This window comes from uncultured Cellulomonas sp. (assembly GCF_963527515.1).
In the GTDB taxonomy this organism is placed as follows: domain Bacteria; phylum Actinomycetota; class Actinomycetes; order Actinomycetales; family Cellulomonadaceae; genus Cellulomonas.
On the sequence record NZ_CAURTV010000008.1, the window covers coordinates 1 to 55355 of the forward strand.

The following is a 55355-nucleotide window of genomic DNA, read 5'->3' on the forward strand; positions in this document are numbered from 1 at the left end:
GGCGTGCAGGGCGTCGCCGCCGTTGTTGCCCGGACCCGCCAGCACCACCACCCGCGCACCGGCCACCGCCCCCCGCTGCTCCCGCAGCACCGCGGCGACCCGCACGTGCAGCGCGAACGCGGCGCGGTCCATCAGCGGGACGCCGGCCGCCAGCAACGGCTCCTCGGCGGCGCGCACCTGCGCGGAGGTCCAGGTCTGCAGCACGCACCCCATCCTGGCGGGTCGGGAGCCAAGCCGTCGGATCGCATCGATTCGAGCGCGCAGGTAACGTGCCCCGCATGCGCTTCGGACTCTTCATCCCCCAGGGCTGGCGGCAGGACCTCACCGGCATCGACCCCCGCGACCACTGGCAGACCATGAGCGGGCTGGCCACGCATGCGGACCAGGGCGAGACCTTCGAGTCGATCTGGGTCTACGACCACTTCCACTCCGTGCCCGAGCCCAACGGCGAGGCCACCCACGAGGCCTGGAGCCTCATCAACGCGTTCGCCGCCACCACCAGCCGCGTCCGGCTCGGCCAGATGTGCACGTGCATGGCCTACCGCAACCCCGCGTACCTGGCCAAGGTGGCCACCACGGCGGACATCATCTCGGGCGGCCGCGTGGAGATGGGCATCGGCGCCGGCTGGTACGAGCACGAGTGGCTCGCGTACGGGTACGGCTTCCCGTCCGCCGGCACCCGGATCGCGATGCTCGACGAGGGCGTCCAGATCTTCAAGCAGATGTGGACCAACGGCACCGCGACGCTGGCCGGCGAGCACTACCAGGTCGACGGCGCCCAGCTGGCCCCGCTCCCCCTGCAGGTCGACGGTCCGCCGCTGTGGATCGCGGGCGGCGGGGAGAAGAAGACCCTGCGCATCGCGGCCGAGCACGCGGCCTACACCAACTTCGCGGGCGCCCCGGACGCGTTCGCGCACAAGTCGGAGATCCTGCGGGGCCACTGCGAGGCGATCGGCCGGCCGTTCGAGGAGATCACGCGGTCCGCCAACTACAACGTGGTCATCGGCGCCACCGAGGCGGAGGTCGACGACCGCATCGCCTGGGTCGAGGAGCACCTGAGCAACACGGTGCCCGCCAAGGCCGCCGAGGTCGCCGAGGACTTCCGCAACGGCCCCCTGGTGGGCACTCCGGAGCAGATCGTCGAGAAGCTGCGAGAGCTCGAGAAGCTCGGCATGACCTACGCGATCACGTACTTCGCCGAGGCGGCCTACGACCGCTCGGGCATCGAGCTGTTCGAGAACGAGGTCGTGCCGGCGCTGCGCTGAGGCGTCAGTCGCGCTCGGCGACGACCACGGCCGACGCGATGCCGGCGTCGTGGGAGATGGACAGGTGGAACCGGTCCACGCCGAGCGCGGCTGCCGCGGCGGCCACCGTGCCGACCACCTCGACCACCGGCTGTGCCCCCGAGATGCGCCGCACGGTCGCGTCCTGCCAGCTCATCCCGCCGGGCGCACCGAGCGCCTTGGCGATCGCCTCCTTCGCCGCGAACCGCGCGGCCAGGGAGGTCTCCGGCATCTGCCGCTCCTCGGGCGTGAAGAGCCGGTCGCGCAGGGCGGGCACCCGGTGCAGGGTGTCGACGAAGCGCGCGACGTCGACGACGTCGATCCCGACGCCGATGATCACGCGGCGCTCATGCCGACATCACTCGACCGTGACGGACTTCGCCAGGTTGCGCGGCTGGTCGACGTCGAGCCCCTTGGCCGTGGCCAGCTCGCACGCGAAGATCTGCAGCGGCACCACGGAGAGCAGCGGAGCGAGCAGGGTGGGCGACTGCGGCACGTAGAACACCTCGTCCGCGTACGGCAGCACGTCCGTGTCCCCGTCCTCGGCGATCACCAGCGTGCGGGCACCACGGGCCCGGATCTCCTGGATGTTGGAGACCACCTTCGAGTGCAGCGAGTCCCGCCCGCGCGGCGAGGGCACGATGACGAACACCGGCTGCCCCTCCTCGATCAGCGCGATCGGGCCGTGCTTGAGCTCCCCGGCGGCGAACCCCTCGGCGTGGATGTACGCGAGCTCCTTGAGCTTGAGCGCGCCCTCCATGGCCACGGGGAACCCGACGTGCCGGCCCAGGAACAGGACCGAGGAGGTGTCCACCATCGAGCGGGCCGTCTGGCGGACGCGGTCCGCCCGGTCGAGCACCTGCTGGATCTTGTCCGGCATGGCTCGCAGCTCGGTGAGGATCTCCCCGACCTCGTCGGCGTACTTGTTCCCCCGCAGCTGCGCCAGGTACAGGCCCAGCAGGTACGCGGCGGTGATCTGGGCGAGGAACGCCTTGGTGGACGCCACCGCGATCTCCGGGCCGGCGTGGGTGTACAGGACGGCGTCGGCCTCGCGCGGGATGGTCGAGCCGTGCGTGTTCACCAGGGCCAGCACCTTGGCGCCCTGCTCGCGCGCGTGCCGCACGGCCATCAGCGTGTCCATGGTCTCGCCGGACTGCGAGACGGCCACCACGAGCGTCCGCTCGTTGACCACCGGGTCGCGGTACCGGAACTCGTGCGCCAGCTCCACCTCGACGGGGATCCGGCACCAGTGCTCGATCGCGTACTTGGCCACGTGCCCGGCGTAGGCGGCGGTGCCGCAGGCGACGACGACGATCTTGTCGACCGCGCGGAGCACCGCCTCGTCGATCCGCACCTCGTCGAGCACCAGGCGGCCGCGGGCGTCGGTCCGGCCCAGGAGCGTGTCCGCGACGGCGTGCGGCTGGTCGTGGATCTCCTTGTCCATGAAGGAGGCGAAGCCGCCCTTCTCGGCGGCGGCGGCATCCCAGTCCACGGTGTACCGGCGCGCCTGCGCGGGCAGCCCGTCGAACCCCGTGACCGAGACGGAGTCGGGGGTGATGGTCACCACCTGGTCCTGGCCCAGCTCGAGGGCCTCGCGGGTGTGCGAGATGAACGCTGCCACGTCGGAGCCCAGGAAGTTCTCGCCCTCGCCGATCCCGACGACCAGCGGGGAGTCGTGCCGGGCGCCGACCACGACGTCGGGCGCGTCCTCGTGCACCGCCAGCAGCGTGAACGTGCCGTGCAGCGAGCGGGCGACCTCGGTCATCGCCGCGGTGAGGTCCCCGGTCGCCTCGTAGGCGCGCGCGATGAGCTGCGCGGCGACCTCGGTGTCGGTCTCCGAGAGGAACACGACGCCGTCGGCCACCAGCCCGGCCTTGAGGGAGGCGAAGTTCTCCACGATGCCGTTGTGGATGACCGCCAGCTTGCCGGCCACGTGGGGGTGCGCGTTCACGTCGGTCGGGCCGCCGTGCGTCGCCCACCGGGTGTGCCCGATCGCGGCGGTCGACACCGGGAGCGGGCGCAGGTCCAGCTCCTCGACGAGGTTGGCCAGCTTGCCGGCCTTCTTCGCCGTCGCCAGCGTCCCCTCCGGACTGACCAGCGCGACCCCCGCCGAGTCGTACCCCCGGTACTCGAGCCTTCGGAGGCCCTCGAGCACGACGTCCAACGGGTGATCGCTGGCTACCTGGCTACCGACGTAACCGACGATTCCACACATGGCCGCGAGTCTACCGGGGCCCACGGGGGTCCCCGGGTGCGCCCGTCCGCGCGGGCTCGTGCACAATCGTCCCGTGCCACCGTCGCTGACCCCGGCCACGCCCTACGTCGACCTGGATCGCGACGCCTGGACGCGGCTCTCCGCATCCACGCCGCTCCCGCTGACGGACGCGGACGTGGAACGCCTCGCCGGCCTCGGCGACCCCATCGACCTGGCGGAGGTCGACGCCATCTACCGGCCGATCTCCCGGCTGCTGGACCTGCACATCGAGGCGACCCGCGGCCTGCATGCGGCGTCCAGCACGTTCCTGCGCGAGGACGTCGGGGGCACCCCGTTCGTCATCGGCGTCGCCGGCTCGGTGGCGGTCGGCAAGTCCACCACGGCCCGCCTGCTGCGCGAGCTGCTCGCCCGGTGGCCCGCGACCCCGCGCGTGCAGCTGATCACCACGGACGGCTTCCTCTACCCCAACGCCGAGCTGGAGCGCCGCGGGCTGATGGACCGCAAGGGCTTCCCCGAGTCCTACGACCGCCGGGCGCTGCTGCGCTTCGTGTCCAAGGTCAAGGCCGGCCGCCCCGAGGTCCGCGCGCCCGTGTACGACCACCTGACCTACGACATCATCCCGGGGCGCGAGACCGTGGTGAACCGGCCCGACGTGCTGATCGTCGAGGGCCTCAACGTCCTGCAGCCCGCGCGGCCGACCGCCGAGGGCACCTCGAACCTGGCCGTGAGCGACTTCTTCGACTTCTCGATCTACGTCGACGCCCGCACGAGCGACGTCCGCCGGTGGTACGTGGACCGGTTCCTGGCGCTGCGCGAGACGGCGTTCGCCCGGCCCGAGTCGTACTTCCACCGGTACGCCGCGCTGAGCGACGACGAGGCCGTCGAGCTGGCCGAGGGGATCTGGTACTCGATCAACGAGCCCAACCTGGAGCAGAACATCCTGCCCACCCGCAGCCGCGCCACCCTGGTGCTCACCAAGGGCAGCGACCACTCGGTCGAGCGGGTCCGCCTGCGCAAGCTGTAGGGCTCAGGGCTGCGTCGCGGTCGGCGGCGCCGGCTCCAGGAGCCGCACCGGGTACTGCTCGCTGCCGACCTCCTCGAGGGCGTCGAGCGCGTCGGTCACCGTCTCCTGGGGCGACCCGCAGCGGTCCGTCGGCCACACCGGCCGGACGGCGCGGCCCAGGGCGTCGACCAGCCACAGGGCGGGCGGGACGACCGCAGCGCTGGCGCAGGTGCCACCCCGCGGTTCCGACGGTCGCCGCAGCGCGGCCACGAGCTCGTCGAGATCGCCCTCGCGCCGGCTCGCCGTCAGGGCCGTCCACGTCCCGGACGAGTCGTGCAGCGTCCCGCCGGGTGCGCAGACGACGACCTCCACCGCCAGGAAGTCGTCGGGGACGCGTCCCGGCCCGGGGGCGTCCGCATGCGGGGTCCCCACCTCGGCGGTCTGGCCGGCCGAGACGAGCCCGAGATCGGCCAGGACGCCGGGTGCCATGCAGTCCGCCGTCGGCGCGACGACAGCGGTCGGGGCGTCGGCGGCGGGCTCGGGAGCGTTCGACCCGCAGGCGGTGAGCCCCAGGACCAGGGCGGCGGGCAGCACGAGGCCTGCGGCCCACCGCGCGCGCACGCCCATCTCGCCCCCCTGCTGTGTCGACCCGCGCCTCAGCACACCCCCGGGGGCGTGGATGGGCGCGGGAGCGCCGACTCCGACGTCGACACAGTCAGAGAGTAAGCACAGTCATGGGGGAAATGACCGGGTGAGACCGGATCGTTAGGCAGCGGGGTCGGATCGTGAGCGTCCTGTGACCGGAGGGGCCACCGGCATCCGGGCGAGGGGGCTCTGGTCGACCCCGTCGACCCCGCCGGCCCCGTCGGCGGTGCGCACGGCCGGCGGGAGCACCCCGCGCCGGATCAGCTTGCGGAGCACCCAGTCGACGACCAGACCGATCGCCAGCCCGCCGATCACGCCGACGACGACCGCGAGGACGGTGTTGTCGTGCAGCCAGGCCCCGGCGCCGATCCCGATGAGCGTCGAGTAGCAGCCCCACGTCAGGGCAGCGATGGCGGTGAGCCCCATGAACCGGCGTCGGCTGTACCCGACCGCACCCGCCGTCATGTTGACGGCCACGCGGCCGACCGGGATGTACCGCGCCGCGATGATGAACGCCGCCCCCCGGTTCTCCAGGGCGCTCTCCGCCCAGTCGACCGCCGCCTGGCCGCGCCGTGACCTCAGGAGCCGGAGCTGCCGAACCTTGACCCGGGTGCCGATCAGGTAGGCGATCTGGTCCCCGGACCACGCCCCGGCGGCCGCGACGAGCATGAGCAGCCAGAGGTTGGGAGTCCCCTCGGCCATCGAGACCGCCGCGAGGGCGATGACGACGGACTCGCTGGGGATCGGGGGGAAGAAGCCGTCGATCGTGGCGAACAGGTAGAGCACGACGAAGATCCACGGGGAACCTACGAGGGCCAGGGCCCACCCCTCCAGCACGTGACATCAGCTCCTGCGTCGTGCACCGAAGGTCGCTCCGCCGGTGTCGTGCCTCCACGGTAAGTCGCCCCGGGGTGCGGATGACATAGGGGTGACCCCCGGTTCATCCCTGGTGCAGCCCCCATTCATCCCGGGGTCGGACCGGGGGTCCACCCACGGGGCCTTGTCCAGTCTGGTGCTCGGTCGACCGTTCAGTCGAGCACAAACCCGAGCGCGCGGGCGGCGGAGGCGGGCGTCGGCTCGGTGGCCCAGCGCGCGCCGAGCTCGTCGGTGGCGGCCAGCGAGCGCAGCTCGGCGCGATCGAGGTAGAGCGTCCCGGCCAGGTGGTCGGTCTCGTGCTGCACGATCCGCGCGGACCAGCCCTCGACCACCTCGTCGACCGGCGTGCCGTGCTCGTCCGCGCCCGTGAGGTGCACGCGACGCGCGCGAGCCACCACCGCCTGGTAGCCGATGACGCTCAGGCAGCCCTCGTAGAACTGCGCGCGCTCGTCGTCGACCACTGCGTACGCGGGGTTGACCAGCACGCGGTACGGCAACGGCTCCCGCTCCCGGGCCTCCGCGTGCTCCGGCGAGACCGAGCCGGGGTCCTCGAGCACCGCGAGGGCCAGCGGCAGGCCCAGCTGGGGCGCGGCCAGCCCGACGCCGGGCGCGGCCCGCATGGTCCGGTGCATCACGTCCAGGAGCACGGTGAGCTCGTCGTCCGAGAGCTGTCCGTCGTAGCGCGTCGCCACCGCCCGCAGCGCCGGGTGCCCGGCCTGGACGATCGGGGCCAGACCCTCGGGCGAGCGCGTGCCGGCGTCGATGATCCAGAGCGCCACGTCGCGCAGCGCCTGGTCCCACTGCGCACCGGAGGGCACTACAGCGCCAGCCGGTGCAGGACGACGTCAGCGAGCTCGTGGGCCACGCGGTCGGCCTCGACCTGGGTGCCGGCCTCGACCATGACCCGGACCAGGTCCTCGGTGCCCGACGACCGCAGGAGCACGCGCCCGGTGTCCCCCAGCGTCGCCTCGGCGGACCGGACCGCGTCGAGCAGGTGCTCGTCGGAGCCGGCCCGACGCTTGTCGACGCCCGGGACGTTGACGAGCGTCTGCGGGAGGCGGCTGACCACGCCGGCGAGGTCCGCGATGGTCGACCCGGTGGCCGCGACGCGGGCGGCCAGCTGGAGGGCCGTGAGGACGCCGTCGCCGGTGGTGGCGTGCGCGGCCATGATGATGTGCCCCGACTGCTCGCCGCCGAGGGAGTACCCGCCGGCGCGCATCGCCTCGAGCACGTACCGGTCGCCGACGGCCGTGTCGATCGTGGCGATGCCCGCCTCGCGCATCGCGATCTTCAGGCCGAGGTTGCTCATCACCGTCGTGACCAGGGTGTCCGCGACCAGGTCGCCGTGGTCGCGCATGGCGATCGCGAGGATCCCCATGATCTGGTCGCCGTCCACCAGGGTGCCGGTGGCGTCGACGGCGAGGCACCGGTCGGCGTCGCCGTCGAACGCGACACCCAGGTCCGCGCCCGAGGCGACGACGGCGGCCTGCAGCTGCTCGGGGTGCGTGGAGCCGCACTTCTCGTTGATGTTGCGGCCGTCGGGCGAGGCGTTGATGACCACGACGTCGGCGCCGGCCGCCCGCAGCGTCGCCGGCCCGACCTCGCTCGCGGCGCCGTTGGCGCAGTCGACGGCGATCCGCAGGGTGTTCAGGGGCACGTCGATGGTGCCGACGAGGTGCTCGATGTACTGCTCGCCCGCCCGACCGGTGTCCACCCGGATGCGACCGACGGCCCCGCCGAGCGGACGCTCCCAGTCCTCGCCCATGCGCGCCTCGATGGCGGCCTCGAGCTCGTCGTCGAGCTTGTGCCCGCCGCGCGCCAGGAACTTGATGCCGTTGTCCGGCATGGGGTTGTGCGACGCGGAGAGCACCACGCCGATGTCGACCCCGAGCGCAGCGGTCAGGTAGGCGACCGCCGGCGTCGGCAGCACGCCGACGTTGTTGACGTCCACGCCCGCCGACGCGAGCCCGGCGGACACGGCGGCGGCCAGGAACTCGCCCGACGCGCGCGAGTCACGACCGACGATCGCGCGGGGCCGGTGCCCCTCGAACTGCCCGAGCGAGCCCAGCACGTGCGCAGCCGCGACGGACAGGTCGAGCGCGAGCTCGGCGGTGACGTCCCGGTTGGCGAGCCCACGCACGCCGTCGGTGCCGAACAGTCGGCCCATGGTCAGACTCCTTCGTCATGACGACGGGGCGCGCCGTGCGCACGCCCGCCCTCGCAGATGGTTGCAGACGTGCCGATGGCCCCGCAGGTCGGGAGACCGGCGGGGCCATCGGGTCGAGGCGACAGGATCAGCGCTTCGAGTACTGCGGTGCCTTGCGGGCCTTCTTGAGACCGGCCTTCTTGCGCTCCACGACGCGGGCGTCGCGGGTCAGGAAGCCGGCCTTCTTCAGGGCCGGGCGGTTGTGCTCCTCGTCGATCGCGTTCAGCGCACGGGCGATGCCCAGGCGCAGCGCGCCGGCCTGGCCGCTCACGCCGCCACCGGTGATGCGCGCGACGACGTCGAAACGACCCTCGACGTCGACGAGCTTGAACGGGGAGTTCACGAGCTGCTGGTGCACCTTGTTCGGGAAGTAGTCCTCGAGCGTGCGCCCGTTGACCTTCCACTGACCGGTGCCGGGGACCAGGCGCACACGCGCGATGGCCTCCTTGCGACGGCCGAGCGCGTTCGCCGGTGCCGTGATGCTCTGACCACGGCCGGTGGGGGCTGCCGTCTCGGAGGTGTAGCTGGTGGGGGTGTCATCGCCCTCGAGGTCGATGTCGACCGTGGTCTCTGCCACTGGTGTCCTCGCGTCCTTGTTCTCTGCGCTCAGCCGGCTCACGCCTGCTGAGAGACCTGGGTGATCTCGAAGGGCTTCGGCTGCTGCGCCGCGTGCGGGTGCTCGGCACCGGCGTAGACCTTGAGCTTGGTGAGCTGCTGACGCGCGAGCGAGCTCTTGGGGAGCATGCCGCGGACAGCCTTCTCGATCGCGCGCTCGGGGTGCTTCTCCAGGAGGTCGGAGTAGGCCACGGCCCGCAGACCACCCGGGTATCCGGAGTGGCGGTACGCGAGCTTGTTCTCGCGCTTGTTGCCGGTCAGTGCCACCTTGGCCGCGTTGATGACGATGACGAAGTCACCGCCGTCGACGTGGGGGGCAAAGGTTGCCTTGTGCTTGCCGCGCAGCAACGTGGCCACATGTGTGGCCAGGCGACCCAGGACGACATCGTTCGCGTCGATGATGTGCCAGGTCCGCTCGACGTCGCCGGGCTTCGGTGTGTACGTGCGCACGGTCGTCAGCCTTCGTTTCGTTGCGAATCTTGTCGTGGCGGGCCTCCGCAGGATGCGGGTCCGCCGATGCATGCTTCGTCGGCTTCCGGGCGGCGAGCGGGAACGCACCAGCCCTGCCGTTCTGGCTCGGTGCTGAGAAGGCACCGGCGCTGGAACGGGGACGCACAACGACTCACCAGATTACCTGCCGCTGGCCGAGAGGGTCAAAACGCGGAGCCTGCCGCACCCGGTCAACCCGCCGTGGACGGGGGGCCGTGGCGTCGGACCGGCCGCAGCGCGGCCGCAGCCGCTCGCACGACGCGCTCGGTCAGGTCGTCCAGGGTGGGCGTCCGCAGCGCCCAGTGCTGCCAGTACAGCGGGACGTCGAGGTGGTTGCCGGACCGCACCTCGATCAGCGCGCCCGCGGCGATCCGCTCGGTCGCGGCCGCCTCGGGCACCATCCCCCAGCCGAGGCCGGACTCGATCAGCCCGACGAACGCCGACTGCGAGGGCACGTAGTGCACGAGCGGCGTCACGGTGCGCCGGCCCACCACGGACGCCACGAAGCGTTCCTGCAGGCCATCCTCCCTGTTGAACGCCAGCAGCGGCGCCGCGGCGAAGGCCTCCGCCCCCAGCCCGTCGCCGAACCAGCGGTCCCGCCGCTCCGGTGCCGCGACGGCGAGGTACCGCATCGCGCCCAGTCGGCGGACCCGGCAGCCCTGCACCGCACGCGGGTCGGCGGTGACGGCGGCCATCACCGTGCCGTCCCGCAGCAGGTCAGCGGACAGGTCCTGGTCCTCGCGCCGCAGGTCCAGCAGGACGTCGGGGGGTAGCTCGGCGACAGCGGCGGGGAACCACGTGGACATCGAGTCGTCGTTCACGGCCACCGGCAGCCGACGCGTCGCCGGCCGGGCGCGCGAGCCTCCGGGCGCGGGCACCAGCAGCCCCATGGCGTCCCGGCCCAGCAGCTCCACCTGCCCGGCCAGCCGCACCAGCACCTCGCCGTCCTCGGTGGGCCGGCAGGGCCGCGTGCGCAGCACCAGCACGCGTCCCACCTGCTGCTCCAGCGCCTTGATGCGCTGGCTGACGGCAGACGGCGTCACGTGCAGACGGCGCGCGGCCGCGTCGAAGCTGCCCTCGTGGACGACCGCCGCGAGGGCGCTCAGCTGGTCGGTGTCGAACGCCACATGAATGATCCTAATGGATCGACAGCAAGATGAACTGGTCTTCACAACGACGCGGACCTACGGTCGACCCGTGCCCTCCACCGCCCTCGCCGGCTTCCTCACGGCCCTGTCGCTCATCATCGCGATCGGCGCACAGAACGCCTTCGTGCTCCGCCAGGGCATCCGCCGGGAGCACGTGCTGCCGGTCGTGGCCGTCTGCGCGGGTGCCGACGCGCTCCTCATCGCCGCCGGGATCGCCGGGCTCGGGGCGCTCGTCACCGAGCATCCCGTCGTGCTCGCCGTGACCCGGTACGCCGGCGCCGCCTTCCTGCTCGTCCTGGCGGCCGCCGCCGCGCTGCGGGCCCGGCGCCCCGAACGTCTCGACCCCGCGGCGGACGGCCCGGCCGCGCTGGGCGCCGTCCTGTCGACCTGCCTGGCGCTCACGTTCCTCAACCCGCACGTCTACCTCGACACCGTGGTGCTCCTGGGCTCGCTCGCCCACCAGCACGACCCCGCCGCCTGGGTGTTCGGCGCCGGAGCGGTGACGGCGAGCGTGGTGTGGTTCACCGCGCTCGGCTTCGGGGCGACGTACCTGCGGCCCGTGTTCGCACGCCCGCGCGCGTGGCAGGTGCTCGACATCGTGATCGCCGTGATGATGGCGACCCTGGCCGTCCTGCTGCTGGTCTGAGCCTCAGCGCACCCGGTCCACCCGGCCGGCGTCCCACACCGGCTCGGGCGTCTCGACCACGTCCCCGTCGGCGCCGAACACGAGGAACCGGTCGAACGTCCGCGTGAACCAGCGGTCGTGCGTGACCGCGAGCACCGTGCCCTCGAACGCGGCCAGCCCGGTCTCCAGGGCCTCCGCGGAGTGCAGGTCCAGGTTGTCGGTCGGCTCGTCGAGCAGCAGCAGGGTCGCTCCCCCGAGCTCGAGCAGCAGGATCTGCAGACGCGCCTGCTGACCGCCGGAGAGCGTCTCGTACCGCTGCTCGGCCGCGGAGACCAGCTCGTACCGGTCGAGCGCCTTGCTGGCCTGCTCCCGGCCCAGTCCCGCCCGGTGACCCTCGCCGCGGTGCAGGATCTCCAGCAGCGTCCGACCGACGAGCTCGGGGTGCCCGTGGTTCTGCGCGAACCACCCCGGTCGCACCCGCGGACCGAGCACGACCCTGCCGGTGTGCCGCACCGGCTCGACCGGCAGGTCGTCCGCCGGTTCGTGCTCCGGCGACGGGTCGCTGCCGCCGGCGGCCAGCAGGCGCAGGAAGTGGGACTTGCCCGACCCGTTGGAGCCGAGCACGGCGACGCGCTCGCCGAACCAGACCTCGAGGTCGAACGGGTGCATGAGCCCCGTGAGCTCCAGGCCGGTCGCGACGACGGCGCGCTTGGCGGTGCGGCCGCCGCGCAGGCGGACCTTGACGTTCTGCTCCCGTGCGAGCAGCGTCGGCGGACCGGCGTCCTCGAACTTGCGCAGCCGGGTCTGCGCGGCGGAGTACCGCGAGGCGAGACCGTCGTTGAAGGCGGCCTTCGTGCGCAGGGTGAGCACCAGGTCCTTGAGCTTCGCGTGCTCCTCCTCCCACCGGCGCAGCAGCTCCTCGAGCCGCGAGCGTCGGTCCTCACGGGCCTCGTGGTACGTGGCGAAGCCGCCGCCGTGCACCCAGACGGCTGCCCCGTTGATCCCGGGCTCGAGGGTCGCCACCTGCGTGGCCACCCGTGCGAGCATCTCCCGGTCGTGGCTGACGAAGAGCACCGTCTTGCCGGACGCCCGCAGCCGGTCCTCCAACCAGCGCTTGGTCGGCACGTCGAGGGCGTTGTCGGGCTCGTCGAGCAGCAGCACCTCGTCGGGACCGCGCAGGAGCGCCTCGAGCACCAGCCGCTTCTGCTCGCCGCCGGACAGGGTGCGCACCTCGCGGTGCTGCGCGGCGTCGAAGGGGATCGACAGGACGGCGTCGGTGACCCGGTCCCACCCCGCCTCGGCCTCGTAGCCGCCGACGTCCGCCCAGTCGACCAGCGCCTGCGCGTAGCGCATCTGCGACGGCTCGTCGTCGGTCTCCATGATGGCCAGCTCGGCGGCGGCCAGCTCCACCGCGGCGTCCCGGACGGCCGGCGAGGCGAGCGACGCGAGCAGGTCCCGGATCGACCGGTCGTCGTCGATGCGGCCGATGTCCTGGCGCATGATCCCGAGCCCGCCGCTGCGCCCGACCGACCCCGCGTGCGCCGCCTCGTCGCCGGCCACGATCCGCAGCAGCGTCGTCTTGCCGGCACCGTTCGGGCCGACCAGCGCGACCCGCGCACCGTCGGCGACCCGGAACGTCACGTCGTCGAGGAGGGGGCGGCCGTCGGGCAGGAAGTACCCGATGCCGCCGATGTCGAGGTGGCCCATGCGTCCAGTGTCCCCGGCGCCGACGGTCCCCGGACACCGCATTGATTCCCGTGTCGCCCACGCGTCCCCTGGCGTCCGGGCGCGCTCGGTGCGAAGGTCGGACGCATGAGCGAGACTCCCGGCACCAGCACCGACCCCGAGCTCGGCAGCGAGGGCGACACCGACCAGCTCCCCAGCGAGGACACCCTGCTGGACCGCGGCGTCGACGACCTGCTCGACGAGGGCTACACCGTCCCCGACCGCCCGCGACCCAACCACTACGGCGAGACGCCGTGGGAGGAGGCGCACCGCGAGACGATCGACCAGCGGATCGGCCAGGAGGAGCCCGAGGTCTGGGAGGCCCGGCCCCGGCCCGAGCGTGAAGAGTTCCGGGCCGGACGCCTCATCGAGGACGACGACGCGGTCGAGGCGGGGGGCACGGACGGGTTCGCCATCGACGCCGGCATCTCCGGGGGCGCCGCGAGCGCGGAGGAGGCCGCGGTCCACCTCATCGAGGAGGAGTACGTCGACGACCGGCGGTACCGGGACGACGAGGACTGAGGTACTCAGCCGCAGCAGCCCGCGGACGCCTGCAGGTCGTCGGCGGCGCGTCGGGCGCGCGTCTGCACCGCACGGGCCGCCAGCTGGTCCTCGGTCGGGTAGCTGACCTCCTCGAGCGTGAGCCCGTGCCCAGCCACCACGTGCACGCCCTCGCCGCGCCGGCGGGCGGCCAGCAGCTCGGCGGGCCAGCCCGGTCCGCGGCGTCCCTCGCCCACGGCGAGGCTGGCACCGACCAGCGAGCGCACCATGGAGTGGCAGAACGCGTCGGCCTGCACCGTCGCGATCACGAGCCCGGCGTCGGGACCGTCGACGGGTCGCGACCAGGTGAACGCCTCGAGCGTGCGGATGGTCGTCGCCCCGGGGCGCGGCTTGCAGTAGGACGCGAAGTCGTGCCGGCCGACCAGCGGCTTGGTGGCCGCCGCCATCGCGTCCACGTCGAGCCCCCGGCGGTGCCAGAGCACGTGGGTGCGCGACAGGGGGTCGCGCCGGGCGGCGTCGTCGCAGACCCGGTAGGCGTAGCGGCGGCTCAGGGCGGAGAACCGGGCGTCGAAGCCGTCCGGCGCCCGGGTCAGCGAGTGCACCACGAGGTCCGGCGGCAGGAGCCCCCCGAGGCGGGTGAGCAGGACCTCGTCGACGGGACGCGCGGAGCGGCCCGCGGACGCCTCGATGAGCCCCGCCGGGATGTCCACGTGGCCGACCTGGCCGCGCGCGTGCACGCCCGAGTCGGTGCGACCGGCCACCGTGACCCGCGGCGGCCCGTCGGTGCGCAGGACCGTGCCGAGGGCGCTCTCCAGCACCCCCTGGACCGTGCGCAGCCTCGGCTGGATCGCCCAGCCGGCGAAGCCCGTGCCGTCGTACGCCAGGTCCAGCCGCAGCCGCACAGCCGGCTCGTGCAGGGCTCCCGTGCTCTCGCTCACGGGTCCACACCGTAATCCACGCGGTCACCCCCGCCGACTCGCCGCTAGCGTGGCCCCGTGCCCAGCACCGGCTCCGACCCCTTCACCCTCGCCGTGGACTGCGGCGGCGGCGGCATCAAGGCGTCCGTCCTGGACGCGGCGGGCACGCTCCACGCCCCCGCCGTGCGGGTGCCGACGCCGTACCCGCTCCCCCCGGAGCGCCTCGTCGCCACGATCGCGCAGATCGCCGCGGACCTGCCCGCCGCGGACCGTGTCACTGTGGGGATGCCGGGGATGATCCGGCACGGTGTCGTCGTCGCGACCCCGCACTACGTCACCCGCGCCGGGCCGCGCACCGCGATCGACCCCGAGCTGGTCACCGCCTGGGCCGGCTTCGACATCCGCGCGGCCGTCGAGGAGCGGCTCGGCCTGCCCGCCCTGGTCCTCAACGACGCCGAGGTGCACGGCGCCGGTGTCATCTCCGGGACGGGGATCGAGCTCGTGCTCACGCTCGGCACCGGTCTGGGCTCGGCCCTGTTCGACGGCGGGGTGCTGGCCCCGCACCTGGAGCTCTCGCACGCACCCGTGCGCTGGGGCACCACCTACGACGCGTACATCGGGCAGGTGGAGCGTGCCCGGCTCGGCGACGGGCTGTGGTCACGGCGCGTGCGACGGGTCGTCGAGGGGTTCCGCCCCGTGTTCGTCTGGGACCGCCTCTACCTCGGCGGAGGCAACTCGCGACAGGTCACGCCGGCCACCCTGGCGAAGCTCGGCGACGACGTCGTCGTGGTGCCCAACCAGGCCGGGATCGTGGGCGGCGTCCGGGCGTGGTCGCTGGGCGTCTGACGGGTCACCCGACCAGGGCGCGCGCCTCGACCTCGTCCAGCGCCTCGAGCAGCACGCGGCTGAAGCGTGCCGGCTGCACCAGGCTCACCAAATGCGTCGCGCGCGGCACCACGACCAGCCGCCCGTCCCGGCAGGCCGCGAGGAACCGGCGCTCCTCGCCCCGGAAGTGGTCGAACGCGCCGTTGACCAACCAGACCGGCGCCTCGATCCGGGCCAGGTCCGCGAGCGGCGTCGCGACCGTCATCTCCTGCAGCACCTCCCGGGTGGCGTCCAGCGCGAACCCGCCCGCCGCCACGTCCGCGGCGCCCTCGAGGGGCAGGACCCGGTCCACGAGGAACTGGTTCAGCCGCGCGCCGCGGTCCGGCAGCCGCGCGATGCCCTGCGCACCGACGGCCCAGCCCGCGAGCAGCACGCGGTGCGGCCTCGTCGAGCAGGACGCCGCGAGCACGCCGGCCACCTGCTCGGGGTGCCGAGCCGCATGCCGGATCGCCACGTACCCGCCGAGCGAGAGCCCGACGACGAACGCCGACCCGCCGACCCCGTCGACCGCTCCCGCGACCGTGTCCACCGCCGAGTCCAGGGTGAACGGCTCCCCGGTCCGGGTGCCGTGGCCGGGCAGGTCCACGGCCACCGCCCGTCGGCCGACCCGCTCCAGCGCCTCCAGCTGCGCGCGCCACATCGTGCGCGACGTCCGCAGCCCGTGCACCAGGACGACCGGCAGGCTCATGCGACCGACTCTAGGCGGACACCCTCGGCACGCAAGAAGGCCCGGGACCACCGGGTCCCGGGCCTGCTCGGTGAGCTGTCAGATCACGCCTTGTCGGCGTCGTCCTTGGTCTCGGCGGCAGCGTCCTCGACGGGCGCGTCCTCCACGGGAGCGTCCTCGACCGGCGCGTCCTCGACCGGCTTGTCCTCGACGTTGTCGGCCTTCTTCGCCTTCGGCGCAGCCTTCGAGGCGGCCTTGGTGGCCTCCTTGACGACGGCCTGCTTCGGGGAGAGCGGCTCGAGCACGAGCTCGATGACGGCCATCGGGGCGTTGTCGCCCTTGCGGGGGCCGATCTTGGTGATGCGCGTGTAGCCACCCTGACGCTCGGCCACGGCCGGGGCGATCTCGGTGAACAGCACGTGGACGACGGACTTGTCCTTGACGACGGTCATCACGCGGCGGCGGGCGTGCAGGTCACCACGCTTGGCGAACGTGATGAGGCGCTCGGCGAGCGGACGCAGGCGCTTGGCCTTCGTCTCGGTCGTCGTGATGCGCTTGTGCTCGAACAGCGACGTCGCGAGGTTCGCGAGGATCAGCCGCTCGTGCGCCGGTCCGCCACCGAGCCGGGGACCCTTGGTGGGCGTAGGCATGGTCATTACTCCTTGAGTTCCAAGTGATGGGCTGCAGGCAGGACCGGCGTGGAGCCGGCCTGCCTAGCTCCCCGGCGTCAGTACTGCTCGTCCTCGACGAAGTCGCCCTCGTCGTCGCCGTAGTAGGCGGTGGCGGACGGGTCGAAGTCGAGCGGGCTGTCCTTGAGCGTCAGACCGAGCTCGGCCAGCTTCTCCTTGACCTCCGTGATGGACTTCGCACCGAAGTTGCGGATGTCCAGCAGGTCGGCCTCGGACCGCGCCACGAGCTCACCCACGGAGTGGATGCCCTCACGCTTGAGGCAGTTGTACGAGCGGATCGTCAGCTGCAGGTCCTCGATCGGCAGAGCGAGGTCCGCGGCGAGCGCAGCGTCGGTCGGCGACGGGCCGATCTCGATGCCCTCGGCCTCGATGTTGAGCTCACGGGCCAGCCCGAACAGCTCGACGAGCGTCTTGCCGGCCGAGGCGAGCGCGTCGCGCGGGCCGATCGCCGACTTGGTCTCGACGTCGACGACCAGCTTGTCGAAGTCCGTGCGCTGCTCGACACGCGTCGCCTCGACCTTGTAGGTCACCTTGAGGACGGGCGAGTAGATCGAGTCGACCGGGATGCGGCCGATCTCGGCGTCGAACGACTTGTTCTGGTTCGCCGACACGTAGCCACGGCCGCGCTCGACCGTCAGCTCGATCTCCAGCTTGCCCTTGTCGTTCAGCGTGGCCAGGTGCAGGTCGGGGTTGTGCACCTCGACGCCCGCCGGCGGCACGATGTCCGCGGCGGTGACCTCACCGGCACCCTGCTTGCGCAGGTACATCACGACAGGCTCGTCGTTCTCCGAGGAGACGACCAGCTGCTTGATGTTGAGGATGATCTCGGTGACGTCCTCCTTGACGCCCGGCACGGTGGAGAACTCGTGCAGCACGCCGTCGATCCGGATGGACGTCACGGCGGCACCGGGGATGGAGGACAGCAGCGTCCGGCGGAGCGAGTTTCCGAGCGTGTAGCCGAAGCCCGGCTCCAGCGGCTCGATGGAGAACCGCGACCGGTTCTCCGAGATGACCTCTTCGGTCAGGGTGGGGCGCTGTGCAATCAGCACGGTGTTGTTTCCTCTCAGCGGGCGTCCGCCATATGACGCTGCGCAGTACTACGGGCCGGTCTGGTCTCGGTCTACCTGGCCGGCGTAAGGCTGTCCGGACCGGTGCGCGTCGTCCGCGCACCGGTCCGTACGAGTCGGACGATCAGACGCGGCGGCGCTTCGGCGGACGGCAGCCGTTGTGCGCCTGGGGCGTCACGTCCTGGATCGAGCCGACCTCGAGGCCGGTCGCCTGCAGCGAGCGGATCGCGGTCTCACGGCCGGAGCCGGGGCCCTTCACGAAGACGTCGACCTTCTTCATGCCGTGCTCCTGGGCGCGACGAGCGGCCGCCTCGGCGGCGAGCTGCGCCGCGAAGGGGGTCGACTTGCGCGAGCCCTTGAAGCCCACCTGGCCCGACGAGGCCGACGCGATGACGGCGCCGGTCGGGTCGGTGATGGAGATGATCGTGTTGTTGAACGTGCTCTTGATGTGCGCCTGGCCGTGGGAGACGTTCTTCTTCTCCTTGCGGCGCGGCTTGCGCACGGCGGAACGGGTCTTGGGAGGCATTCTCTTCTTCTCTCGAGGTCTGATCGGCGTGCCCTGGCGCAAGGCGCCCGGGGCGGAGGGCTACTTGCGCCCGGCCTTCTTCTTGCCGGCGACGGTGCGCTTCGGTCCCTTGCGGGTACGCGCGTTGGTCTTGGTGCGCTGTCCGCGCACCGGAAGGCCACGGCGGTGGCGCAGGCCCTCGTAGCAGCCGATCTCGACCTTGCGGCGGATGTCCGCAGCGACCTCACGGCGAAGGTCACCCTCGAGCTTGTAGCTGCCCTCGAGGTAGTCACGCAGCGCGACGAGCTCGGCGTCGCCGAGGTCCTTCACGCGCAGGTCCGGGCTGATGCCGGTCGCGGCCAGAGTTGCCTGGGCGCGGGTACGGCCGACCCCGTAGATGTAGGTGAGCGCGATCTCGAGCCGCTTCTCGCGGGGGAGGTCGACGCCGATAAGACGTGCCATGCCTGGTGGCTCCTGAACTGCATCGGAGGTCTGCCGCACTGCCCTCCCGCGTGCTGCGGGCCCCGGCCTCCGACCGAGGGTGCACCGGCGAGTGATCGCCGGAGTGGCTGTGCGCTTGCTGGTCCCTCAGAGGAGTCCCTCTGGTGAACCGGTGGTGCTGGTCGAGCTGCTGGTCCGACGGACCGGCGTCAGGGCATCAGCCCTGGCGCTGCTTGTGGCGCAGGTTCTCGCAGATCACCTGGACGCGACCGTGCCGGCGGATCACCTTGCACTTGTCGCAGATCTTCTTGACGCTGGGCTTGACCTTCATCGCGTGTTCCTCCGCCGCCGTTCTTTCTCGGGGTCCCCCGAGGGATGACGGCGTGTTCGAGTGGCTGTTACTTGTAGCGGTAGACGATCCGGCCACGGGACAGGTCGTACGGGCTCAGCTCGACCACGACCCGGTCCTCAGGGAGGATCCTGATGTAGTGCTGTCGCATCTTGCCCGAGATGTGGGCGAGCACCTTGTGGCCGTTGGTGAGCTCCACGCGGAACATCGCGTTCGGCAGAGCCTCCACGACGCTGCCCTCGATCTCGATGACACCGTCCTTCTTCGCCATATCCTCCGCTAACTGTCGGTCCTGAGGGAATCAGCCCACACGTGCCGATCCCGCCCGGGATCGGACGGAGTCAGCGAGGTGGGATCGTGCTGGGAACATCTCTGGGATAGCTGTGGGTACTGCACGTGTAGTGCTGCGCGCCGCGAGAACCGGGCGCACACCCAACGGACGATCTTACGCCATAGGACGCCATGGACGAAACCATCGCCCTCGACGCCCGCGTGCGGTCCGCCACACCCGGACCGGGAGCTCCGGTCATCCCCGTACCGGCCGCCTCCCGGCGCGCACGTGCAGAGGACCGCCGCCCGAGGGCGACGGTCCTCCATCGGAACTGCGTCAGCTGGCGCGGCGGCGACGCACCAGCACCATGGCGGCCCCCGCCAGGAGCAGGATCGCACCGACGAGCACTCCCGGGAGCGGCGACGAGCCCGTGGCTGCCAGGACCGCTCCCCCGTCACCCGGCGCGGCCAGCACCTCGGAGTAGAACGTGGCGGTGGGCTTCGGCGAGGCGGACGGTCCGGCGACCACCTCGACGGTGGGCGTCGCGCTGGGGGTCACGGCCGGCGTGACGGACGGCGTCGGGGTCGGCGCGTCGTCGACCTCGGCGGTCGGCGTCGGCGTCGGGGTCGTCGGCACGGTGGGCGTCGGCACGGTCGGCGTGGTCACGGTCGGCGTGGGGACCGGGACGACCGGAACCGACGCGCTCGGCACCGGGGTCGGGGTGGGGGTCACCGTCGGCGTGGGCGTGGCGCACGCCGGCACGGTCACCATCGCGGAGAGGTCCCAGTGCTTGGCGGCGAACAGCGGGCCGCCGTTCTGGACCCAGCCGATGTAGTCCGTCGGGTAGCTCGGCGCCTTGCTGCCCGTGAACACGGTCGCGTCTCCCCACGCCTGGTCCTCCTGGACGCCCCAGCCGGGACCGCAGAGCGTGAGCTCCTCCGGCAGCGCGGCCGCAGCCTCCTCCAGCGTGAGGTCGCGCCAGGACGCTCCCGGCCAGGTGGTGACGAGGTACTGCTGGGTCGAGTTCTCCCAGGACGCCGGCTTCGCCGCGTCGCGCTTCAGGTAGACGTAGGCACCGGTCGTCTGCGGCTTCGCGGACTGCGAAGGCCCGGGCGACGGCTGCGTCGTCGGCTGCGGCTTCTGGTACCTGTCGTTCCACTGGGCGCCGGAGCCCGAGTCGCGGCCGTGCGCCTGCGCCGCACCGGCACCGAGGGTCAGGAGCATCGCGGAGACGCCGACCGCCGCGCCCAGCAGGCGCACCAGTCGGCTCAGACGGCGAGAAGAGACCGGGGAGGGAAGAACGCTGCGCTGCATGAGCCACCCATCACGTCGAGTGCAGGCGCGCGCTGACCACGTGCCTGCCGGAGCCGGGCACCCACACCCCTCACCGCGCGACGCTCACCGCGCGGGCCCCGGGGCGCCCGTGGCGGATCGTTCACCGCCGAGCAGGACGGTATCGGACAAACCGGTCATCCCGTGCACGATCGGCCGGATCGGCGGCGATTCGGACGAACCTGGACACAAGTTCACCTGGATGGACGTACCGGCCGGTAGCCGAGATGCGCTCAGGCGAGCGGCGCGACGGTGACGCCGAGCGCGCCGAGGCTCTGCGCCCCACCGTCGGGCGCGGTCAGCACCCAGATCCCGTCGTCGAGGACCGCCACCGTGTGCTCCCAGTGCGACGCGCGCGACCCGTCGCCGGTGACGACGGTCCAGTCGTCGTCGAGGACCTGCGTCGCCCGGTCACCGCGCACGACCATCGGCTCGATGGCGACGCACAGGCCCGCCCGCAGGCGCGGCCCACGGTCCCGGGTGCGAAAGTTCGGGACGTCCGGCGGCTGGTGCATGGCCGTGCCGATGCCGTGGCCGACGTACTCCTCCACCAACCCGTACCGCTGGCCGCCGTTCAGGCCGGCCGACTGCGCGGCATCGACCACGTCCTCCACGGCCTCCCCCACGGCGCCCAGCCGGTCCGCGGTGGACAGCGCGGCGATGCCCGCCCACATGGCTCGCTCCGTCGTCTCGGCCAGCGCGAGGTCCTCGGGGTCGGCACCGTCGAGCACCACGGTGATGGCCGAGTCCCCGTGCCACCCGTCGACGATCGCGCCGCAGTCGATGGAGACCACGTCGCCCGGCTCGAGCACGCGCGCCCCGGGGATGCCGTGCACGACCTCGTCGTTCACCGACACGCACAGCGTCGCCGGGTAGCCGTGGTACCCGAGGAACGACGCCGTCGCGTGGTGGTCGGCGATGACCCTGGCGGCCACGGCGTCCAGCTGTGCGGTGCTCACCCCGGCAGCGGCACGCTCACGGACCGCCGCCAGCGCCTCGGCCACCACCAGCCCGGCACGCCGCATGAGCAGCACCTGCTCGGGGGTCTTGTACTCGATCTTGTCCCGACCGAACACGTCAGCCCTCGCTCGGGGCGCCGATCGCCGCGATCAACCGCTCGGTGACCTCGTCGACGTCGCCGATCCCGTCCACCTGCGCGAGCAGGCCGCGCTCGGCGTACACGTGGGCGATCGGGGCGGTCTCCTGCGCGTACACGTCCAGCCGGTGCCGCACGACGGCCTCGGTGTCGTCCTCGCGCCCCTCGATCTCGGCGCGCTTGAGCAGCCGGGCGGTGACGATGTCCGGGTCGGCCGTGATCTCGACGGCGAGGTCGAGCGAGCGCCCGGCGTCCGCGAGGATCGCGTCGAGCTCCTCGACCTGGGCCACGTTGCGCGGGTACCCGTCGAGCAGGAAGCCGTCCTGGGCGTCACCCTGGGCGAGCCGGTCGCGGACCATCTCGTTGGTGACGGAGTCCGGGACCAGCGCTCCGCGCGAGGTGTACTCCTGCACGGTCCGGCCGAGCTCGGTGCCGCCCTTGATGTTCGCGCGGAAGATGTCCCCGGTCGAGATGGCCGGGATCCCGAGCCGCTCGGCGAGCCGCGCGGCCTGGGTCCCCTTGCCCGCTCCCGGAGGACCGAGCAGGACGAGACGCGTGCTCACCGGAGGAACCCCTCGTAGTGCCGCTGCTGCAGCTGGGACTCGATCTGCTTGACGGTCTCCAGGCCGACGCCGACGACGATGAGGATCGACGCCCCGCCGAACGGGATGTTGGACCCGACGCCCAGCACGATGAACGCGATGGTCGGGATCAGCGCCACGATCGCCAGGTACACCGAGCCCGGCGCCGTGATGCGCGAGATCACGTAGTCGAGGTACTCGGCCGTGGGCCGCCCAGCACGGATGCCGGGGATGAAGCCGCCGTACTTCTTCATGTTGTCCGCGACCTCGTCCGGGTTGAACGTGATCGCCGTGTAGAAGTAGCAGAAGAAGATGATCAGGACGACGTAGATCCCCAGGTGCAGGGGCGCGCTCGGCGAGGCCAGGTAGCGGGTGACCCACTGGACCCAGCCGGCGGCCGGGTCACCGAACTGCGCGAGCAGCCCGGGCACGGCGAGCAGCGACGACGCGAAGATCACCGGGATGACACCAGCCATGTTGATCTTGATCGGGATGTAGGTGCTCGACCCGCCGTACATGCGGCGACCCACCATGCGCTTGGCGTACTGCACGGGGATGCGCCGCTGCGACTGCTCGACGAACACCACCAGCGCGATGACCAGCACGACGATCGCCATGACGACGATGAACTTCGAGATGCCGTTGTCGCCACCGGCGATCGACCACATGGCACCGGGGAAGCTGGCCGCGATCGACGTGAAGATGAGCAGCGACATGCCGTTGCCGACGCCGCGCTCCGTGATGAGCTCACCGAGCCACATGATCAGGCCGGTGCCCGCGGTCATGGTGATCACCATGAGCAGGAGCGTCTGCCACGTGTCGTTCGGGATGACGTCGACGGTGCAGCCCTGGAACAGCTGCCCGCTGCGCGCGACGGTGATGATCGTCGTCGACTGCAGGACCGCGAGGCCGATGGTCAGGTACCGCGTGTACTGCGTGAGCTTCGCGGTGCCGGACTGGCCCTCGCGGTGCAGCTCCTCGAAACGGGGGATGACCACCCGGAGAAGCTGCACGATGATGCTGGCCGTGATGTACGGCATGATCCCGAGCGCGAACACGGACAGCTGCAGCAGAGCTCCGCCGCTGAACAGGTTCACCAGACCGAGCAGGTCGTTGCCCGACGTCTGCTCGATACACGCCTGCACGTTCGGGTAGGAGACCCCCGGCGTCGGCAGGAACGAGCCGACGCGGAAGAGCACCATGATCCCGATGGTGAAGAGCAGCTTGCGCCGCAGGTCGGGCGTCCGGAACGCCCGCACGAATGCGCTGAGCACCTGTCCTCCTGGGCCGCCGGAGCGGCATCACGTACGACCGGTCCGTCCCGGCCGTGCAGCCCGCGACGAGTCGCGAGCACCGGGGCACCCTAACTGATGCCCGCCGACATACGGAACGGGACCGGCGGGTAACTACGCACCCACCGGTCCCGTCCCTTCGATCAGTCCTGCGCGACGCTTCCGCCGGCTGCCACGATCGCGTCCTTCGCGGACGCCGAGTAGGCGTCGACCGCGACAGAGACCTTGACCGTGAGCTCGCCGGTGCCGAGCACCTTGACGGGCTGGCCCTTGCGGACCGCGCCCTTCGCCACGAGGTCGGCGACAGTCACGTCGCCACCGTTCGGGTACAGCGCCGAGAGCTTGTCCAGGTTGACCACCTGGTACTCGACGCGGAACGGGTTCTTGAAGCCGCGCAGCTTCGGGAGGCGCATGTGCAGAGGCATCTGCCCGCCCTCGAAGCGCACCGGGATCTGGTAGCGGGCCTTCTGGCCCTTGGTGCCACGACCGGCCGTCTTGCCCTTGGACGCCTCGCCACGACCCACGCGGGTCTTGGCGGTCTTGGCGCCCGGAGCCGGACGGAGGTGGTGCAGCTTGAGCGTGCCACCGTTGCCGGGCTGTGCAGCGGCCTCGGCCGCCTTCGCCGCCGCCGCGGACACGGTCTTCTTCGGCGCTGCAGCCTTGGCCTCGGCCTTGGGAGCCTTCGCCTTCGGAGCAGCAGCCTCGGCCTTAGCGGCCTTGGCCGGCTTGTCCGCCGCAGCGGACGCCTTCTCCGACTTCGCCTTGGTCGCCTTCGGAGCGGACTCCGTGTCGGCGGCCTTCTTCTCTGCAGCCTTCTTCGGAGCAGCCTTTGCGGCGGCGGCCTTCTTGGGGGCCGTCACCTCGTCGGTGCCCTTCTCGTTCTCGTCAGCCATGGTCACTCCACCTCTTCGACCGCGACCAGGTGCGTCACCGTCTTGACCATGCCGCGGATCTCAGGACGGTCCTCCTTGACGACGACGTCGCCGATCCGCTTGAGGCCGAGGGTGCGCAGCGTGTCGCGCTGGTTCTGCTTGCCGCCGATGCCAGACCGCGTCTGGGTCACCTTGAGTCGAGCCATCACGCACCTGCCTTGGAGCCCGCCGCTGCGGCCAGGCCGGCAGCCTGGGCGCGCAGGAGCCACGCCGGGACGACGTGCTCGACCGGGAGCCCGCGGCGCGCGGCCACGGCCTCGGGACGCTCGAGGCCCTGGAGGGCCGCGACCGTGGCGTGCACGATGTTGATCGCGTTCGACGAGCCGAGCGACTTGCTCAGCACGTCGTGGATGCCGGCGCACTCGAGGACGGCGCGCACCGGGCCACCGGCGATCACGCCAGTACCCGGCGAGGCCGGACGCAGGAAGACGACACCGGCAGCGGCCTCACCCTGGATGGGGTGCGGGATCGTGCCCTGGATGCGCGGGACCTTGAAGAAGTTCTTCTTGGCCTCCTCGACACCCTTGGCGATCGCCGCGGGCACCTCCTTGGCCTTCCCATAGCCGACACCCACGGTGCCGTCGCCATCGCCGACCACGACGAGCGCGGTGAAGCTGAAGCGCCGGCCGCCCTTGACGACCTTGGCCACGCGGTTGATCGTCACGACGCGCTCGAGGAACGCGCTCTTCTCTGCGGCGTCGCGACCGCGGCCGCCGCCGTCACGGCCACGACCGCCGTCACGACGGTCGCCGCCTCCGCCGGCGGCACCCGCGGGCGCCCCGGTGTTGCTGCGCTGAGGAGCAGCCATCAGTGAGTCCTCTTCTTCGTTCGGAGGGTCGTCGTCGTCGTCACAGCTTCAGTCCACCCTCGCGGGCGCCGTCAGCCACCGCGGCGACACGGCCGTGGTACTTGTTGCCGCCGCGGTCGAAGACCACAGCGTCAAGGCCGGCAGCCTTCGCACGCTCGGCGATGAGCTCGCCGACCTTGCGGGCCTTGGCGGTCTTGTCGTCGTTCGAGCTGCGCAGGTCGGCCTCGAGGGTCGATGCGGAGACGAGCGTCTGGCCGATGCCGTCGTCCACGACCTGCGCCGAGATGTGCCGGGCGGACCGGGTCACGACGAGACGGGGACGGGCGGCGGAGCCGGAGACCTTCTTGCGAAGGCGGACGTGGCGGCGCTGGCGGGCAACACGCTTGCCCTTGCCCAGGATCTTGAGAGCCATGATTACTTACCGGCCTTTCCGACCTTGCGGCGCACGTTCTCGCCCGCGTACCGGACGCCCTTGCCCTTGTACGGCTCGGGCTTGCGGATCTTGCGGATGTTTGCGGCGACCTCGCCCACCTGCTGCTTGTCGATGCCCTGCACCGAGAAGCGGGTGGGTGCCTCGACGACGAAGGTGATGCCCTCCGGCGGGTTGACGGTGACCGCGTGGCTGAAGCCGAGCGCGAACTCGAGGTCCGCACCCTTCGCCGTGACGCGGTAACCGGTACCGACGATCTCGAGCTTCTTGATGTAGCCCTCCGTCACGCCGGTGACGAGGTTCGCCAGCAGCGTGCGGGTCAGGCCGTGCAGCGAGCGCGAGGCGCGCTCGTCGTCGGGGCGGGTGACCACGAGGGCACCTGCCTCGTCGCGCGCCACCTCGATGGGTGCGGGGATCGTGTGCGTCAGGGTGCCCTTGGGGCCCTTGACCGTCACGACCGCACCGGTGATGTCGACATCCACGCCGGTGGGGACCGGGACGGGGACTCTGCCGATTCGGGACATGGCTAGCTCCTTTCCGTCTCGGACTTACCAGACGTAGGCGAGGACTTCCCCACCCACGCCCTTCTTGGCGGCCTGCTTGTCGGTGAGGAGACCGGAGGACGTGGACAGGATCGCCACGCCCAGGCCGCCGAGCACCTTGGGCAGGTTGGTCGACTTGGCGTACACGCGCAGGCCCGGCTTGGACACGCGCTTGACACCGGCGAGCGCACGCTCGCGGTTCGGGCCGTACTTCAGCTCGATGATGAGGTTCTTGCCGACGACGGCGTCCTCCACCTTCCAGCCGGTGATGTAGCCCTCGGCCTGGAGGATCTCCGCGATGTGCGACTTCAGCTTCGAGAACGGGATCAGCACGGTGTCGTGGTGAGCCGAGTTCGCGTTACGCAGCCGCGTGAGCAGGTCTGCGATGGGGTCGGTCATGGTCATGGGGCTTCCGCCCTTCCTCGCCGGGGTATCCCGCCCCCGAGGGGGCTGGACCTACCGACGTTCGTGTTGCTTGAGTTGTTACCAGCTGCTCTTGGTCACGCCGGGGAGCTCGCCGCGGTGGGCCATCTCGCGCACGCAGATCCGGCACAGGCCGAACTTGCGGTACACCGAGTGGGGCCGGCCGCAACGCTGGCAGCGCGTGTAGCCACGCACCGCGAACTTCGGCTTGGCAGCAGCCTTGTTCTTGAGGGCAGTCTTCGCCATGGTCAGTTCTCCTTGAACGGGAAGCCGAGGAGCTTGAGGAAAGCGCGACCCTCGTCGTCCGTGTCGGCCGTCGTGACGACCGTGATGTCCATGCCGCGGACCCGATCGATCTTGTCCTGGTCGATCTCGTGGAACACGGACTGCTCCACGAGGCCGAAGGTGTAGTTGCCGTGCCCGTCGAACTGCTGCGGCGAGAGGCCACGGAAGTCACGGATGCGCGGCAGCGCGGTGGAGAGCAGGCGGTCCAGGAACTCCCAGGCCCGGTCACCACGGAGGGTGACGTGGGCGCCGATGGGCATTCCCTCACGCAGCTTGAACTGCGCGATCGACTTGCGAGCCTTGGTGACCTGCGGCTTCTGGCCCGTGATCTGGGTCAGGTCGCGGATCGCGCCCTCGATGAGCTTGGAGTCCTTGGCGGCCTCGCCGACGCCCATGTTCACGACGACCTTCACCAGGCGTGCGACCTGGTTGATGTTCTCGTGACCGAACTGCTCGAACAGAGCGGTGCGGATCTCGTCGTTGTACTTGGACTTCAGGCGCGGGAGCGCCGGAGCCGTGAGAGTCGTCTCGGTCATCAGATGTCCTTACCGGAGCGCTTGGCGACGCGGACCCGAACGGTGCGGGTACGGCCGTCGCGCTCGACCTGCTCGGTGCGGTAGCCGACCCGGGTGCCCTTCTTGGTCTCCGGGTCCACGAGCATCACGTTGCTGATGTGGATGGGCGCCTCGATCGTCTCGATGCCGCCGGTGCGCGTGCCGCGCTGCGTCTGGCCGGCCTTCACGTGCTTCTGCACGCGCTGGACGCCCTCGACGACGATCCGCTGCGACTCGACGAGAACCTCGAGGACGCGACCGGTGCTGCCCTTGTCGCGGCCCGAGATGACGAGGACGAGGTCGCCCTTCTTGATCTTGGCCATGGTCAGAGCACCTCCGGTGCCAGCGAGATGATCTTCATGAACTTCTTGTCGCGCAGCTCGCGGCCCACCGGGCCGAAGATGCGCGTGCCACGGGGCTCCCCGTCGTTCTTGAGGATCACTGCGGCGTTCTCGTCGAACTTGATGTAGGAACCGTCCGGACGGCGGCGCTCCTTGCGGGTGCGCACGATGACAGCCTTGACGACGTCGCCCTTCTTGACGTTTCCGCCGGGGATGGCGTCCTTGACGGTGGCGACGATGACGTCACCGATGCCTGCGTAGCGACGGCCGGAGCCGCCGAGCACACGGATGCAAAGGATCTCCTTGGCACCAGTGTTGTCGGCGACACGAAGTCGCGACTCCTGCTGGATCATTACCTGCTCCTGTCGTCTGGCGGGTTCTCGGATCGGATGGCCCGAGCCTGGCCGAACGGGTAGTTGCCGTGATGCACACGTCGCGCCGGGTGTCGTCTTACGAGCGGCACCCGGCGCCCGTGGGCAACTGGGGGTCGTACGGGAACTGCTGGGACTACTTGGCCTTCTCCAGGACCTCGACCAGGCGCCACCGCTTGGTGGCGCTCAGCGGCCGGGTCTCCATGATGACCACGAGGTCGCCCACGCCCGCCGAGCTCAGCTCGTCGTGCGCCTTGACCTTGCTCGTGCGCCGGATGACCTTGCCGTAGAGCGGGTGCTTGACCCGGTCCTCGACCTCGACCACGACGGTCTTCTCCATCTTGTCGCTGACCACGTAGCCGCGGCGCGTCTTGCGGTCGCCGCGCTTCTCAGCAACCGCGGTCGTCTTCTGGTTCTTCTCGTCAGTCATCGCTATCACTCGCTCGCGCTCGGGGCGGTACGGATGCCGAGCTCGCGCTCACGCAGGATCGTGTAGATCCGCGCGATGTCGCGACGAACGGCCTTGAGACGCCCGTGGCTCTCGAGCTGGCCGGTCGCGGACTGGAAGCGGAGGTTGAACAGCTCCTCCTTGGACTTCTTCAGCTCAGCGACAAGCTTCTCGTCGTCGAAGGTGTCCAGCTCGCTGGGAGCCAGCTCCTTGGTGCCGATAGTCATCAGTTACCACCCTCGCGAACCACAAAACGTGTCTTCATCGGGAGCTTGTGCTGCGCGCGGCGCATGGCCTCGCGAGCCAGAGGCTCCGGGACGCCGGCGAGCTCGAAGAGAACTCGACCGGGCTTGACGTTGGCGATCCACCACTCGGGCGAACCCTTGCCGGAACCCATGCGGGTCTCGGCAGGCTTCTTGGTGAGGGGACGGTCCGGGTAGATGTTGATCCAGACCTTCCCTCCACGCTTGATGTGGCGGGTCATGGCGATACGAGCAGCCTCGATCTGCCGGTTGGTGACGTAGGCGGGCTCGAGAGCCTGGATGCCGTACTCACCGAAGGAGATCGCGGTACCACCGGTCGCGGCGCCGGAGCGCCCCGGGTGGTGCTGCTTGCGGTGCTTCAGCCTGCGCGGGATCAGCACGGTCAGGCCTCCGTTCCACTGTCGGGGGTCGTCGCTGCCGGGGCAGCGGCGGCCTCAGGAGCGGCTGCCTCAGGGGCGTCCGAGCGCTCACGACGAGGAGCACCTGCGCGCGGACCGCGGTCCGAGCGCTCGCCACCGGGGCGGTCCGTCCGCGGGCCACGAGCCGGCCGCGAGGGCTGGGTCGCCTGCTCGCGAGCAAACTCCTTCTCGGTCATGTCGCCCTTGTAGACCCACACCTTGACGCCGATGCGCCCGAAGGTGGTGCGAGCCTCGAAGAAGCCGTAGTCGATGTTCGCGCGGAGCGTGTGCAGGGGCACACGGCCCTCGCGGTAGAACTCCGTGCGGCTCATCTCCGCGCCGCCGAGGCGGCCGGAGACCTGCACGCGGATGCCCTTGGCACCGGCGCGCTGGGCCGACTGGATGCCCTTGCGCATGGCGCGGCGGAACGAGACGCGGCTCGCCAGCTGCTCGGCGATGCCCTGGGCGACCAGCTGAGCCTCGATCTCGGCGTTCTTGACCTCGAGGATGTTCAGCTGGACCTGCTTGCCCGTGAGCTTCTCGAGCTCGCCGCGGATGCGGTCGGCCTCCGCGCCACGACGCCCGATGACGATGCCCGGGCGGGCGGTGTGGATGTCGACGCGAACGCGGTCACGCGTGCGCTCGATCTCGACCTTGGCGATGCCGGCACGCTCGAGGCCCGTGGCCATGAGCTTGCGGATCTTGACGTCCTCGCCCACGTAGTCGCGGTAGCGCTGACCCGGCTTCGTCGAGTCGGCGAACCAACGCGAGCGGTGGTCGGTGGTGATGCCCAGGCGGTACCCGAGCGGGTTGACTTTCTGTCCCACTATCGGGCCCGTCCCTTCGTCTCGCGCTCAGCGACGACCACGGTGATGTGGCTCGTGCGCTTGAGGATCTGGCTGGCCCGCCCCTGTGCCCGCGGACGGAACCGCTTGAGCGTCGGACCCTCGTCGACGAACACCTCGGAGATGTAGAGGTCCGCCTCGTCCAGACGCTCGTTCGACCGCTTGGCGGCCTCCCGAGCGTTGGCGATCGCGCTCTCCACAACCTTGAGCACCGTCTCCCCCGCGGCCTGCGGTGCGAACTTCAGCACCGATACGGCCTCGCCGGCCTGCTTGCCACGGATGAGGTCCACGACGCGCCGGGCCTTCTGGGGCGTGACGCGGACGAACCGCGCCTTCGCCTTGGCTTCCATTGCTGTCCTGCCTTCTTGTCTCTGCCGGTGAGGGCGTCGCCTGGCTGACCCGGGGGTCAGCGGCGACGGCCCTTCCGGTCGTCCTTCTCGTGGCCGCGGAACGTCCGCGTCGGGGCGAACTCGCCGAGCTTGTGCCCGACCATCGACTCCGTCACGAACACCGGGGTGTGCTTGCGTCCGTCGTGCACCGCGAACGTGTGGCCGAGGAAGTCCGGCGTGATGACCGAACGGCGCGACCACGTCTTGATGACGTTCTTCGTGCCGGCGGTGTTCTGGACGTCGACCTTCTTCTGCAGGTGACCGTCGACGAACGGGCCCTTCTTCAGGCTACGTGGCATCTCAGGCTCCTATCAGCGCTTGTTCTTGCCGGTGCGCCGACGGCGCACGATGAGCTTGTCGCTCGGCTTGTTCGGACGGCGGGTACGGCCTTCGGCCTGGCCCCACGGGCTGACGGGGTGACGTCCACCGGACGTCTTGCCCTCGCCACCACCGTGCGGGTGGTCGACCGGGTTCATGGCGACACCACGGACGGAGGGGCGCTTGCCCTTCCACCGCATGCGGCCGGCCTTGCCCCAGTTGATGTTGGACTGCTCGGCGTTGCCCACCTCGCCGACCGTCGCGCGGCAGCGCAGGTCGACGTTGCGGATCTCACCGGACGGCATGCGCAGCTGCGCGTAGGCACCGTCCTTGGCGACGAGCTGCACGGACGCCCCAGCCGAGCGGGCGATCTTCGCACCTCCACCGGGCCGCAGCTCGATGGCGTGGATGACCGTACCGGTCGGGATGTTGCGCAGCGGCAGGTTGTTGCCGGGCTTGATGTCGGCGCCGGGGCCGTTCTCGATGCGGTCACCCTGCGACAGCTTGTTCGGCGCGATGATGTAGCGCTTCTCGCCGTCCGCGTAGTGCAGGAGCGCGATGCGGGCGGTGCGGTTGGGGTCGTACTCGATGTGAGCGACCTTGGCCGGCACGCCGTCCTTGTCATGACGACGGAAGTCGATGACGCGGTACGCACGCTTGTGACCGCCACCCTGGTGGCGCGTGGTGATGCGACCCGTGGAGTTGCGGCCGCCCGTCTTGTGGAGCGGACGGACGAGCGACTTCTCCGGAGTGGAGCGCGTGATCTCGACGAAGTCGGCGACGCTGGAGCCACGACGGCCCGGCGTGGTCGGCTTGTACTTACGAATACCCATGAGTTCTCAGTCCTTCGCTCAGCCGACCGGACCGCCGAAGATGTCGATCGTTCCCTCGCGGAGGGTGACGATCGCACGCTTCGTGTCCTTGCGGCGGCCGATGCCGAAACGGGTCCGACGGGACTTGCCCTGCCGGTTCGCGGTGTTGACCGAGTCCACCTTGACGCCGAAGACCTGCTCGACGGCAATCTTGATCTCGGTCTTGTTCGCCCGCGGGTCGACGAGGAAGGTGTACTTCCCCTCGTCGAGCAGGCCATAGCTCTTCTCGGAGACGACCGGCGCGATGAGGATGTCGCGCGGGTTCTTGCCGATGTCGGTCACTTCGTCTCCTCCTCGGCCTCGGAGGACGTGCCCACGGCGGCGGACCCCTTGACGGGGCCTGCCAGGAACGCGTCGAGCGCGCCCTGCGTGAACACGACGTCGTCCGAGATCAGGACGTCGTAGGTGTTGAGCTGGTCGGCGACCAGCAGGTGCACCCGCTCGACGTTCCGCAGCGACTTCCACGTGATCTCGTCCTGACGCTCGACGACCACGAGGACGTGCTTGCGCCCCGACAGGTTGTCGAGCACGGCGAGCGCGGACCTGGTCGACGGCGCCGTGCCCGGGGCGAAGCCCGAGACGACGTGCACGCGGCCGGCACGAGCGCGGTCCGAGAGAGCACCGCGGAGCGCCGCGGCCTTCATCTTCTTGGGGGTGCGCTGCGAGTAGTCGCGCGGGGTGGGGCCGTGGACGACGCCACCACCGGCGAACTGCGGAGCACGCGTCGAACCCTGACGGGCGCGGCCGGTGCCCTTCTGCTTGTACGGCTTGCGCCCACCACCGCGCACCTCGCCACGAGACTTCGTGTCGTGGGTGCCCTGGCGTGCCGCCGCGAGCTGCGCGACGACGACCTGGTGGATGAGCGGGATGTTGGTCTGCACGTCGAAGACGTCCGCGGGCAGGTCGGCCGAGCCGGCCTTCTTGCCCTCGGAGTCGACCACGTCGACGGTCAGCGTGTCACTCATGGTCACGCCCCCTTCACAGCGGAACGCACGACCACGACGCCACCCTTGGGGCCGGGAACGGCACCCTTGACGAGGATGAGACCCCGCTCGACGTCGATCGCGTGCACGGTCAGGTTCTGGGTGGTCTGGCGGTCCACGCCCATGCGACCGGCCATCTTGATGCCCTTGAACACGCGCGACGGCGTGGAGGCGCCACCGATCGAGCCGGGCTTGCGGTGGTTGCGGTGCGCACCGTGCGAGGCGCCGACGCCGTGGAAGCCGTGACGCTTCATGACACCGGCGGTGCCCTTGCCCTTGGTGGTGCCGATGACGTCCACGAGCGAGCCGGCCTCGAAGAGGGCGGCCGTGAGCTCCTGGCCGAGCGTGAACTCGGAAGCGTTCGGCGTGCGGATCTCGGCCACGTGCCGGCGGGGGGTGACCCCGGCCTTCTCGAAGTGGCCCTTGAGCGGCTTGGTGACCTTGCGCGGGTCGATCTGGCCGTGGGCCAGCTGGACCGCGGCGTAGCCGTCAGCATCGGCGGAGCGCACCTGGGTCACGACGTTCGTGCCGACAGCGACGACGGTGACCGGGACGAGACGACCGTTGTCGTCCCACACCTGGGTCATGCCGATCTTCGTGCCGAGCAGGGCCGTGACGGGGCGCTCGTTCTGCTGGGTAACCATGGAAATCAGTTCCTTCCCAGCGTCAGAGCTTGATCTCGATGTTCACGTCCGCAGGCAGGTCGAGACGCATGAGCGAGTCGACGGCCTTCGGCGTGGGATCGATGATGTCGATGAGCCGCTTGTGAGTACGCATCTCGAAGTGCTCGCGGCTGTCCTTGTACTTGTGGGGCGACCGGATGACGCAGAACACGTTCTTCTCCGTCGGCAGCGGCACCGGACCCACGACCGACGCACCAGCGCGAGTCACCGTGTCGACGATCTTGCGCGCCGAGCTGTCGATGACTTCGTGGTCGTAGGACTTGAGCCTGATGCGGATCTTCTGTCCCGCCATGGCGCTTCTACTTCCCTCTGTTTGGAACCGGCCCGTCCGACCCCCGCACTCGGGCGTGTCGCCTGTCGCGACACACCGTTGCACTGCGTACCGTGTCCGGCACGAGATCGGTGGTTGTTGTCGGGCGCCAACCGCCGGGTAATCCCGGGGTCCAGACGCCTTCCACGTGTGTGAGCCCTGTCGTGTGCTGCGCGCGCGAACACGCCGCCCTCAACTAGGCAACCTGAACAGTGTGCCAGAGTGCACGCCCGAACTCCAATCGCGTCCGTCACACCGGGCCCGACGGCGCGCGTGATCTCCCCCACGTCCGGCGCGCCCCGGCCGCGCCGCCGGTGGACCGCCCCGTCGCAGGCCGTTCCGCTACGGTGCCGACATGGTCCGCCGCCCCCCTCGCTCGCTCGGCCTCGCGGCGCTGGCCGCCCTGGCGCTGTGCGGGTGCACGTCCGAGCCGCCCCGACCCAGCTCCGCGATCTCCCCGACGCCGACGCCGTCGGCGTCGGTGACGTCCGCCGCCCCCACCCCGACGCCCACGCCCTCGCCCTCCCTCGTCCCCGGTGCACCGTGCGACCCGGCCGACGGCTCCCCCGACTGCACGGATGCCACGGGCGCGGGCGACGGCCGGTGGGTCTACCTCGAGGGCTACGCCGACTGCGTCGCGCAGCTGCCCGGCGAGGAGTACGGCCTGTGCACCGACCTCGACGGCGACGGTCGCGCCGGCTACCCCGACTCCGGCTGAGCGCCGAGAGCGCGCACGCAGAAGGACCCGGGAGCCGAAGCTCCCGGGCCCTTCCGCCAGCTCAGCCGCCCCGAGGGGCGAGCATCACTTGATGATCTTGATGACCTTGCCCGAGCCGACGGTGCGGCCACCCTCACGGATGGCGAAGCCGAGGCCCTCCTCCATCGCGATGGGCTGGATGAGGTTCACGTGGATCTCGGTGTTGTCGCCGGGCATGACCATCTCGGTGCCCTCGGGCAGCGTGATGACGCCGGTGACGTCGGTGGTGCGGAAGTAGAACTGGGGGCGGTAGTTCCCGTAGAACGGGTTGTGACGGCCACCCTCGTCCTTGGCCAGGATGTAGACCTGGCCCTCGAACTCGGTGTGCGGCGTGATCGAGCCGGGCTTGACGACGACCTGGCCGCGCTCGACCTCCTCGCGCTTCGTGCCACGCAGGAGCAGACCGACGTTCTCGCCGGCCTCGGCGTAGTCGAGCAGCTTGCGGAACATCTCGACGCCGGTGACCGTGGTCTTGATCGCCTTCTCCTTGATGCCGACGATCTCCACCTCCTCGTTCACCTTGAGCTTGCCGCGCTCCACGCGACCGGTGACGACGGTGCCACGACCGGTGATCGTGAAGACGTCCTCGATCGGCATGAGGAAGGGCTTGTCGATGTCGCGGACCGGGTCCGGGACGTTCTCGTCGACCGCGTCCAGCAGGTCCTTGACGGACTGGACCCAGATCGGGTCGCCCTCGAGGGCCTTCAGGCCGGAGACGCGCACGACGGGGACGTCGTCGCCGTCGAAGCCCTGCGCGGTGAGGAGCTCGCGCACCTCGACCTCGACGAGCTCCAGGATCTCCTCGTCGTCGACCATGTCGGTCTTGTTCAGCGCGACGAGCAGGTACGGCACGCCGACCTGGCGGGCGAGCAGGACGTGCTCACGCGTCTGGGCCATGGGGCCGTCGGTCGCCGCGACCACGAGGATGGCGCCGTCCATCTGCGCGGCACCCGTGATCATGTTCTTGATGTAGTCCGCGTGACCCGGAGCGTCGACGTGAGCGTAGTGACGCTTCTCCGTCTGGTACTCCACGTGCGCGATGTTGATGGTGATCCCGCGCTGCTTCTCCTCGGGCGCCTTGTCGATCTGGTCGAACGGCGTGAAGGGGTTCAGGTCGGGGTACATGTCGTGCAGGACCTTGGAGATGGCCGCCGTCAGCGTCGTCTTGCCGTGGTCGACGTGACCGATGGTGCCGATGTTGACGTGCGGCTTCGTCCGCTCGAACTTCGCCTTGCCCACTGGGTGTCCTCCTCAGGACTTGGTAGAGATTGGCCGACGCTTGCGGCTACCGGACGGTAGCCGTTCGACGCGGCGTCCTACGGGTCGGTTTGTGTGATGGAACTACAGGGTTCGACCTGTGGGACTACTCGCCCCGGGTCTTCTTGATGATTTCCTCGGCAACGTTCCGAGGAACCTCGGCGTAGCTGTCGAACTGCATCGAGTACACGGCACGACCCTGGGTCTTCGACCGCAGGTCACCGACGTACCCGAACATCTCGGAGAGCGGCACCTGGGCGCGGATGACCTTCACGCCCGTCGCGTCCTCCATGGACTGGATCATGCCGCGGCGCGAGTTGATGTCGCCGATGACGTCACCCATGTACTCCTCGGGAGTACGGACCTCGACGGCCATGACCGGCTCCAGCAGAACCGGGTCGGCCTTGCGGACCGCTTCCTTGAGGATCATCGAGCCCGCGATCTTGAACGCCATCTCCGAGGAGTCGACGTCGTGCGCGGCACCGTCGAGCAGGATCGCCTTGACGCCCACGAGCGGGAAGCCCGCGAGGACGCCGAGCTGCATCGCGCTCTGGATGCCGGCGTCGACCGACGGGATGTACTCGCGCGGGATGCGGCCACCGGTGACCTTGTTCGAGAACTCGTACAGCTCGCCCTCGGCGGGGTCCAGCGGCTCGAAGGTCATCTGGACCTTCGCGTACTGGCCCGAGCCACCGGTCTGCTTCTTGTGCACGTAGTCGATCTTCTCGACGGAGCGACGGATCGTCTCGCGGTACGCGACCTGCGGCTTGCCGACGTTGGCCTCGACCTTGAACTCGCGACGCATGCGGTCGACGAGGATGTCGAGGTGGAGCTCGCCCATGCCGCCGATGACGGTCTGGCCGGTCTCCTCGTCGTGCTTGACGCGGAAGGTCGGGTCCTCCTCGGCCAGCTTCTGGATGGCCACGGAGAGCTTCTCCTGGTCACCCTTGGTCTTCGGCTCGATGGCGACGTCGATGACCGGCTCGGGGAACGTCATGGACTCGAGCACGACCGGCGCGGACGGGTCGCACAGGGTGTCGCCCGTGGTGACGTCCTTGAGCCCGATGAACGCGTAGATGTGACCGGCCGTGGCGTCCTCGACCGGGTTCTCCTTGTTGGAGTGCATCTGGAAGAGCTTCCCGATGCGCTCCTTCTTGTTCTTGGTCGAGTTGAGCACCTGAGCGCCCTGCGCCACCTTGCCCGAGTACACCCGGACGTAGGTGAGCTTGCCGAAGAACGGGTGCGAGGCGACCTTGAACGCGAGGGCCGAGAACGGCTCCGTCGAGTCGGGGTGCCGCTCGACGACGAGCTCGGGGTCCTTCATGTCGTGGCCCTCGACCGCCGGGACGTCCAGGGGCGTCGGCAGGTAGTCGATGACGGCGTCGAGCATGGGCTGGACGCCCTTGTTCTTGAACGCCGAGCCGCACAGGACCGGGTAGGCCTCGGACTTGATCGTGAGCTGGCGGATGCCGGCCTTGATCTCCGCCTCGGTCAGCTCCTCGCCACCGAGGAACTTCTCGAGCAGCACGTCGTCGGTCTCCGCGACGGCCTCGAGGAGCTGGGCGCGGTACTCGTCCGCCTTCTCCACCAGGTCGGCCGGGATGTCCTCGACCTCGTACTTCTCGCCCAGGGCGGTCTCGCCGCGCCAGACGAGGGCACGCATGGTGACCAGGTCGACGACGCCGATGAAGTCGTTCTCGGCGCCGATGGGCAGCTGGATGACCAGCGGCTTGGCCTTGAGGCGGTTCACGATGGTGTCGACCGTGAAGTAGAAGTCCGCGCCGAGCTTGTCCATCTTGTTGACGAAGCAGATGCGCGGGACGTCGTACTTGTCAGCCTGACGCCAGACGGTCTCCGACTGGGGCTCGACGCCCTCCTTGCCGTCGAAGACGGCGACGGCACCGTCGAGGACGCGCAGCGAGCGCTCGACCTCGACCGTGAAGTCCACGTGGCCCGGGGTGTCGATGATGTTGATCTGGTTGTCGTGCCAGTAGCAGGTCGTCGCGGCGGACGTGATCGTGATGCCGCGCTCCTGCTCCTGCTCCATCCAGTCCATCGTCGACGCACCGTCGTGCGTCTCACCGATCTTGTAGTTGACCCCGGTGTAGAACAGGATCCGCTCGGTGGTCGTCGTCTTGCCGGCATCGATGTGAGCCATGATGCCGATGTTGCGGACCTTCGTGAGGTCCGTCAGCACATCCAGTGCCACGTGAGTTGCCCCTTGTCGGTTGGCTTGGGTGGCGCCACCGGTCCGGTCCGAGGATTCGGACCGGCGGCGCAGCGCCCGTGGGTGCCGGGATTACCAGCGGTAGTGCGCGAAGGCCTTGTTGGACTCGGCCATCTTGTGCATGTCCTCACGACGCTTCACCGCGGCACCGAGGCCGTTGGACGCGTCGAGGATCTCGTTCATGAGGCGCTCGGTCATCGTCTTCTCGCGGCGAGCGCGCGAGTAGTCGGTGAGCCAGCGCAGCGCGAGGGTGGTCTGGCGGACCGGGCGCACCTCGACGGGCACCTGGTACGTGGCGCCACCGACGCGGCGCGAACGCACCTCGAGCGACGGGCGGACGTTCTCCAGGGCGCGCTTGAGAACGACGACCGGGTCGCCCTGCGTCTTCTCACGGACGCCCTCGAGGGCGCCGTAGACGATGTGCTCCGCGACGGACTTCTTGCCGTCGAGCAGGACCTTGTTGATCAGCTGCGTGACGACCGGGGACCCGTAGACGGGGTCGATGACGAGCGGCCGCTTGGGGGCCGGACCCTTGCGAGGCATCAGCCCACCTTCTTCGCGCCGTAGCGGCTGCGCGCCTGCTTACGGTTCTTGACGCCCTGCGTGTCGAGGGCACCACGGACGATCTTGTACCGGACACCCGGGAGGTCCTTCACACGGCCACCGCGCACGAGCACGATCGAGTGCTCCTGCAGGTTGTGACCGACACCGGGGATGTACGCGGTGACCTCGACCTGGCTGGAGAGGCGGACGCGCGCGACCTTGCGGAGCGCGGAGTTCGGCTTCTTCGGGGTCGTGGTGTAGACGCGGGTGCACACACCGCGTCGCTGAGGGGAGCCCTTGAGGGCAGGCGTCTTCGACTTGTTCGTCTTCGCCTGCCGGCCCTTGCGGACCAGCTGCTGGATCGTAGGCACTACGTCTCCGTCTGTTGGATGAATCTCTGGTCGACCGGCACCCGTCACCCTGGACGGCCGGCATGGTCGAGGATCGTCGCCCGTCGCGCGACTACCTCGCAGTTCTTGCGTCCCGTACCGACCCCCGCGCCCGGGCGTGTCGCCCCGGTCCTCCGCACCGCTGTCCGCAAGGTTGCCTTGGCGGAGAGACGGCGCGGTGGAGAGAGACCACCCGATGCCCCCGGACCCGCCATCCTGGACTGAGTCCAGGACCAAGGCGTCCACCGAGTGCATGCGCGAGAGCCCGACGGCGCGGGCACGGTGTCCTACGTTACCTGGCGGCCGCAGGAGCGTCAAAGTGACCGCCCCCACCTGGCGCGGGACACCGGTAGAACGCGGGGGCAGCTCCCACCATTCCCCCAGAGCTGCCCCGGACGCCCGAGGGGGCCCACCGCGGACGGTGGACCCCCTCAGGTCGGTAGTGCTCGAGATCAGCGGTAGTCGCCGAAGTCGATGTCCTCGAGCGGGATCGCCTCGCCGGAGCCGAGGCCCAGGGCGGGGAAGTCGATCTCGTCGTAGCCGAAGGTCGGGTACAGCTCGGCCTTGGCCTCCTCGGTGGGCTCGACCGCGATGTTGCCGTAGCGGGGCAGGCCCGTGCCGGCCGGGATGAGCTTGCCGAGGATGACGTTCTCCTTGAGGCCGAGCAGCGGGTCGGAACGACCCGACATCGCGGCCTCGGTGAGCACCCGGGTGGTCTCCTGGAAGGAGGCCGCCGACAGCCACGAGTCCGTCGCGAGCGACGCCTTCGTGATGCCCATGAGCTCCGGACGACCCGACGCCGGCTGACCGCCCTCGGACACCGCAGCGCGGTTCGCGTCCTCGAAGCGCCCACGCTCGGCGAGCTCGCCGGGCAGCAGGTCGGTGGTGCCGGAGTCGAGGACCGTCACGCGGCGCAGCATCTGCCGCACGATGACCTCGATGTGCTTGTCGTGGATGTCCACACCCTGCGAGGAGTAGACGACCTGCACCTCGTCGACCAGGTGCTTCTGCGTGGCACGCGGGCCGAGGATGCGCAGGACCTTCTTCGGGTCCACCGCACCCACGACGAGCTGGGTGCCCACGGAGACGTGGTCGCCGTCCGAGATCAGCAGGCGCGAGCGCTTGGTGATCGGGTAGGCGATCTCCTCCGAGCCGTCGTCCGGCGTGAGGACGAGGCGCCGCGAACGGTCCCCCTCCTCCACCGCGATGCGGCCGGAGAACTCCGCGATGGGCGCCTCACCCTTGGGGGTGCGGGCCTCGAAGAGCTCCTGGACGCGCGGCAGACCCTGCGTGATGTCGTCGGCCGAGGCCACGCCACCAGTGTGGAAGGTACGCATGGTCAGCTGCGTGCCGGGCTCGCCGATCGACTGGGCCGCGATGATGCCGACGGCCTCGCCGATGTCGACGAGCTTGCCGGTGGCCAGCGAACGGCCGTAGCAGCGCGCGCAGGTGCCGACGCGGGACTCGCAGGTGAGCACCGAGCGGATCTTCATCTCGGTGACGCCGGCCTCGAGCAGGCGGTCGAGCAGCACGTCGCCGACGTCGTCACCGGCGTGGCCGATGACCTCGCCGTCGATCTCGACGTCCGTCGCCAGCGTGCGCGAGTAGACGCTCGTCTCGACCTTGTCGTGACGGCGCAGGGCGCCGTCCGTGCCGGGAACCCCGATCGGCATGGTCAGACCACGCTCGGTGCCGCAGTCGTCCTCACGGACGATGACGTCCTGCGAGACGTCCACCAGACGACGGGTCAGGTAGCCCGAGTCGGCGGTCCGCAGAGCGGTGTCCGCCAGACCCTTGCGGGCACCGTGCGTCGCGATGAAGTACTCGAGGACCGACAGCCCCTCGCGGTAGTTCGACTTGATCGGGCGCGGGATGATCTCGCCCTTCGGGTTGGCGACGAGGCCACGCATACCGGCGATCTGGCGGACCTGCATCCAGTTGCCACGGGCTCCCGAGCCGACCATCTTGTAGACGGTGTTGTGCTTCGGGAAGTTGTCCTGCATGGCCTTGGCGACCTTGTCGGTCGCCTGCGTCCAGATCTCGATGAGCTCCTGGCGACGCTCGTCGTCGGTGATCAGGCCCTTCTCGTACTGGCCCTGCACCTTCGCCGCGCGGCCCTCGTGCTCCTCGAGGATGGCTGCCTTGGCCGCCGGGGTGGTGACGTCCGAGATGGCGATCGTGACGCCCGAGCGGGTGGCCCAGCGGAAGCCGGCCTCCTTGAGCGCGTCCAGCGAGGCAGCGACCTCGACCTTGGGGTAGCGCTCGGCCAGGTCGTTGACGATGACCGAGAGACGCTTCTTGTCGACGACGCCGTTCTCGTACGGGTAGTCGACGGGCAGGAGCTCGTTGAAGAGCGCCCGGCCCAGCGTCGTCTCGTACAGGAGCACGTCGCCCTCCGACCAGCCCTCGGGCGCGTCGTCCTCGGTGAGGACCAGGTCGTCGAAGCGGATCTTCACCACGGCGTTCAGGTCCAGGGAACCCTGGTCGAACGCCATGATCGCCTCGGACACCGTGCTGAACGCACGGCCGGCGCCGAGCGCCTCGTCCTTGTCGTTGGTCAGGTGATACAGGCCGATGATCATGTCCTGCGAGGGCATGGTCACCGGACGACCGTCCGACGGCTTGAGGATGTTGTTGCTCGAGAGCATGAGGATGCGGGCCTCGGCCTGCGCCTCGGCGCTCAGGGGCAGGTGGACGGCCATCTGGTCACCGTCGAAGTCCGCGTTGAACGCGGCGCAGACGAGCGGGTGCAGGTGGATCGCCTTGCCCTCGACCAGCTGGGGCTCGAACGCCTGGATGCCCAGACGGTGCAGCGTGGGTGCGCGGTTGAGCAGCACCGGGTGCTCCGTGATGACCTCCTCGAGCACGTCCCAGACCACGGGACGGGCGCGCTCGACCATGCGCTTGGCGCTCTTGATGTTCTGCGCGTGGTTGAGGTCCACCAGGCGCTTCATCACGAACGGCTTGAACAGCTCGAGCGCCATCTGCTTGGGCAGACCGCACTGGTGGAGCTTGAGCTGCGGGCCGACGACGATGACCGAACGGCCCGAGTAGTCGACGCGCTTGCCCAGCAGGTTCTGCCGGAACCGCCCCTGCTTGCCCTTGAGCATGTCCGAGATGGACTTGAGCGGGCGGTTGCCCGGACCGGTCACCGGACGGCCGCGGCGGCCGTTGTCGAAGAGCGAGTCGACGGCCTCCTGGAGCATCCGCTTCTCGTTGTTCACGATGATCTCGGGCGCGCCCAGGTCGAGCAGCCGCTTGAGGCGGTTGTTCCGGTTGATCACGCGGCGGTACAGGTCGTTCAGGTCCGAGGTGGCGAACCGGCCACCGTCGAGCTGGACCATCGGACGCAGGTCCGGCGGGATGACCGGGACGGCGTCGAGCACCATGCCGGTGGGCGAGTTGGTCGTCGTGAGGAACGCGTTGACCACCTTGAGCCGCTTCAGGGCACGCGTCTTGCGCTGGCCCTTGCCGGTCTTGATGATCTCGCGCAGCGAGTCGGACTCGGCCTCGAGGTCGAACGCCTCGAGACGCTTCTGGATCGCCGCGGCGCCCATCGAGCCCTCGAAGTAGTTGCCGTACCGGTCCTGGAGCTGGCGGTAGAGCATCTCGTCGCCCTCGAGGTCGGCGACCTTGAGGTTCTTGAACCGGTCCCAGACCGCGTCGAGGCGGTCCAGCTCGGCGTCCGCACGCTTGCGGATCTGAGCCATCTCACGCTCGGCGGAGTCGCGCACCTTGCGGCGGGCGTCGGCCTTGGCACCCTCGGCCTCGAGCTCGGCCAGGTCGGCCTCGAGCTTGCTGGCGCGGGTGTTGATGTCGTTGTCGCGGCGGTCCGAGATCTCCTTCTTCTCCAGGTCGATCCCGTTCTGGAGGTTGGGGAGGTCCTCGTGCCGACCGTCGACGTCGACCCAGGTGATCATGTAGGCCGCGAAGTAGATGACCTTCTCGAGGTCCTTCGGGGCGAGGTCGAGCAGGTAGCCGAGACGCGACGGCACACCCTTGAAGAACCAGATGTGCGTGACGGGCGCGGCCAGCTCGATGTGGCCCATACGCTCACGACGGACCTTCGAGCGGGTCACCTCGACGCCGCAGCGCTCGCAGATGATGCCCTTGAAGCGCACGCGCTTGTACTTGCCGCAGTAGCACTCCCAGTCCCGGGTGGGACCGAAGATCTTCTCGCAGAACAGGCCATCCTTCTCCGGCTTCAGGGTCCGGTAGTTGATGGTCTCGGGCTTCTTCACCTCGCCGTGCGACCAGGCACGGATGTCGTCGGCCGAGGCAAGGCCGATACGCAGCTCGTCGAAGACGTTGACGTCGAGCAAGGGGGGTCCTACTTCCTTCGCTTGCCGGTGTGCACCGGCTGAACGGAAATGTTGCTAAAGGTGCGGGCCCGCCGCCCACCCTTCACGGAAGGGCGGCAGGCTCGACGTCAGATCTCTTCGACGCTGCTGGCGTTCGGACGCCGGGACAGGTCGATGCCGAGCTCCTCCGCTGCGCGGTAGACCTCGTCGTCGTTCTCCTTCATGTCGATGGAGACGCCGTCCGAGGAGAGCACCTCCACGTTCAGGCAGAGCGACTGCATCTCCTTGAGGAGGACCTTGAAGGACTCCGGGATGCCCGAGTCGGGGATGTTCTCCCCCTTGACGATCGCCTCGTACACCTTGACGCGTCCGGGGACGTCGTCCGACTTGATGGTGAGGAGCTCCTGCAGCGTGTAGGCAGCGCCGTACGCCTCCAGGGCCCAGACCTCCATCTCGCCGAACCGCTGGCCACCGAACTGCGCCTTACCACCCAGCGGCTGCTGCGTGATCATCGAGTACGGACCCGTGGAGCGTGCGTGGATCTTGTCGTCGACGAGGTGGTGCAGCTTGAGGATGTACATGTAGCCGACCGCGACCGGCTCCGGGAACGGCTCGCCGGAGCGCCCGTCGAACAGGCGCGCCTTGCCGTCACCGCCCACGGTGCGCTCGCCGTCACGGTTCGGCAGCGTGGCCGAGAGCAGACCGGTGAGGGTCGTCTCCGGGACACCGTCGAACACGGGCGTCGCGACCGGGTTGCCGGCCGGCGACGACGCGGCGATGGCCGGGACGTCGTCCCGCCAGGACACGTCACCCTCGGCGAGCTGGATGTCCCAGCCCTGCTTGGCCACCCAGCCGAGGTGCGTCTCGAGGACCTGGCCGACGTTCATGCGGCCGGGCACACCGAGCGGGTTGAGGACGACGTCCACCGCGGTCCCGTCGGCGAGGAACGGCATGTCCTCGACCGGCAGGATCTTGGAGATGACGCCCTTGTTGCCGTGGCGGCCGGCGAGCTTGTCGCCGTCCGTGATCTTGCGGCGCTGGGCGATGTACACGCGGACCAGCTCGTTGACGCCGGCGGGCAGCTCGTCGCCGTCCTCCCGGCTGAACGTGCGGACCTCGATGACCGTGCCGGACTCGCCGTGGGGCACCTTGAGCGACGTGTCGCGGACCTCGCGCGCCTTCTCTCCGAAGATCGCGCGGAGCAGGCGCTCCTCCGGGGTCAGCTCGGTCTCGCCCTTGGGCGTGACCTTGCCGACGAGGATGTCGCCGGCCGCGACCTCGGCACCGATGCGGATGATCCCGCGCTCGTCCAGGTCCGCGAGGACCTCCTCGGAGACGTTGGGGATGTCCCGCGTGATCTCCTCCGGGCCGAGCTTGGTGTCGCGCGCGTCGACCTCGTGCTCCTCGATGTGGATCGAGGACAGGACGTCGTCCTGCACGAGGCGCTGCGACAGGATGATCGCGTCCTCGTAGTTGTGGCCCTCCCACGACATGAACGCGACCAGCAGGTTGCGGCCGAGCGCGAGCTCGCCCTCGTCCGTGGCCGGGCCGTCGGCGAGCACCGAGTTGACCTCGACGCGGGCGCCGGTGTCCACCAGCACGCGCTGGTTGTAGGAGGTGCCCTGGTTCGAGCGGCGGAACTTCGCCACGCGGTAGGTCGACGTGGTGGCGTCGTCGTTGGCGACGACGATCAGGTCCGCCGACACCTCCGTGACGACACCGGGCTTCGTCGCGACGATGACGTCGCCCGCGTCGATGGCCGCACGACGCTCCATGCCGGTGCCCACGAGCGGGGCCTCGGAACGGACCAGCGGGACGGCCTGGCGCTGCATGTTGGCACCCATGAGGGCGCGGTTGGCGTCGTCGTGCTCGAGGAACGGGATCAGGGCCGTGGCCACCGACACCATCTGGCGCGGGGAGACGTCCATGTAGTCGACGGCCTCGCCGGCGACGTACTCGATCTCGCCGCCCTTGACGCGAACCAGGACGCGGTCCTCCTCGAAGGCACCGTTCGCCTTGAGCGGGGCGTTGGCCTGCGCGATGACGTGGCGGTCCTCGTCGTCGGCGGTCAGGTAGTGGACCTCGTCGGAGACCTTGCCCTTGATGACCTTGCGGTACGGGGTCTCGACGAAGCCGAACGGGTTGATCCGCCCGTACGTGGCGAGCGAGCCGATGAGGCCGATGTTCGGGCCCTCAGGGGTCTCGATCGGGCACATGCGGCCGTAGTGCGACGGGTGGACGTCACGGACCTCCATGCCGGCGCGGTCGCGGGACAGACCACCCGGGCCCAGCGCGGACAGGCGACGCTTGTGCGTCAGGCCGGCGAGCGGGTTGTTCTGGTCCATGAACTGCGACAGCTGCGAGGTGCCGAAGAACTCCTTGATCGACGCCACCACGGGGCGGATGTTGATCAGGGTCTGCGGGGTGATCGCCTCGACGTCCTGCGTCGTCATGCGCTCGCGCACGACGCGCTCCATCCGCGACAGGCCCGTGCGGACCTGGTTCTGGATGAGCTCGCCGACCGCGCGGATGCGACGGTTGCCGAAGTGGTCGATGTCGTCGGGCTCGACGCGGATGTCGACGGCCTCGCCGGCACGCGTGCCCGGCAGCGACGGCATGTCGATGTGCAGCGACGCGAGGTACTTGATGGTGGCGACGACGTCGTCACGCGAGAGCACCGAGTCCGCGAGCGGGACGTCCAGGCCGAGCTTCTTGTTCAGCTTGTAGCGACCGACCTTGGCGAGGTCGTAGCGCTTCGGGTTGAAGTAGAAGTTCTCGATGAGCGCGCGGCCGGCCTCGACCGTGGGCGGCTCGCCCGGGCGGATCTTGCGGTAGAGGTCGAGCAGCGCCTCGTCCTGCGTCTGGACGTGGTCCTTGTCCAGGGTGTCGATGACGGCCGGGTAGGCGGCGAACTCCTCGCGGATCTCCGCGTCCGTCATGCCGAGCGCCTTGAGCAGCACCGTGGCGTTCTGCTTGCGCTTCCGGTCGACGCGGACGCCGACGTTGTCGCGCTTGTCGATCTCGAACTCGAGCCAGGCGCCGCGGCTCGGGATGACCTTGGCCGTGAGGACGTCCTTGTCGGACGTCTTGTCCGCGGTGCGCTCGAAGTACACGCCGGGCGAACGGACGAGCTGCGAGACGACGACGCGCTCGGTGCCGTTGATGATGAAGGTGCCGCGCTCGGTCATGAGCGGGAAGTCGCCCATGAAGACCGTCTGGCTCTTGATCTCACCGGTGGTGTAGTTGACGAACTCCGCCGTGACGAACAGCGGCGCGGCGAAGGTGAAGTCCTTCTCCTTGCACTCCTCGGCCGTGTACTTCGGCGGCTCGAAGCGGTGCTCGCGGAACGACAGCGACATGGAGCCGCCGAAGTCCTCGATGGGCGAGATCTCCTCGAAGATCTCTTCGAGACCAGCGGTCTCGGGAACGTCCTGCCGACCGGCCTCGAGGGCCTTGGCCACACGGCCCTGCCACTTCTCGTTGCCGAGCAGCCAGTCGAAGCTCTCCGTCTGCAGACCGAGCAGGTCCGGGACCTCGAGGGGCTCGTGGATCTTGGCGAAGGAGATACGGCGAGAGGCGGTGCGGTTCGCGATGGCGTCGGCGGTCGGAGCAGAAGGGGTGCGCGAGGCAGCCAAAAGAGGGGTCCTTCCCAGCGGATCGAGTGCACGCTGCACTGGTCCTGGCTAGGCGCGATCCCCCGGCCGGCGAGCCCCACGACGTCGTGCATTGACGACGAGGGTGGGCTCGGGTTATACGGGATCGCGGGCACAGGCCAGCGCAAAGCGCTAGCATACTCACCCGCCGTGTGAAAGTCCACCCGGCATCGACACCCCCTGGCCGTCCCCCACCGAGATGGGTGAACGACCCTGAGGCGTCCGGTACGCACGGGCTGCTCGCCCGCACGACGACGTCGTTGTCGTCGCGCACATGGTGGCACACGTGGCGGGCGGACGAAAGCCCGGCTCCCGCACCGGACGCGTCGAGGCCCGCACCCCGGGCGGGGTGCGGGCCTCGACGAGCGTGCTGGCTGCTACCTCCGTGCGACCGGCTGACCGGCGACGGAGGCGGCGATCACTTGAGGGTGACCGTGGCGCCGGCGGCCTCGAGGGTCGCCTTGGCCTTCTCGGCGGCCTCCTTGGTGATGCCCTCCAGGACGGCCTTGGGGGCGGCGTCCACGAGGTCCTTGGCCTCCTTCAGGCCGAGGCTCGTCAGGACGCGCACCTCCTTGATGACCTGGATCTTCTTCTCGCCGGAGGACTCGAGGACGACGTCGAACGAGTCCTTCTCCTCCTCGGCCTCGACCTCGGCAGCGCCACCGGCGCCGGCGGGGGCCGCGGCGGCGACCGGAGCGGCAGCGGTGACCTCGAAGGTCTCCTCGAACGCCTTCACGAACTCGGAGAGCTCGATGAGGGAGAGCTCCTTGAACGCGTCGATGAGCTCGGTGGTGGTGAGCTTCGCCATGATGGCGGTTCCTTCCGTTCGATGCCCGTCAGGCCGTGGTGACCTGCGGACGGGGGTTCTTGAGCGCCTGGGCCGGATGGCTCAGGCTGCGACCTCGGCCGACTCCTCGCGCTTGAGGCGCAGGGCGTCGATGGTGCGCACGGCCTGTGCGGCGGGCGCCGTGAACAGGTAGGCCGCCTGGAACAGCGACGCCTTGAACACGCCGGCAGCCTTGGCCAGCAGCACCTCGCGGGACTCGAGGTCCGCGAGCTTGGTGACGTCCGCAGCGGTCAGGGCGCGTCCGTCGAGGACACCGCCCTTGATGACCAGTGCGGGGTTCGCCTTGGCGAAGTCACGCAGTCCCTTGGCGGCCTCGACCGGGTCGCCGGAGACGAAGGCGATCGCCGACGGGCCCGTGAGCGCGTCGTCGAGGCCCTCGAGGCCGGCATCCTTGGCCGCGATCGCGGTCAGCGTGTTCTTCACCACGGCGTAGGTTGCGTTGCCGCTGAGCGCCTTGCGCAGGTTCTTGAGCTGCGCGACGGTGAGCCCGCGGTACTCGGTCAGCACGGCTGCGTTGGAGCTGCGGAACAGGTCCGTGAGCTCTGCGACAGCGGCTGCCTTGTCCGGCCTCGCCATGGCAATCCTTCCGATGGTGGTGCCACCGGTCGTCACGCCCCACAAACGAAAGAGCCCCGCGCAGGCGCGGGGCTCGTCAGGCAGTCCGGCGCAAGCCGAACCTTCCGGGAACTCTCACCTGCGCTGGCCTCCGCTGCTGCGGGACTTCGGGCGATCGGGCGTGAGCACTGCGTGCGCACGACACGGTCGACGACCGGCGGTCTTTGGGTGCTCCCAGCGTACGGCACCGGCGCGGGACGGCCAAATCCGTGCCCGCGCAGCTCCTGGTGGCTCGTGACAACGGGACGGCCGGGTGGGAGATCCCACCCGGCCGTCGCCGGACCTCACGAGGCGAGGATCACTCGGTGAACGGCGCCGCGAACGCGTAGACGGCGGCGGCGACCGTCACGAACGTGGCAGCAGCGACGTAGACACGGGTGGAGAGTTCCTTCTTCATGGTGATGTCCTCTCAAGAGCGTGCACGAAGACACCCGAGTCGTCGACCGGGTGGTGGTGCGCCCCGGCCGCGCGACCGGGGAGTCGGGAGGTCGCGGCGGCTGCCGCGACGAGAAGGCCGACGAGGCCGGCCCACAGGAGCAGGTCGCCGACGCTGAGCACGACGTGCAGACCCGGGACGGGCAGGACATCGGCGAGCGCGACCAGCCGCGTCCCGTCGGCGATCGGCACGTGCCCGGGGGCCGGGGAGGCGATCGCCGCCTCGCTCAACCCGGCCAGGCGGGCGCCGCTGACCGAGAACGGCATCCCGCCGTTCACGGCGGTGGTGACCGCGTTGGCCAGGACGCCTGCCGCGAACGTCCCGAGCGCGACGCGCACCCCGGTGCTCGCCACCCGCCCGTTCGCCCAGGCGAAGCCCACCGCGCAGCAGGCCAGCACGAGCGGCCACCACGGGGACGCCGCATCTGTCCACCCAGGATCCGAGCTGCGGAGCGCCTGCACGGCCGCGGCGAGGAGCACCCAGGCGGTGCCGCGCAGCCGGACACGGGACAGTCCGGCGAGTCCACCACGCCGCGCGGCGAGCACCGCGAGCGCCACGACGGGGGCGACGAGGAGCACGATCAGCAGCCCTCGACTCACCGGTCCCCCTGTCCCGTGTCATGGGTACAAATCACCACAAACGGGACCGTAGTGACTAGCGTCGAGGGTGACAAGGCGGTGCCCAGTGCGTGGACGGTGCGCGCGAAGCCGCAGGTCAGGCGGCGCCGTGCGCGGCGAAGGTGCACCAGTTGACGAAGCCCTCCGGCGTCGCCCGGTCCACCCCCGCCCGGGCACCGTGGAGGGCCCTCGCGAGCGTCAGACCCTCCCGCAGGCCACGGTGCAGGCCGAGCATGAGGTCGACGGCGGCGACGTCGGGCACCGCGGCGATGCTGGCCACGACGCCCGCGGTGCCCTGCGCCAGCATCGCGCTGACGAAGCCGAGCACCTCGTTGCCCGCGTAGGTCACGTCCGCGCCCGAGTGGCAGGACGCGAGGACCAGGCGGTGCGGCGCCACCCCGGCACCGTGCAGCTCCTGGACCGTCACGGGACCGTCGGCGAGCAGGAGCGAGGAGAACATCGGGTTGTCCGTGCGCGACGAGCCGTGGCACGCGAGGTGGGCCAGTCCGGCGTCGCCGAGTGCGGTGACCACGTCCTGTGCGCCGGCACCTGCGCCGGCCAGCACCTCGGCGCCAGGGTGCAGCGCCCGCAGCGCCTCGACCTCGTCAGTGGCCCCCGCCAGGTCGGGCCCGGCCACCAGGACCGTCCGTCCGGCACCGTCCCGGGACAGCGCGTCGCGACGGGTGCGGACCCAGAACGTCGCAGACGGAGCCTGAGCGAGTGGTCCGTCGTGCAGGCAGGACCAGGGCACGCCGTGCAGCGGGCCGACCGGGACGACGACGAGCTCGTCCTCGGCACCGACGCCGAGCGGCGCGACCAGGAGCCGACGCAGCCGGGCGATGCGCAGGTCCGCGCTGGCCCGCGCGGCCTCCGCGGCCGCCCCGGAGCGCGGGTTGGCCAGGCGGCGCAGGGAGAACAGGAGCGGACGCAGCTCGGTGGCGACCTCCGCCTCGTCGCCGAGCTCCACGATGCGCGAGCGTCGCGGGTCGACGACGACGGCGACCAGCCGGCCCTCGAACCGGCCGAACTCGACGAGCGTGCGGCCGCCCAGCGCCTCGCGGGTGGCTGCGAGGCCGGGGACCCGGGGCAGCTGCACCACGTCCACGGCTTCCGGCCCCCTCGTCGTCCACTCGAGGACCGGGACCCGGACGTCCCTGCTGACCGGTGACGGGACCGAGTCCCGCACGGGACCGTCGGCGGCAGGACCGTTGGTGGTGCTGCGCGGCTGGAGGGACGGCGCGTCCGAGGCGGGCAGCCGAGCGCTCAGCGCCGCCGCACGGGTGCGTTCCATCCACGCGAGCGTGCGCGCCGGGGAGGCGCCGGCCAGGACCACCCCCAGCCCGATGCTGCCCAGCTCGGCCCCGTGGCCGGACGCGAGGGCACGCAGCTCGATGGTGGGAAGCGCCGAACGGTGGACGGCGAGGTCCCGCAGCCCGGCTCGGCACTCTGCCAGCACCCCTGCCGGGTGGCCGGCCACCTGCTCCGCCAGCGCACCGGCGATCCGTCCGCGCAGACGGACGAGGACCTGACCGCGGTCCGCCAGCCGGCGCGCGCTGGCGAGCGAGTGCTCGGCCGAGCGCGGCCGGCCCGCCTGGAGGGCAGCGCGACCGGCGACCAGGTAGGCCTCGACCGCACCGTGCAGGTCGCCGGACCTCTCGAGCCGTGCCGCCGCACGGCGCGCGACCGCGAGCTCGTCGGGACCGGCCGTCCCACCCTGGAGCCGCGCCTCCGCCCCCACCAGCTCCGCACGAGCGACCCACGTGGCGCGACGCTGGCGCCGCGCGGCACGTGCAGCGACGTCAGCGAGGTCGCCGGCCGCCTGAGGCCGACCCGTGAGCAGGTAGATCCTCGCGAGCCGCAGCTGCGCCTCGGTGAGCATGAGCTGGAGCCCGGCCGTGTCCAGCTCCTCGACCGCACGCGCCGCCGCGGCCGCGGCCTCGGGCAGCAGCCGCAGGTCGGTCATCGCGTCCGCGTACTCGGTGTAGTACTCCCCCAGCGGGATGCCGGCGTCGAGGTAGGCCTGCGCGGACCGGTCGAAGTCGCGCATGCCCTCGTGCAGCCGGCCGGCGCGGACGGCGATCCACGCTCGGCTCTGCACGAGCGGCGGCTCGAGGCTGGGGACCTGGGAGGTGGCGAGCGCCACCGCGTCGTCCGCGGCCCGGATCGCCTCGTCGTAGTGGCCGCGCTCTGCGAGGACGAGGGCGAGGTTGTTGGTGGCGATCGCCGCGGTGCGCGGCTCGAGCCCGCCGTCCGCGAGGAGGGACCGGTACCGCTGCTCGGACTCGTCGAGCCGACCGGCGTGCTGCTCGACGATCGCCAGCGACAGACCGACCCGACCCGAGAAGCGCAGCCGCTCCGCCGGGTCGATGTCCGTCGCCCGGTTCATCGCCGCGATCGCCGCGTCCAGGTCCCGCGCCGCCGCCGCCGCGTCGCCGAGGTCGTGCAGGACCGACGCGCGGCTGGCGAGAACCGTGGCCGCCACGTGCCACACGCCCCGGCGTCGCGTGACCCGCAGGGCCTCGTCCAGGAGAGGCCGGGCCGACGAATCGTCCCAGCGCGCCCGAAAAGTGGCTGCCAGCAGCCGTAGGCTCAGGCCGAGCAGCTCGGGATCCTTCCGCACGCGCGCCTCGTCGACGAGCGCGTGCGCCTGGGGCTCCACCGACCTCGGATCGACGTCGACGGCGTCCATCAAGGAACTGAGATGTATCAGGAGGTCCGCTCGGGCCTCTGGTAAGGCGTGAGGTGCGACGGCCGAGGCAGCTGACTCGGACCCGAGGCCGGACGGGCACATCTTTCGGAGTCTAGGCGAGCAAGGAGTGCATGTGAGCACGTCATCGGACGAATCGCGTACGCCGGGACGCCCCTTCGGGCGGGACTACCGGTCGGGGCCTGCCGTCGAGCCGGTGCCCGCGCGGGTGCGGCAGCGCGTCCAGCGGCAGGTCGACGAGCTGGCCCAGCGCCGCACAGACCCCGGCCTGCGCCGCCGCCTGAACACGGCCATCCAGGAGCGGTGGAGCCTGCGCCACGGCACCCGGCTGGAGGTCGTGGTCAAGGACAACGGGCTCGAGGCGCTGGTGGTCACCGGCGAGATCCTGGTCACCGAGTCGTCATGGCAGGACCGCGGCGTCCGGACGTACGTGCAGCGCCGCGGCCTCGCGGAGGCCGAGCTCGGCTGCGCCGACCTCGAGAGCCGCCTGGTGCGCCTGGTCAGCACCGCGCCCACCACGACCGAGCACCTCGAGGACACCGTGAGCGAGCTGCGCGCACGCGGGTTCGCCGCCTCGCTGACCCACATCGCTCCGCTCGGCCCGATCGTGAAGCCGTTCAGCGGAGTCGCGGTCCCGACGATCGGCGACTTCGGCTCGTACGCCACCTTCGCCACCGGCGACGGGGACGGCGCGCGGGTCGCGGTCATCGACACGGGCATCGACGCCACCCTGCGCGGCGACGGCTGGTTGACGGGCATCCCGCGGATCACTGCGGACGACCCCGCCACCCACGCCGACGACGTCAACGTCGACCCCCTGGACGCCGAGCCGCTCGACGGGTTCCTCGACTTCTCCGCGGGCCACGGGACGTTCGTGAGCGGCGTCGTCGCCCAGGTGGCGCCCACCGCGGACATCACGATGTACCGGGCGCTGGGCACGGGCGGCACCGGCAGCGAAATCGACGTGGCCTGCGCTCTGGTGCGCGCCGTACGGGACGGCGCGCAGGTCGTCAACCTCTCGCTCGGCACCCAGACGCAGTTCGACCAGCCGTCGCTCGCCATGGCTGCGGCCCTCGACGTGGTGCGGGAGATCGAGCTCGAGCGGGGTTCCGACGCCCTGATCGTGGCTGCGGCCGGCAACTTCGGGGACACGACCCCGACGTGGCCCGCCGCCTTCCGCCGGGTCGTCTCGGTCGGCGCCCTCACCGCCGACCTGCGTCCCAGCTCGTTCTCGAGCCGCGGCTGGTGGGTGGACTGCTCCGCGGTCGGCGAGGGTGTCCTGTCCACCTACGTCCAGGGCGAGCAGTCCCCCGACTTCACCGAGGACCCGGAGTCGTTCCCCGCCGACTCGTTCTCCCGCTGGAGCGGTACCTCGTTCGCCGCGCCGCAGGTCACGGGCGCGGTGGCACGGCTCATGCAGGAGCGGGGCCTCTCCGCACGTCAGGCGTACGTCCAGCTGCTGGCCACCGGTCGGCCCATGCCGGACTTCGGCCAGACGTTCGACATCCTGCCGGGGGTGTAAACGTGCTGGGCACCGTCCCCACCGCGCGCCATGATGGCAACCGGGTCGTGGGACGAAGGGATGCAGACATGGACGAAGAAGACGCCTATCGCCGGTGGGACGCACCGGCGCTCGTGGCGGGTGCGCTGGGCGGGGACTCGCGGGCATGGGGCGAGATCGTGCGCCGCCACACGCCCGCGGTCGTCGCCCGGGTGCGCCAGTTCCGGCTCACCCCGCACCAGGCGGAGGACGTCGCACAGACCGTGTGGCTCAACCTGCTGGAGAACCTCGACAAGCTGCGCGACCCGCACGCTCTCCCGGGGTGGATCGCCACCACGGCACGGCACGAGTGCATCCGCGTCACCAACGTGAACCGACGCACCGTCCCGGTCGACCCGCAGGGCGGGCGGCTGGACGGGGTGTCCGACTCCGACCTGGACGAGCGGATGCTGGCGGTCGAACGGGAGCGCGCGCTGCGTGAGGGCCTGGCCGAGCTGCCCGTCCACCAGCGGGACATCCTCCTGATGCTCGCCGTCGACCCCCCGCTGAGCTATGCGGAGATCGCGGACAAGCTCGGAGTACCTGTCGGCTCGATCGGCCCCACCCGGGGCCGTGGACTCGCACGTCTGCGTCAGACAGCGGCGATCAAGAACTACGTGCGGGCCTGGACGGCCTCCACGGCTGAAGAAGGAGGACGCGATGTCCTGGCATTCGGATGACCGCGCCCACACCGCCGGACCGCACGGCGGCTCACCCTGGGTCGACGACGAGGCGCTCGCTGCCGAGCTGTCGGTCGCGCTGTCCGAGGCGGAGACCTACGACAGGGTCGTCGCCGGCGCGGACCTGGCGTTCCGCGCGCACCGGGAGATGATCGACGCCCGCGCGGGGCTCGAGATGGACCTGCTGCTGCTCGACCTGGTGTACGACTCCCTGGCGCTCGACGCACCTGCCGGGGTCCGCGACCGCTCGGGGGGCAGCTCCCGGACGCTGGTGTTCGAGGGCCACGGCCTCGGCGTCGAGGTGGAGGTCGAGACGTCGTCGATCGAGGGCCAGCTGCTGCCCGCCGGGTCGGGGCACGTCACCCTGCAGACGCCCGACGGCGAGGTCGCGTCGGTCGACACCGACGACGTGGGGTACTTCCGGTTCGACGTCCGTCCCGGCGGACCGCTCCGGCTGCAGTGCAGCAGCGAGGGCGGCACGTGCCTGACCCAGTGGCTGCCGTACTGACATCTCGGTACTGACAGCCGTCCGCACGCACGACGAAGGCCCGGTCCGCAGGGGGGACCGGGCCTTCGTCGCGCGTGAGCTGACGTCAGGCGGCGTCGGTCTCGAGCAGGTTCCGCACCTTGTTCTGGTCGACCAGGATGCCGGGGCCGTTCGTGGTCGACATCGTCGCCTTCGCGATGTAGCGGCCCTTCGAGGCGGACGGCTTCAGACGCAGGATCTCGTCGAGCGCGGCGGCGTAGTTCTCCACCAGCGAAGTCTCGCTGAACGAGACCTTGCCGATGATGAAGTGCAGGTTCGCGTGGCGGTCCACGCGGAACTCGATCTTCCCGCCCTTGATGTCGGACACGGCCTTGGCCACGTCCATCGTCACGGTGCCGGTCTTCGGGTTCGGCATGAGACCACGCGGGCCCAGGACCTTGCCCAGTCGACCGACCTTGCCCATGAGGTCGGGCGTCGCGACGGCGGAGTCGAAGTCGGTGTACCCGGCCGCGACCTTCTCGATGAGCTCGTCGCCACCGACCTCGTCGGCACCCGCGGCGCGGGCCTGCTCAGCGCGCTCGCCGGTGGCGAACACGATGACGCGGGCCGTCTTGCCGGTGCCGTGGGGCAGGTTGACCGTGCCGCGCACCATCTGGTCCGCCTTGCGCGGGTCGACACCGA

64 protein-coding genes (1 of these 64 running past the window's edge) are annotated in these 55355 nt (G+C 70.5%); 9 read left to right on the forward strand and 55 right to left on the reverse strand.

The features are described 5' to 3' along the window. Positions 1–213 (reverse strand): NAD(P)H-hydrate epimerase (locus tag RYN42_RS03920; protein WP_315093897.1); only part of this gene is annotated, 213 nt, incomplete at its 3' end. Positions 214–278: 65 nt separating this feature from the next. Here RYN42_RS03920 and RYN42_RS03925 point away from each other — a divergent pair. Further along, positions 279–1265 (forward strand): LLM class F420-dependent oxidoreductase, encoded by a 987-nt coding sequence (locus RYN42_RS03925; RefSeq protein ID WP_315093899.1) that lies wholly within the window; start codon positions 279–281, stop codon positions 1263–1265. Positions 1266–1269: 4 nt separating this feature from the next. On the opposite strand, the gene RYN42_RS03930 is transcribed toward RYN42_RS03925, so the two are convergent. Together RYN42_RS03930 and glmS are read right to left on the reverse strand one after the other, a co-directional pair. Further along, the gene (locus RYN42_RS03930; RefSeq protein WP_315093900.1) at positions 1270–1623 is read right to left on the reverse strand and encodes a holo-ACP synthase; all 354 of its coding nucleotides are present in this window, start codon (positions 1621–1623) and stop codon (positions 1270–1272) included. An 18-nt stretch (positions 1624–1641) separates the two neighbouring features. Beyond that, entirely contained in the window at positions 1642–3498 is a 1857-nt protein-coding gene (gene glmS, locus RYN42_RS03935) for a glutamine--fructose-6-phosphate transaminase (isomerizing) (RefSeq protein WP_315093902.1), read from the reverse strand. A 73-nt stretch (positions 3499–3571) separates the two neighbouring features. Between glmS and coaA the strand changes: the two genes are divergently transcribed. After that, positions 3572–4522: a type I pantothenate kinase gene (gene coaA, locus RYN42_RS03940; RefSeq protein WP_315093903.1), complete on the forward strand. Its 951-nt coding sequence runs from the start codon at positions 3572–3574 to the stop codon at positions 4520–4522. Positions 4523–4525: 3 nt separating this feature from the next. Here the strand turns inward: coaA and RYN42_RS03945 are convergent, their stop codons facing one another. The 7 genes from RYN42_RS03945 to RYN42_RS03975 form a co-directional block, all read right to left on the reverse strand. Further along, entirely contained in the window at positions 4526–5128 is a 603-nt protein-coding gene (locus RYN42_RS03945) for a hypothetical protein (RefSeq protein WP_315093905.1), read from the reverse strand. A 138-nt stretch (positions 5129–5266) separates the two neighbouring features. Further along, positions 5267–5983, reverse strand: a complete 717-nt coding sequence (locus RYN42_RS03950; RefSeq protein WP_315093907.1) for a DedA family protein — start codon at positions 5981–5983, stop codon at positions 5267–5269. A 191-nt stretch (positions 5984–6174) separates the two neighbouring features. Then, positions 6175–6810, reverse strand: a complete 636-nt coding sequence (locus tag RYN42_RS03955; protein WP_399552388.1) for a peptide deformylase — start codon at positions 6808–6810, stop codon at positions 6175–6177. 29 nt (positions 6811–6839) lie between these two features. Next, positions 6840–8189 carry a phosphoglucosamine mutase gene (gene glmM, locus RYN42_RS03960; RefSeq protein WP_315093910.1) on the reverse strand — a complete coding sequence of 450 codons (1350 nt, stop codon included), beginning with the start codon at positions 8187–8189 and terminating at the stop codon, positions 6840–6842. Between the two features lie 127 nt (positions 8190–8316). After that, positions 8317–8805 (reverse strand): 30S ribosomal protein S9, encoded by a 489-nt coding sequence (gene rpsI, locus RYN42_RS03965; RefSeq protein ID WP_056088985.1) that lies wholly within the window; start codon positions 8803–8805, stop codon positions 8317–8319. 38 nt (positions 8806–8843) lie between these two features. Continuing rightward, positions 8844–9293: a 50S ribosomal protein L13 gene (gene rplM, locus RYN42_RS03970; protein ID WP_175348026.1), complete on the reverse strand. Its 450-nt coding sequence runs from the start codon at positions 9291–9293 to the stop codon at positions 8844–8846. Between the two features lie 230 nt (positions 9294–9523). Next, complete coding sequence (locus RYN42_RS03975; protein ID WP_315093916.1) at positions 9524–10459, reverse strand: LysR family transcriptional regulator ArgP; 936 nt, start codon at positions 10457–10459, stop codon at positions 9524–9526. 70 nt (positions 10460–10529) lie between these two features. Here RYN42_RS03975 and RYN42_RS03980 point away from each other — a divergent pair, with 70 nt between their 5' ends. Continuing rightward, entirely contained in the window at positions 10530–11126 is a 597-nt protein-coding gene (locus RYN42_RS03980) for a LysE/ArgO family amino acid transporter (protein ID WP_315093917.1), read from the forward strand. Positions 11127–11129: 3 nt separating this feature from the next. Here the strand turns inward: RYN42_RS03980 and RYN42_RS03985 are convergent, their stop codons facing one another. Beyond that, on the reverse strand, positions 11130–12812 hold the full coding sequence (locus RYN42_RS03985) for an ATP-binding cassette domain-containing protein (protein ID WP_315093919.1): 1683 nt from the start codon (positions 12810–12812) through the stop codon (positions 11130–11132). 105 nt (positions 12813–12917) lie between these two features. Here RYN42_RS03985 and RYN42_RS03990 point away from each other — a divergent pair, with 105 nt between their 5' ends. Beyond that, positions 12918–13352 carry a DUF5709 domain-containing protein gene (locus RYN42_RS03990; protein ID WP_315093921.1) on the forward strand — a complete coding sequence of 145 codons (435 nt, stop codon included), beginning with the start codon at positions 12918–12920 and terminating at the stop codon, positions 13350–13352. A 5-nt stretch (positions 13353–13357) separates the two neighbouring features. Here the strand turns inward: RYN42_RS03990 and truA are convergent, their stop codons facing one another. After that, positions 13358–14269, reverse strand: a complete 912-nt coding sequence (gene truA / locus RYN42_RS03995; protein WP_315093923.1) for a tRNA pseudouridine(38-40) synthase TruA — start codon at positions 14267–14269, stop codon at positions 13358–13360. A gap of 57 nt (positions 14270–14326) precedes the next feature. Here truA and RYN42_RS04000 point away from each other — a divergent pair, with 57 nt between their 5' ends. After that, complete coding sequence (locus RYN42_RS04000) at positions 14327–15094, forward strand: ROK family protein (protein WP_315093925.1); 768 nt, start codon at positions 14327–14329, stop codon at positions 15092–15094. Between the two features lie 4 nt (positions 15095–15098). Here RYN42_RS04000 and RYN42_RS04005 read toward each other — a convergent pair whose 3' ends face one another. The 32 genes from RYN42_RS04005 to rpsJ all read right to left on the reverse strand — a co-directional run bounded on the left by RYN42_RS04005 (position 15099) and on the right by rpsJ (position 33600). After that, positions 15099–15821 (reverse strand): alpha/beta hydrolase, encoded by a 723-nt coding sequence (locus tag RYN42_RS04005; RefSeq protein ID WP_315093926.1) that lies wholly within the window; start codon positions 15819–15821, stop codon positions 15099–15101. Between the two features lie 83 nt (positions 15822–15904). Then, on the reverse strand, positions 15905–16450 hold the full coding sequence (gene rplQ, locus RYN42_RS04010; RefSeq protein ID WP_315093927.1) for a 50S ribosomal protein L17: 546 nt from the start codon (positions 16448–16450) through the stop codon (positions 15905–15907). A 77-nt stretch (positions 16451–16527) separates the two neighbouring features. After that, on the reverse strand, positions 16528–17538 hold the full coding sequence (locus RYN42_RS04015) for a DNA-directed RNA polymerase subunit alpha (protein ID WP_315093929.1): 1011 nt from the start codon (positions 17536–17538) through the stop codon (positions 16528–16530). 142 nt (positions 17539–17680) lie between these two features. Then, entirely contained in the window at positions 17681–18082 is a 402-nt protein-coding gene (gene rpsK / locus RYN42_RS04020) for a 30S ribosomal protein S11 (protein ID WP_055912186.1), read from the reverse strand. A 60-nt stretch (positions 18083–18142) separates the two neighbouring features. Next, the gene (gene rpsM, locus RYN42_RS04025; protein WP_315093933.1) at positions 18143–18523 is read right to left on the reverse strand and encodes a 30S ribosomal protein S13; all 381 of its coding nucleotides are present in this window, start codon (positions 18521–18523) and stop codon (positions 18143–18145) included. A gap of 196 nt (positions 18524–18719) precedes the next feature. Continuing rightward, on the reverse strand, positions 18720–18833 hold the full coding sequence (gene rpmJ, locus RYN42_RS04030) for a 50S ribosomal protein L36 (RefSeq protein WP_013117849.1): 114 nt from the start codon (positions 18831–18833) through the stop codon (positions 18720–18722). 67 nt (positions 18834–18900) lie between these two features. Then, positions 18901–19122 carry a translation initiation factor IF-1 gene (gene infA / locus RYN42_RS04035; protein ID WP_013770189.1) on the reverse strand — a complete coding sequence of 74 codons (222 nt, stop codon included), beginning with the start codon at positions 19120–19122 and terminating at the stop codon, positions 18901–18903. A 336-nt stretch (positions 19123–19458) separates the two neighbouring features. Next, on the reverse strand, positions 19459–20436 hold the full coding sequence (locus tag RYN42_RS04040; RefSeq protein WP_315093956.1) for an LPXTG cell wall anchor domain-containing protein: 978 nt from the start codon (positions 20434–20436) through the stop codon (positions 19459–19461). Between the two features lie 251 nt (positions 20437–20687). Next, on the reverse strand, positions 20688–21530 hold the full coding sequence (gene map / locus RYN42_RS04045; protein WP_315093957.1) for a type I methionyl aminopeptidase: 843 nt from the start codon (positions 21528–21530) through the stop codon (positions 20688–20690). A gap of 1 nt (position 21531) precedes the next feature. Beyond that, complete coding sequence (locus RYN42_RS04050; protein ID WP_315093959.1) at positions 21532–22113, reverse strand: adenylate kinase; 582 nt, start codon at positions 22111–22113, stop codon at positions 21532–21534. Beyond that, positions 22110–23405, reverse strand: coding sequence for a preprotein translocase subunit SecY (gene secY / locus RYN42_RS04055; RefSeq protein ID WP_315093961.1), 1296 nt, complete (start codon positions 23403–23405; stop codon positions 22110–22112). The genes RYN42_RS04050 and secY overlap by 4 nt, the downstream gene beginning before the upstream one ends. Positions 23406–23566: 161 nt before the next feature. Further along, positions 23567–24316, reverse strand: a complete 750-nt coding sequence (gene rplO / locus RYN42_RS04060) for a 50S ribosomal protein L15 (protein WP_315093963.1) — start codon at positions 24314–24316, stop codon at positions 23567–23569. Positions 24317–24318: 2 nt separating this feature from the next. Further along, positions 24319–24501, reverse strand: coding sequence for a 50S ribosomal protein L30 (rpmD, locus tag RYN42_RS04065; protein ID WP_028045050.1), 183 nt, complete (start codon positions 24499–24501; stop codon positions 24319–24321). After that, positions 24501–25163 (reverse strand): 30S ribosomal protein S5, encoded by a 663-nt coding sequence (rpsE, locus tag RYN42_RS04070; protein ID WP_315093968.1) that lies wholly within the window; start codon positions 25161–25163, stop codon positions 24501–24503. Before rpsE ends, rpmD begins: the two co-directional genes overlap by 1 nt. Positions 25164–25203: 40 nt before the next feature. Next, positions 25204–25575, reverse strand: coding sequence for a 50S ribosomal protein L18 (gene rplR, locus RYN42_RS04075; RefSeq protein WP_315093969.1), 372 nt, complete (start codon positions 25573–25575; stop codon positions 25204–25206). Positions 25576–25577: 2 nt separating this feature from the next. Further along, positions 25578–26117: a 50S ribosomal protein L6 gene (gene rplF / locus RYN42_RS04080; protein ID WP_315093971.1), complete on the reverse strand. Its 540-nt coding sequence runs from the start codon at positions 26115–26117 to the stop codon at positions 25578–25580. Positions 26118–26141: 24 nt separating this feature from the next. Beyond that, positions 26142–26540 carry a 30S ribosomal protein S8 gene (rpsH, locus tag RYN42_RS04085; protein WP_055912171.1) on the reverse strand — a complete coding sequence of 133 codons (399 nt, stop codon included), beginning with the start codon at positions 26538–26540 and terminating at the stop codon, positions 26142–26144. Positions 26541–26618: 78 nt separating this feature from the next. After that, the gene (locus RYN42_RS04090; RefSeq protein ID WP_028045055.1) at positions 26619–26804 is read right to left on the reverse strand and encodes a type Z 30S ribosomal protein S14; all 186 of its coding nucleotides are present in this window, start codon (positions 26802–26804) and stop codon (positions 26619–26621) included. A 2-nt stretch (positions 26805–26806) separates the two neighbouring features. Beyond that, positions 26807–27379, reverse strand: coding sequence for a 50S ribosomal protein L5 (gene rplE, locus RYN42_RS04095; protein WP_315093975.1), 573 nt, complete (start codon positions 27377–27379; stop codon positions 26807–26809). Next, entirely contained in the window at positions 27379–27720 is a 342-nt protein-coding gene (gene rplX / locus RYN42_RS04100) for a 50S ribosomal protein L24 (RefSeq protein ID WP_175348009.1), read from the reverse strand. The genes rplE and rplX overlap by 1 nt, the downstream gene beginning before the upstream one ends. A 2-nt stretch (positions 27721–27722) precedes the next feature. Further along, entirely contained in the window at positions 27723–28091 is a 369-nt protein-coding gene (gene rplN / locus RYN42_RS04105) for a 50S ribosomal protein L14 (protein WP_034625870.1), read from the reverse strand. A 154-nt stretch (positions 28092–28245) separates the two neighbouring features. After that, complete coding sequence (gene rpsQ, locus RYN42_RS04110; RefSeq protein WP_315093978.1) at positions 28246–28539, reverse strand: 30S ribosomal protein S17; 294 nt, start codon at positions 28537–28539, stop codon at positions 28246–28248. Positions 28540–28544: 5 nt separating this feature from the next. Then, positions 28545–28784, reverse strand: coding sequence for a 50S ribosomal protein L29 (rpmC, locus tag RYN42_RS04115; RefSeq protein WP_055912162.1), 240 nt, complete (start codon positions 28782–28784; stop codon positions 28545–28547). Continuing rightward, positions 28784–29200, reverse strand: a complete 417-nt coding sequence (rplP, locus tag RYN42_RS04120; protein ID WP_055912160.1) for a 50S ribosomal protein L16 — start codon at positions 29198–29200, stop codon at positions 28784–28786. Before rplP ends, rpmC begins: the two co-directional genes overlap by 1 nt. Positions 29201–29202: 2 nt before the next feature. Continuing rightward, entirely contained in the window at positions 29203–30045 is an 843-nt protein-coding gene (gene rpsC, locus RYN42_RS04125) for a 30S ribosomal protein S3 (protein ID WP_175348007.1), read from the reverse strand. Then, positions 30045–30413, reverse strand: coding sequence for a 50S ribosomal protein L22 (rplV, locus tag RYN42_RS04130; protein ID WP_315093983.1), 369 nt, complete (start codon positions 30411–30413; stop codon positions 30045–30047). The genes rpsC and rplV overlap by 1 nt, the downstream gene beginning before the upstream one ends. Before the next feature lie 56 nt (positions 30414–30469). Next, positions 30470–30751, reverse strand: a complete 282-nt coding sequence (gene rpsS, locus RYN42_RS04135; RefSeq protein WP_028045064.1) for a 30S ribosomal protein S19 — start codon at positions 30749–30751, stop codon at positions 30470–30472. 12 nt (positions 30752–30763) lie between these two features. Continuing rightward, positions 30764–31603 carry a 50S ribosomal protein L2 gene (gene rplB, locus RYN42_RS04140; protein ID WP_315093986.1) on the reverse strand — a complete coding sequence of 280 codons (840 nt, stop codon included), beginning with the start codon at positions 31601–31603 and terminating at the stop codon, positions 30764–30766. Between the two features lie 18 nt (positions 31604–31621). Beyond that, a complete protein-coding gene (rplW, locus tag RYN42_RS04145) occupies positions 31622–31924 on the reverse strand; it encodes a 50S ribosomal protein L23 (protein ID WP_315093988.1) in 303 nt (100 codons plus the stop codon). Next, positions 31921–32607: a 50S ribosomal protein L4 gene (gene rplD, locus RYN42_RS04150; RefSeq protein ID WP_315093990.1), complete on the reverse strand. Its 687-nt coding sequence runs from the start codon at positions 32605–32607 to the stop codon at positions 31921–31923. The genes rplW and rplD overlap by 4 nt, the downstream gene beginning before the upstream one ends. Positions 32608–32609: 2 nt before the next feature. Further along, on the reverse strand, positions 32610–33269 hold the full coding sequence (rplC, locus tag RYN42_RS04155; protein WP_315093992.1) for a 50S ribosomal protein L3: 660 nt from the start codon (positions 33267–33269) through the stop codon (positions 32610–32612). A gap of 22 nt (positions 33270–33291) precedes the next feature. After that, positions 33292–33600, reverse strand: a complete 309-nt coding sequence (rpsJ, locus tag RYN42_RS04160; RefSeq protein ID WP_013117879.1) for a 30S ribosomal protein S10 — start codon at positions 33598–33600, stop codon at positions 33292–33294. Between the two features lie 373 nt (positions 33601–33973). On the opposite strand from rpsJ, the gene RYN42_RS04165 reads away from it, so the two are divergent. Then, positions 33974–34336 carry a hypothetical protein gene (locus tag RYN42_RS04165; RefSeq protein WP_315093997.1) on the forward strand — a complete coding sequence of 121 codons (363 nt, stop codon included), beginning with the start codon at positions 33974–33976 and terminating at the stop codon, positions 34334–34336. 84 nt (positions 34337–34420) lie between these two features. On the opposite strand, the gene tuf is transcribed toward RYN42_RS04165, so the two are convergent. The 10 genes from tuf to RYN42_RS04215 all read right to left on the reverse strand — a co-directional run bounded on the left by tuf (position 34421) and on the right by RYN42_RS04215 (position 51949). Then, positions 34421–35614 (reverse strand): elongation factor Tu, encoded by a 1194-nt coding sequence (gene tuf / locus RYN42_RS04170; protein WP_315093999.1) that lies wholly within the window; start codon positions 35612–35614, stop codon positions 34421–34423. Between the two features lie 124 nt (positions 35615–35738). Then, positions 35739–37841 (reverse strand): elongation factor G, encoded by a 2103-nt coding sequence (fusA, locus tag RYN42_RS04175; RefSeq protein ID WP_315094000.1) that lies wholly within the window; start codon positions 37839–37841, stop codon positions 35739–35741. Between the two features lie 90 nt (positions 37842–37931). Then, a complete protein-coding gene (gene rpsG, locus RYN42_RS04180) occupies positions 37932–38402 on the reverse strand; it encodes a 30S ribosomal protein S7 (RefSeq protein WP_315094002.1) in 471 nt (156 codons plus the stop codon). After that, a complete protein-coding gene (gene rpsL, locus RYN42_RS04185; protein WP_013770160.1) occupies positions 38402–38773 on the reverse strand; it encodes a 30S ribosomal protein S12 in 372 nt (123 codons plus the stop codon). Before rpsL ends, rpsG begins: the two co-directional genes overlap by 1 nt. Positions 38774–39243: 470 nt before the next feature. After that, a complete protein-coding gene (locus RYN42_RS04190; protein ID WP_315094005.1) occupies positions 39244–43113 on the reverse strand; it encodes a DNA-directed RNA polymerase subunit beta' in 3870 nt (1289 codons plus the stop codon). A 107-nt stretch (positions 43114–43220) separates the two neighbouring features. Beyond that, positions 43221–46727, reverse strand: coding sequence for a DNA-directed RNA polymerase subunit beta (rpoB, locus tag RYN42_RS04195; RefSeq protein ID WP_315094007.1), 3507 nt, complete (start codon positions 46725–46727; stop codon positions 43221–43223). Positions 46728–47163: 436 nt separating this feature from the next. After that, the gene (gene rplL / locus RYN42_RS04200; protein WP_315094008.1) at positions 47164–47553 is read right to left on the reverse strand and encodes a 50S ribosomal protein L7/L12; all 390 of its coding nucleotides are present in this window, start codon (positions 47551–47553) and stop codon (positions 47164–47166) included. 81 nt (positions 47554–47634) lie between these two features. Then, positions 47635–48168 carry a 50S ribosomal protein L10 gene (gene rplJ, locus RYN42_RS04205; protein ID WP_315094010.1) on the reverse strand — a complete coding sequence of 178 codons (534 nt, stop codon included), beginning with the start codon at positions 48166–48168 and terminating at the stop codon, positions 47635–47637. A 432-nt stretch (positions 48169–48600) separates the two neighbouring features. After that, positions 48601–49242 (reverse strand): DUF5317 family protein, encoded by a 642-nt coding sequence (locus RYN42_RS04210; protein ID WP_315094012.1) that lies wholly within the window; start codon positions 49240–49242, stop codon positions 48601–48603. 115 nt (positions 49243–49357) lie between these two features. Continuing rightward, entirely contained in the window at positions 49358–51949 is a 2592-nt protein-coding gene (locus tag RYN42_RS04215; protein ID WP_315094013.1) for a CHAT domain-containing tetratricopeptide repeat protein, read from the reverse strand. Positions 51950–52082: 133 nt separating this feature from the next. On the opposite strand from RYN42_RS04215, the gene RYN42_RS04220 reads away from it, so the two are divergent. The 3 genes from RYN42_RS04220 to RYN42_RS04230 all read left to right on the forward strand — a co-directional run bounded on the left by RYN42_RS04220 (position 52083) and on the right by RYN42_RS04230 (position 54695). Further along, positions 52083–53489, forward strand: a complete 1407-nt coding sequence (locus RYN42_RS04220; RefSeq protein ID WP_315094014.1) for a S8 family serine peptidase — start codon at positions 52083–52085, stop codon at positions 53487–53489. Positions 53490–53557: 68 nt separating this feature from the next. Beyond that, entirely contained in the window at positions 53558–54187 is a 630-nt protein-coding gene (locus RYN42_RS04225; RefSeq protein WP_315094016.1) for a sigma-70 family RNA polymerase sigma factor, read from the forward strand. Continuing rightward, positions 54168–54695: a hypothetical protein gene (locus RYN42_RS04230; RefSeq protein WP_315094019.1), complete on the forward strand. Its 528-nt coding sequence runs from the start codon at positions 54168–54170 to the stop codon at positions 54693–54695. Before RYN42_RS04225 ends, RYN42_RS04230 begins: the two co-directional genes overlap by 20 nt. An 85-nt stretch (positions 54696–54780) precedes the next feature. Here the strand turns inward: RYN42_RS04230 and rplA are convergent, their stop codons facing one another. Then, positions 54781–55355, reverse strand: the 3' portion of a protein-coding gene (gene rplA / locus RYN42_RS04235) for a 50S ribosomal protein L1 (protein WP_315094020.1). 142 nt of this gene lie beyond the right edge of the window; 575 of the gene's 717 nt are visible here — the last part of the coding sequence; its start codon lies beyond the right edge, outside the window; it ends in the stop codon at positions 54781–54783.

Excerpts from the sequence above, each read along its gene's own strand:
- RYN42_RS03925 (WP_315093899.1), top strand. The coding sequence starts at position 279 with ATGCGCTTCGGACTCTTCATCCCCCAGGGCTGGCGGCAGGACCTCACC.
- glmS (WP_315093902.1), bottom strand. The coding sequence starts at position 3,498 with ATGTGTGGAATCGTCGGTTACGTCGGTAGCCAGGTAGCCAGCGATCAC.
- RYN42_RS03945 (WP_315093905.1), bottom strand. The coding sequence starts at position 5,128 with ATGGGCGTGCGCGCGCGGTGGGCCGCAGGCCTCGTGCTGCCCGCCGCC.
- glmM (WP_315093910.1), bottom strand. The coding sequence starts at position 8,189 with ATGGGCCGACTGTTCGGCACCGACGGCGTGCGTGGGCTCGCCAACCGG.
- RYN42_RS03985 (WP_315093919.1), bottom strand. The coding sequence starts at position 12,812 with ATGGGCCACCTCGACATCGGCGGCATCGGGTACTTCCTGCCCGACGGC.
- RYN42_RS03990 (WP_315093921.1), top strand. The coding sequence starts at position 12,918 with ATGAGCGAGACTCCCGGCACCAGCACCGACCCCGAGCTCGGCAGCGAG.
- RYN42_RS04005 (WP_315093926.1), bottom strand. The coding sequence starts at position 15,821 with ATGAGCCTGCCGGTCGTCCTGGTGCACGGGCTGCGGACGTCGCGCACG.
- rplQ (WP_315093927.1), bottom strand. The coding sequence starts at position 16,450 with ATGCCTACGCCCACCAAGGGTCCCCGGCTCGGTGGCGGACCGGCGCAC.
- rpsK (WP_055912186.1), bottom strand. The coding sequence starts at position 18,082 with ATGCCTCCCAAGACCCGTTCCGCCGTGCGCAAGCCGCGCCGCAAGGAG.
- rpsM (WP_315093933.1), bottom strand. The coding sequence starts at position 18,523 with ATGGCACGTCTTATCGGCGTCGACCTCCCCCGCGAGAAGCGGCTCGAG.
- rpmJ (WP_013117849.1), bottom strand. The coding sequence starts at position 18,833 with ATGAAGGTCAAGCCCAGCGTCAAGAAGATCTGCGACAAGTGCAAGGTG.
- infA (WP_013770189.1), bottom strand. The coding sequence starts at position 19,122 with ATGGCGAAGAAGGACGGTGTCATCGAGATCGAGGGCAGCGTCGTGGAG.
- RYN42_RS04040 (WP_315093956.1), bottom strand. The coding sequence starts at position 20,436 with ATGCAGCGCAGCGTTCTTCCCTCCCCGGTCTCTTCTCGCCGTCTGAGC.
- rplO (WP_315093963.1), bottom strand. The coding sequence starts at position 24,316 with ATGGCTGACGAGAACGAGAAGGGCACCGACGAGGTGACGGCCCCCAAG.
- rpmD (WP_028045050.1), bottom strand. The coding sequence starts at position 24,501 with ATGGCTCGACTCAAGGTGACCCAGACGCGGTCTGGCATCGGCGGCAAG.
- rpsE (WP_315093968.1), bottom strand. The coding sequence starts at position 25,163 with ATGGCTGCTCCTCAGCGCAGCAACACCGGGGCGCCCGCGGGTGCCGCC.
- rplR (WP_315093969.1), bottom strand. The coding sequence starts at position 25,575 with ATGGCTCTCAAGATCCTGGGCAAGGGCAAGCGTGTTGCCCGCCAGCGC.
- rplF (WP_315093971.1), bottom strand. The coding sequence starts at position 26,117 with ATGTCCCGAATCGGCAGAGTCCCCGTCCCGGTCCCCACCGGCGTGGAT.
- rpsH (WP_055912171.1), bottom strand. The coding sequence starts at position 26,540 with ATGACCATGACCGACCCCATCGCAGACCTGCTCACGCGGCTGCGTAAC.
- RYN42_RS04090 (WP_028045055.1), bottom strand. The coding sequence starts at position 26,804 with ATGGCGAAGACTGCCCTCAAGAACAAGGCTGCTGCCAAGCCGAAGTTC.
- rplE (WP_315093975.1), bottom strand. The coding sequence starts at position 27,379 with ATGACCGAGACGACTCTCACGGCTCCGGCGCTCCCGCGCCTGAAGTCC.
- rplX (WP_175348009.1), bottom strand. The coding sequence starts at position 27,720 with ATGGCCAAGATCAAGAAGGGCGACCTCGTCCTCGTCATCTCGGGCCGC.
- rplN (WP_034625870.1), bottom strand. The coding sequence starts at position 28,091 with ATGATCCAGCAGGAGTCGCGACTTCGTGTCGCCGACAACACTGGTGCC.
- rpsQ (WP_315093978.1), bottom strand. The coding sequence starts at position 28,539 with ATGACTGACGAGAAGAACCAGAAGACGACCGCGGTTGCTGAGAAGCGC.
- rpmC (WP_055912162.1), bottom strand. The coding sequence starts at position 28,784 with ATGACTATCGGCACCAAGGAGCTGGCTCCCAGCGAGCTGGACACCTTC.
- rplV (WP_315093983.1), bottom strand. The coding sequence starts at position 30,413 with ATGGAAGCCAAGGCGAAGGCGCGGTTCGTCCGCGTCACGCCCCAGAAG.
- rpsS (WP_028045064.1), bottom strand. The coding sequence starts at position 30,751 with ATGCCACGTAGCCTGAAGAAGGGCCCGTTCGTCGACGGTCACCTGCAG.
- rplB (WP_315093986.1), bottom strand. The coding sequence starts at position 31,603 with ATGGGTATTCGTAAGTACAAGCCGACCACGCCGGGCCGTCGTGGCTCC.
- rplD (WP_315093990.1), bottom strand. The coding sequence starts at position 32,607 with ATGAGTGACACGCTGACCGTCGACGTGGTCGACTCCGAGGGCAAGAAG.
- rplC (WP_315093992.1), bottom strand. The coding sequence starts at position 33,269 with ATGGTTACCCAGCAGAACGAGCGCCCCGTCACGGCCCTGCTCGGCACG.
- rpsJ (WP_013117879.1), bottom strand. The coding sequence starts at position 33,600 with ATGGCGGGACAGAAGATCCGCATCAGGCTCAAGTCCTACGACCACGAA.
- RYN42_RS04165 (WP_315093997.1), top strand. The coding sequence starts at position 33,974 with ATGGTCCGCCGCCCCCCTCGCTCGCTCGGCCTCGCGGCGCTGGCCGCC.
- rpsG (WP_315094002.1), bottom strand. The coding sequence starts at position 38,402 with ATGCCTCGCAAGGGTCCGGCCCCCAAGCGGCCGCTCGTCATCGACCCC.
- rplL (WP_315094008.1), bottom strand. The coding sequence starts at position 47,553 with ATGGCGAAGCTCACCACCACCGAGCTCATCGACGCGTTCAAGGAGCTC.
- rplJ (WP_315094010.1), bottom strand. The coding sequence starts at position 48,168 with ATGGCGAGGCCGGACAAGGCAGCCGCTGTCGCAGAGCTCACGGACCTG.
- RYN42_RS04215 (WP_315094013.1), bottom strand. The coding sequence starts at position 51,949 with ATGGACGCCGTCGACGTCGATCCGAGGTCGGTGGAGCCCCAGGCGCAC.
- RYN42_RS04225 (WP_315094016.1), top strand. The coding sequence starts at position 53,558 with ATGGACGAAGAAGACGCCTATCGCCGGTGGGACGCACCGGCGCTCGTG.
- RYN42_RS04230 (WP_315094019.1), top strand. The coding sequence starts at position 54,168 with ATGTCCTGGCATTCGGATGACCGCGCCCACACCGCCGGACCGCACGGC.